We start from the raw sequence: 55,487 nt of genomic DNA on the forward strand, positions 1-55,487 counted from the left end.
CGGCAATGGAAACGTCCGCGAACCCGGTGTCGTAAGCTCCTGGCGCTGGGCCTAGATCCACAGCGCGCCTGGAAATCATCGGTAAACGGGCGAGGCCCTTGGTGGAATGCGGGTGCGCTGCACCTGCGCCACGCCTTGCCCAACCGCTGGTTCGCTCAGCGTGGGTTAATCTCGGTGCTGGATACGGTAAGAGGGCTTAGCCGTTCTTCGTGAACCGCCGTGGTACGGAACCGTATGCCCGGTGGTGTGGGAGGGCTCCGGGGGTGACCCCGGACCCTACCCGATCTTCTTGGTCTCCGGCCGTGCTGTGTCAACACGGTGCGCTGCACCAGGGCCAGGGACGATCCTGGGGCAGCCTGGTGTTCCCTTGCACCAGGATATCGCCTGTCGATGCCCGCCTGCTTCCGGGGGCAAGGTACAAATGACTGAATTGTAAAAGGAAAATCACCCTCGTGCCGGTGTGGCACATTCCTTGCGATAACAGCGCGAGACATCCTGCGATGGCCTCTCGCTGGAACCAATCGACAACAACATCGATCGCAAGGAGATCCCATGATCCCGTCATCCGTGACCCGCACCTCCCGCTGGCTGGCCGTACCGCTGCTCGGCGCCACCGTGGCATCCTCCGCCCTGGCCCAGGAAGACCCCATCAGGGTCGGCATCCTGCACTCCCTCTCCGGCACCATGGCGATCAGCGAGACGGTGCTCAAGGACACCGTGGAGATGCTGGTCGAACAGCAGAACGCCGAGGGCGGGCTGCTCGGCCGCGAGCTTGAAGCCGTGGTGGTGGACCCGGCCTCGGACTGGCCGCTGTTCGCCGAGAAGGCGCGCGAACTGCTGGCCCAGGAGGAGGTCGACGTCATCTTCGGCAACTGGACTTCGGTATCGCGCAAGTCGGTGCTGCCGGTGGTCGAGGAGCTCAACGGTCTGCTCTTCTATCCGGTGCAGTACGAGGGCGAGGAGTCCTCCGAGAACGTCTTCTATACCGGGGCGGCCCCCAACCAGCAGGCGATCCCCGCGGTCGACTACCTGATGAACAACGTCGGCGTGGAGCGCTGGGTGCTGGCCGGGACCGATTACGTCTACCCGCGTACCACCAACAAGATCCTCGAGGCCTACCTCAAGTCCTTCGGCGTCGCCGCCGACGACATCTTGGTCAACTACACCCCCTTCGGTCACTCCGATTGGCAGAACATCGTCTCCGAGATCAAGGCCTTCGGCAGCGAGGGCAAGAAGACCGCGGTGGTCTCGACGATCAACGGCGACGCCAACGTGCCTTTCTACCGCGAGCTCGGCAACCAGGGCATCGATGCCGCCGATATCCCGGTGGTGGCCTTCTCGGTGGGCGAGCAGGAGCTGACCGGCATCGACACCGCGCCCCTGGTCGGGCACCTGGCGGCCTGGAACTACTTCATGAGCGTCGACACCGACGCCAACTACGACTTCATCGACGCCTGGATCGACTATACCGGCGACGAGATGGCGGTGACCAACGACCCCATGGAGGCCCACTACATCGGCTTCAACATGTGGACCGAGGCCGTGCGCAAGGCCGGCACCACCGAGGTCGACGCGGTCAAGGAGGCCATCATCGGGGTCAGCGTCCCCAACCTCTCCGGTGGCTATGCGGCGATGATGCCCAACCACCACATCACCAAGCCGGTGCTGATCGGCGAGATCCAGGACAACGGGCAGTTCTCCATCGTCTGGGAGACCCCCTCCACGGTGGCCGGCGACGCTTGGTCGGACTACCTGGAGGGCTCCCGCGACCTGATCAGTGACTGGCGCAAGCCCATGGAATGCGGCAACTACAACGTCGTCAAGGGGAGCTGCGGGGGCAGCGAGGCCCAGGAAGAGGTCGCCTCCGCCGAATAGGAGGCGATTGCCACCGGGTCGTCCCCCGGCCCGGTGGCCGTGACACACCACTCGACGAACCTTCTCAGGACATGCCCATGACGATTCCCCCCTGCCTCGGTCGGCTGCTGGCCCTGTGCCTGCTGGTCTGGCTGCCGCTGTCGGCCAGCGCCCAGGATGACCCCGGCCAGGCCCTCCTCGAGCCCCTCGATGCCGCCTCCTATGCCCGGATGGGCGAGGCCATCGAGGCCATCATCGACAGCGGCGACGCGCGCAGCCGGGGCTGGCTGGAGGCGCTGCTGGGCGGCAAGCTGCATCGCCACAAGGACACGGGGCGCTTCGTGATGGTGCTCGAGAACCGCGGCCGCGACTGGCCGGTGGCCGATGCCCTGACCGGCGAGGCCCTCGGCGAGATGTCGCGGCGCGACCTCGACCGGCTCGGCATCAACAACGCCCTGCGCGGGCAGCTGCAGGGCGCGCTGGCGGTGCTCGACCTGCAGGCCGATGGGGTCAGCGAACGCCGTCAGGCGGCCCGCGAGCTCCTCGGCGACGTCGATGCCAGCCTCGCCGAGCCACTCGAGGCGGTCATCCGTGCCGAGCAAGATGCCGAGGTGCGCCGCCTGCTTCAGCAGGCACTGGCGATCCATCGCCTGGAAGTGGGGGATGTCGCCGCGGTGGCCGATCTGCAGGGCAGCCTCAACAGTCGGGTCAGGGCCGCCCTCAACTCCGCCGCGCGCAGCGGTGATCCGGCGCTGGCTGAGGCCGCCAGCATGGCCCTGGCCGATATCGAGCAGAAGATGAAACTCAACCGGGGGCTCGAGACCCTCTACTTCGGCCTGTCGCTGGGGTCGGTGCTGGTGCTGGCGGCCATCGGCCTGGCCATCACCTTCGGCGTCATGGGCGTGATCAACATGGCCCATGGCGAGCTGATCATGCTCGGGGCCTACACCACCTGGGCCATGCAGCAGCTGCTGCCCGGCCAGCCGGGGCTGGCGCTGGTGCTGTCGATCCCCGCGGGCTTCCTGGTGGCCGCGCTGGCCGGCATCGCCATCGAACGCGGCGTCATCCAGTTCCTCAAGGGACGTCCGCTGGAGACCCTGCTGGCGACCTTCGGTGTCAGCCTGATCCTCCAGCAGCTGGTGCGCACCCTGATCTCGCCGCTGAACCGTACCGTGGTCACTCCGGAGTGGATGAGCGGCTCCATCATGATCAACGAGGGGCTCTCGCTGACCCTCAATCGTCTTTACGTGCTGGGCTTCGCGCTGGTGGTGTTCGCCGGCCTGATGCTGGTGATGCGGCGAACCCGCCTGGGCCTCGAGGTGCGGGCGGTGACCCAGAACCGTGCCATGGCACGTTCCATGGGCATCCGGGCGACCCGCGTGGACATCATGACCTTCGCCCTGGGGTCGGGGGTGGCGGGGCTCGCCGGCGTGGCGCTCTCCCAGCTCACCAACGTGGGACCCAACCTCGGCCAGAACTACATCATCGACTCCTTCATGGTGGTGGTCTTCGGCGGCGTCGGGAACCTGTGGGGCACCCTGGTGGCCGGCCTGTCGCTGGGCGTGATCAACCAGGTCCTCGAGCCCTGGGCGGGCGCCGTGCTGGCCAAGATCCTGGTGCTCGTCTTCATCATCCTGTTCATCCAGAAGCGCCCCCGCGGACTCTTTCCGCAGAAGGGCCGGGCGGCGGAGGGCTGATCCATGCATTCGTCCACAGCGTGGCTGGCAAGACCCTTTCGTGAACGTGCCACACAGCTCTTCCTGGGCATCCTGCTGGCCGCCCTGGCGACGGTGACGCTGCTTAACCTGGCGCTGCCGGCAGGGCATCCGCTGCACATCTCGACCTACACCGTGACCCTGCTCGGCAAGTACCTGAGCTACGCCCTGCTGGCGGTGGCCGTCGACCTGGTGTGGGGCTACCTGGGCATCCTGAGCCTGGGGCACGGTGCCTTCTTCGCCCTGGGCGGCTATGCCATGGGGATGTACCTGATGCGCCAGATCGGCGACCGGGGCACTTACGGCGATCCCGTGCTGCCTGACTTCATGGTGTTCCTGGACTGGGACAGCCTGCCCTGGTACTGGCTGGGCTTCGACATGGCCTGGTTCGCCTTCGTGATGGTGCTGCTGGCGCCGGGCCTGCTGGCCCTGGTGTTCGGTTTCCTGGCGTTCCGTTCGCGGGTCACCGGGGTCTACCTGTCGATCATCACCCAGGCGCTGACCTTTGCCCTGATGCTGGCCTTCTTCCGCAACGAGATGGGCTTCGGGGGCAACAACGGCCTGACGGACTTCAAGGAGCTGCTGGGCTTCGACCTGAGAAGCGATGCCACCCGTCTCGGGCTCTTCCTGGCCACCGGCATCGCCCTGGCGCTGGGGTATGTGCTGTGCCGGGCCATCGTCGCCAGCAAGCTCGGCCGGGTCTGCGTGGCCACCCGCGACGCCGAGGCCCGCACCCGCTTCCTCGGCTACCGCGTCGAGCGCTTCCAGCTGTTCGTCTTCGTGGTTTCGGCGATGCTCGCCGGCGTCGCCGGGGCGCTCTACGTGCCCCAGGTGGGCATCATCAACCCCGGCGAGTTCTCGCCGATCTTCTCCATCGAGATCGTGCTCTGGGTCGCTCTGGGCGGGCGCGCCACCCTCTACGGGGCGGTCATCGGGGCGATACTGGTCAACTATGCCAAGACGGTCTTCACCGGCGTGATGCCCGATGCCTGGCTGTTCGCCCTGGGTGGCCTCTTCGTGCTGGTCACGGTGCTGCTGCCCAAGGGCATCTCCGGCCTGCTCGCCTACCGCCTGACACCACGGCGCCTCCAGCGCGAGCCCGCCGACCCGTCATCACCTCACCGGGAGGCCTCCACATGAACTTGCTGCATTCCCTGGCCGATCGTGATCGCGTCTTCGACTTCCTGGTCCCCGCCACCTCGCCGGTGGATGTTCGTCACGGCCCGATCCTCTATCTGGAAGATGTCACCGTCAGCTTCGACGGTTTCAAGGCCATCGATGAGCTGAACCTGACCATCGACGACGGTGAGCTGCGCTGCATCATCGGCCCCAACGGCGCGGGCAAGACCACCATGATGGACATCATTACCGGCAAGACGCGTCCCGACCGTGGCTCGGTGTGGTTTGGCAGCCGGCACGACCTGCTGGCCATGAACGAGCCCCAGATCGCCAGCCTCGGCATCGGCCGCAAGTTCCAGAAGCCCACCGTCTTCGAGGCGCTGACGGTGTTCGAGAACCTTGAGCTGGCCATGGCGGCCGACAAGCGCATCCTGCCCACGCTCACCGCGCGACTGACCGGGGAGTTCCGCGATCGCATCGATGAGGTGCTCGCCACTATCGGCCTCTCCGAGCTGCGCCAGCGTCCGGCGGGCATCCTCTCCCACGGCCAGAAGCAGTGGCTGGAGATCGGCATGCTGCTGATGCAACGGCCGCGGCTGCTGCTGGTGGACGAGCCGGTGGCGGGCATGACCGAGCAGGAGATGGAGCGCACCGCCGAGCTGCTCACCGGCCTCGCCGGCAAGGGCAAGCAGTCGGTGGTGGTGGTGGAGCACGACATGGGCTTCGTGCGCTCCATCGCCCGCACGGTGACGGTGCTGCACCAGGGCAGCGTGCTTGCCGAGGGCAGCATGGACCAGGTCTCCGGTGATCCGCGGGTGGTCGAGGTCTATCTGGGCGTCGACCCAGACGAGGAGGCCGCCTGATGCTGACCATCGACTCGCTCAACCAGTTCTACGGCGAGAGCCATACCCTCTGGGACCTGAACCTCGAGGTGCCGGCGGGGCAGTGCACCTGCGTGATGGGCCGCAACGGGGTGGGCAAGACTACCTTGATGAAGGCGATCATGGGGGAGGTCGCCGTGGCCTCGGGCAGCATCCGCTATGCCGGCGAGGTGGAGTTGACCCGCCGCCGGGTGGAGGATCGTTCGCGGCTGGGTATCGGCTACGTGCCCCAGGGACGGCAGATCTTCCCGCTGCTCAGCGTGGAGGAGAACCTGCGCACGGGGCTCGCCGCCCGAGGCGATGGCCTGAAGCGCATCCCCGAGCGCATCTATGAGCTATTCCCGGTGCTCGAGGAGATGAAGCAGCGTCGTGGCGGTGACCTCTCCGGCGGGCAGCAGCAGCAGCTGGCCATCGGCCGCGCCCTGGTGCTGGAACCGCGCCTGCTGATACTCGATGAGCCGGGGGAGGGGATCCAGCCCAACATCGTGGCCCAGATCGGCGAGGTGATCCGTCGGCTGATCGCCGAGGATGGCCTCAGCGTGCTGCTGGTGGAGCAGAAGCTGCCCTTCGCCCGCCGCTATGCCGACCGCTTCGCGATCCTGGACCGCGGTCGACCGGTCGCCGGCGGGGCGATCGGTGAGCTCTCCGATGCCCTTATCCGTGAACACCTGACGGTATAGGCGCCCTTCTTGCGAGGAGCAAGGAGCAAGGGTATCTGCGCCTTTTTGGGCCGTTGGCCCGAGCGGCTGCACCCGAAGGGGGCGTCGAGGTATGGCGGCTGCACCTCAAGAGGACGGGGAGGGGCGTTTACGGTGGCCGGTGAGTTTCTTCAAGTGGATGAATTTCAATAACTAATTCTCTCATTCCCCTTTCTGGTACATCCCTTGCTGTATTGCTGGGCAGAGATGCCCGGCCGAGAGCTGCCCATGACCGCCTTCGCGACCTCCTTGACTACCATGCCGCCGGCCGACTCCGGCCATCGCTTCGATGCGGATCGCCACTGGGCGGCCTCTCTCGAGCTCGGCTTCGAGCCCCGTGACGGGGTCACCCGCCTGACCCCCTGCCGTCACCGTGGCCCGTTGCGCGTCCAGCGCCCCTTTCACCCTGAAGGCCGCGACGGCGTCTGCCATGTCTATCTGCTCCATCCGCCCGGCGGCCTGGTCAGCGGCGATGCCTTGAACATCGAGGTCGGCGTCCAGGGCGGGGCTCGTGCGCTGCTCACGACGCCCGCCGCCAACAAGCTCTACCGCGCCGATAGCCATGCGGTGGCCTGGCGGCAGCACACGCGACTGGTGGTCGCCGACGGCGGGGAGCTGGAGTGGCTGCCCCAGGAGACCCTCGCCTTCGATGGCTCACGTGGCGCGCAGTCCACCGAGATAGCCCTCGACGGCGATGCCCGCTGCCTGGGGTGGGAGGTGATGGCCCTGGGCCGGCCCGCGAGCTCGCTGCCCTTCTCCACGGGGTGCATCGAGCAGCGTTTCCGCCTGACCCGGTACGGCAGGCCGCTGTGGCTCGAGCGCCAGCCGCTGGACCCGGCTCACCCGCGCTTCCGGGGGCGCTGGGGGCAGGGCGGTGCCAGCGTGCAGGCCACCCTGTGGGCGGTGGGCCTGAATGATGAGGCCGGGGCCGTCGAGGCCCTGCGCGAGGGGCTCGGCGCCTCGCCCCGCTGGGCGGTCACCGTGCGCCATGGCGTGCTGCTGCTGCGCTATCTGGGCCAGGAGTGTTGCGAGGCCTGGGCGCTCTGTGAGGCCGCCTGGCGGGTGCTGCGCCCCCGCCTGCTGGGCCGCGAGGCGCATCCGCCGCGCATCTGGCGCACCTGATCCCCCACTTCCCGCGGAGGCCCGACATGGAACTGACCCCCAGAGACAAGGACAAGCTGCTGCTCTTCGCGGCGGCCCAGCTGGCCGAGCGACGCCGTGCGCGCGGCCTGAAGCTCAACTACCCGGAGGCGGTCGCCCTGATCAGCTTCGAGATCCTCGAAGGCGCCCGGGACGGTCGCAGCGTCGCCGACCTGATGAGCTTCGGCCGCGAGATCCTGTCCCGAGATGATGTCATGGAGGGGGTGGCCGAGATGGTCGAGGAGGTGCAGGTGGAGGCCACCTTTCCCGATGGCACCAAGCTGGTCACCGTTCACACCCCCATCGTCTAGGAGAGCCCCATGATTCCCGGTGAGTATCAGTTGCAGGAGGGCGAGATTTCGCTCTGCGAGGGACGTCAACGGATCACGCTCGAGGTCGCCAATACCGGCGACCGCCCCATCCAGGTCGGCTCCCACTACCACTTCGCCGAGGCCAACCCGGCGCTCACCTTCGACCGCGCCAAGGCGCTTGGCCATCGCCTCGACGTGGCCGCCGGCACGGCGATCCGCTTCGAGCCGGGCCAGACCCGCGAGGTGACGCTGATCCCCTATGTCGGACGGCGGCACATCTATGGCTTTCGCGGCGCCGTCATGGGCGCGCTGGATGACCAGGGAGACGCGTCATGAAGATCAGCCGCCAGGCCTATGCCGACATGTACGGCCCCACGACGGGCGACCGGGTGCGCCTCGGCGACACCGCGTTGTGGATCGAGGTGGAGCGCGACGCCACCCGCTACGGCGAGGAGGTGAAGTTCGGCGGCGGCAAGGTGATCCGCGACGGCATGGGGCAGAGCCAGCGCCACGACGACGGTGTGATGGACACTGTGATCACCAACGCCCTGATCCTCGACTGGTGGGGCATCGTTAAGGCGGATGTGGGCATCCAGGCCGGGCGGATCGCCGCCATCGGCAAGGCGGGTAACCCCGACACCCAGCCGGGGGTGGAGATCGTCATCGGCCCGGGCACCGAGGTGATCGCCGGCGAGGGCAAGATCTTGACCGCCGGCGGCATCGATGCCCATATCCACTTCATCTGCCCCCAGCAGGTGGAGGAGGCGCTGATGAGCGGCATCACCACCATGCTGGGCGGCGGCACCGGGCCGGCCACCGGCTCCAACGCCACTACCTGCACCCCGGGGGCCTGGCACCTGGGCAGGATGCTGCAGGCGGTGGATGACCTACCGATGAACATCGGTTTCCTCGGCAAGGGCAACGCCAGCCTGCCCGAGGCGCTCGAGGCGCAGCTCGAGGCCGGCGCCATGGGCCTCAAGCTCCACGAGGACTGGGGCACCACCCCGGCCTCCATCGACAACTGCCTTGCCGTGGCCGAGCGCTACGACGTGCAGATCGCCATCCACACCGACACCCTGAACGAGTCGGGCTTCGTGGAGGACACCCTGGCGGCCTTCAAGGAGCGCTGCATCCACACCTACCACACCGAGGGCGCCGGGGGCGGCCACGCACCGGATATCCTCACCGCCTGCTCGAAGCCCTATGTGCTGCCGTCCTCCACCAACCCGACGCGCCCCTACACCGTCAACACCATCGACGAGCACCTGGACATGCTGATGGTGTGCCACCACCTGGATCCCAACATCCCCGAGGACGTGGCCTTCGCCGACTCGCGCATCCGCCGCGAGACCATCGCCGCCGAGGACATCCTCCAGGACCTCGGCGTGATCTCGATGATCGCCTCGGACTCCCAGGCCATGGGCCGCGTCGGCGAGGTGATCTGCCGCACCTGGCAGACCGCCCACAAGATGAAGGTGCAGCGGGGCCTGCTGCCCGAGGACGAGGCGCTCGGCGCCGACAACCACCGGGCCCGGCGCTACATCGCCAAGGTCACCATCAACCCCGCCATCACCCACGGCATCGGCCACGAGGTGGGCTCCATCGAGGTCGGCAAGCTCGCCGACCTGGTGCTCTGGAAGCCGGCCTTCTTCGGCACCAAGCCGGCGCTGATCCTCAAGGGCGGGATGATCGCCGCGGCGCCCATGGGCGACCCCAACGCCTCGATTCCCACGCCGCAGCCGGTGCACTACCGGCCGATGTTCGGCGCCTTCGGGCGCGCCGTAAGCCAGACCCGCCTGACCTTCGTCAGCCAGGCGGCGCTGGCGGCGGGCATCGGGGAGCGGCTGGCGTTGCGCAGCCCGCTCAGCGCCTGCCGCGATGTCAGGCAGGTCAGGAAGCGCGATATGAAGCTCAACGACGCCTGCCCCGAACTCTCGGTGGACCCCCAGACCTACGAGGTGCGCTGCGACGGGGAGCTTCTGACCTGCGAGCCCGCCACCGAGTTGCCCCTGGCCCAGCGCTACCACCTGTTCTGAGTCGTGGGCGACAACCTCCTGGAGACGCTGCCAATGCTGAAACTGACCGAACGCCTGGGCCCCATCGCGGCCGAACGGGCCATCGACACCCTGACGCTGCCCTTCGAGCGGCGCGTGCTGGGCCGCATGAAGGCGGAAAGCGACGCCGGCCGCGACCTCGGCCTCTTCCTCGACCGCGGCCCGGTGCTGCGCGACGGCGAGGGGCTGCGCGCCCCGAGCGGCGAGGTGGTGCGCATCCGCGCCGCCGCGGAGCCGGTGGTCACCGCCCGCATCACGGCCGGGCTGCCCCTGGCGCGCCTCGCCTACCACCTGGGCAACCGCCACGTGCAGCTGGCACTGGGCGAGGACGAGCAGGGCGGGTTCGTGCGCTTCCCGCCGGACCATGTGCTGGAGGCGCTGGCCGAACGGCTCGGCGCACGGCTGGAGCGCCACCAGGCCCCCTTCGATCCGGAGCCCGGCGCCTACCAGCAGCTCGGTGGGCACGCTCATGGCCACGACGCTCATTACCACGATCACGACCATGGCCATTCCCATGCCCACTGAGGCGGCCATGACGCCGACGGGTCAGGGCGACGATCTGGCCCTGCTGGGGTTGCTGCAGCTGGTCAGCCCGGCGCTGCCCATCGGTGCCTTCGCCTTCTCCCAGGGGCTGGAGAGCGCCTTCGAACTGGGCTGGGTGAACGACGAGGCGAGCCTGGGCGACTGGCTGGAAGGCGTGCTCGAGGATGGCCTGACCCGCTGCGAGCTGCCGGCGCTGGCCCGCCTGCATGCCGCCTGGTCGGAGGGCGATGGCGCGGCGATCGCCGCCTGGGACGCCTGGCTCGCCGCCAACCGCGAGACCGCGGAGCTCGCCGCCGAGGATGCGCGCCTGGGCGCCGCGCTTGCCCGCCTGCTGGGCAGCCTTGCGCTGCTGCCGGCCGACCTTCCCGAGGGCGAGCCGGCGCTGCCGGCGCTGCCGGCGGGGGCCGGCTACGTCACGCTGTTCGCCTGGGCGGCCCGGGTGCGCGGCGTGCCGCTGCGCCCGGCGCTGCTCGGCTTCGCCTGGGCCTGGCTGGAGAACCAGCTGGCCGTGGCCTGCAAGGCGCTGCCGCTGGGGCATACCGCCGCCCAGCGCCTGGTCGAGCGGCTGCGTCCGGCACTGGTGGCCGCGGTGGACGAGGCCCTGGCCCTGCCCGATGACGCGCTCGGCCCGGCGCTGCCCGGCCTGGCGCTGGCCAGCGCCCTGCACGAGACCCAGTATTCGCGACTGTTCAGAAGCTAGTGCCGTCAGGATAACGACGACAGAGTGCAAAAGGAGAAACGACATGACCCATTGCCTGCGTGTTGGCGTCGGCGGCCCGGTGGGCTCCGGCAAGACGGCGCTGCTCAAGCAGCTCTGCCGGGCCCTGCGCGACCACTACGATATCGCCGTGGTGACCAACGATATCTACACCCGCGAGGACGCCGACTTCCTGCTGCGCCATGAGGCGCTCGCCGCCGATCGCATCCTCGGCGTGGAGACTGGCGGCTGCCCGCACACGGCGATCCGCGAGGACGCCTCCATGAACCTCGCCGCCATCGACGAACTCCAGGCGCGTCACCCTGGCCTGGAGCTGGTGCTGGTGGAGTCCGGCGGCGACAACCTCTCGGCCACCTTCAGTCCCGAGCTCTCCGACCTCACCCTCTACGTGATCGATGTCTCCGCCGGCGACAAGATCCCCCGCAAGGGTGGGCCGGGGATCACCAAGTCGGATCTGCTGATCATCAACAAGATCGATATCGCCGAGCAGGTCCACGCCTCGCTGGAGGTGATGGAGCGTGATTCCCGCAAGATGCGCGGCGAGCGGCCCTTCGTCTTTACCAACCTTTACGACGGCGTGGGCCTGGAGACGATCATCGCGTTCATCCTCGACCGCGGCATGCTGCCGGAGCGGCGGCCACAGGCGACCGCTGTCTCGGCCTGAGGCAGCGCTCGCCACCCTCCCACGACCATCAGGAGCCTCACCATGTCCCTTCGTCTCATCCGTTCGCTGCGCCTTCTCGTCCTCGGGGCGCTCGCCGTGGGCGCCACCGCACCGGCGCTGGCCCACTCCGGCCACGATGCCCCCGCGGTGCATGCCCATACCGGCAGCCCGGCGCTGCTGGCGTTCATCGCCATCCTTCTGGTGGGAACGGCGGGGGCTGCCGTCGCGGTGCGCCTGCTCCTGCGCCGCCGACGTCTGGCGCGATCGCGCGGCTAGCGTCCTGGCAGGCCCCCTCGCGCCCGGCCTCGGCCGGGCGCGCTGCTTCTCGCCTCGCCAGGCGCTATGCTGGCCCTTCATCGCCACGCATCACGGCGACCGTTCACGGCAGGGAGTGGAGCCGCATGGGACGAAGCGGGCAGGGGAGACGACGGATGTGGTCATGGATCGTGACGCTGCTGCTGGCCTGGGTCGCCATGGGGGCCTGGCAGCGCCTCAAGCCGCTGCCCGAGGGCATCGGGGTGGCCTTCCCCGAGCGTCCCGCGGTGGAGGCGCGTTTCCTGGCCGACCAGACCTGGTACGACGCCGAGGGGAAGCGCCACCAGCAGCAGGCGATCTTCGACGAGATGCTCGCCATGATCGCCCAGGCGCGGCGCCTGGTGGTGGCGGACATGTTTCTCTACAACGACTTCGCCGGCAGCGCCGAGGGCGACGGCTTCCGCCCGCTCTCCGAGGAGCTGACCGCTGCCCTGGTCGAGCAGAAGCGTCGCCACCCCGGGCTCGCGGCGGTGGTGATCAGCGACCCCCTCAATACCCTCTATGGGGGCCTTGCGCTCGACCACTTCGCCCGCCTGCGCGAGGCAGGGATCACGGTGGTGGAGACCGACCTGACCCGCCTGCGCGCCTCGAACCCGCTCTGGTCCGGGCTCTGGCACCTGGGGCCGCGCTGGCTCGGCAACGACCCCGACGGCGGCTGGCTGCCCAACGCCCTGGGACCGGGGCGGGTCCCGCTGCGCAGCTACCTGGCACTGCTCAACTTCAACGCCAACCATCGCAAGACCCTGGTGGTGGACCAGGGCGATGGCTGGGCGGGCCTCGTCACCTCGGCCAACCCCCATGACGCCAGCAGCCGCCACGGCAATGTGGCGCTGCGCTTCGGGGGCGCGGCGGCGCTGGACCTGCTGGCCAGCGAGCGGCCGGTGGCGGCCTGGTCCGGTGTGGCGCTGCCCGGCCCCGAGGCGCCCGCCTCCGCGGCGGCCCCCGATGACGGCCGCCTGCAGCTGCTCACCGAGGGGGCGATCCGCGACGCCCTGATCCGTGCCATCGAGGCCGCCACGGCGGGGGAGCGCCTGGACCTGGCGGTCTTCTACCTCGCCCACCGCGGGGTGGTTACGGCGCTCAAGCGGGCCGCCGCGCGCGGGGTGCGGGTAAGGGTGCTGCTCGACCCCAACCGCGACGCCTTCGGCATCGAGAAGGGCGGCATCCCCAATCGCCCGGTGGCACGGGAGCTGGTCGAGGCCGGCCTCGAGGTGCGCTGGTGCGTGACGAAGGGCGAGCAGTGCCACAGCAAGCTGCTGCTGCGCCGCCCGGCCGACGGCGGCGACGCGGAGCTGATCCTCGGCTCGGCCAACTTCACCCGGCGCAACCTCGATGACCTCAACCTGGAGACCAGCGTGCGCCTGGCGGGGCCGGCAACCCTGCCGGCGCTGCGCGAGGCCGCGCGCTTCTTCGAGTCGCGCTGGACGAGCACGCCCGAGCGCACCACCAGCGAGCCCTTCGCGGCCTTCGACGATACCTCGCTGTGGCAGCGCTGGCGCTACCGGCTGATGGAGACGACGGGGCTGTCGACGTTCTGACCGCGGAAGGCGCTCGACCTTACGAGGGAGTCAATCGACGTGGGTCACGGCCTGGCGCCGGGGGTCGAGGTGCCAGGGCAGGCCGAGGCGGGCGTTGCGCTCCAGCTCGGCGATCACCTGGGCGCCCAGCAGCAGGATGATGGCCCCCACCTCCAGGCTCAGCAGCACCACGATCAGGGTCGCCAGGGAGCCGTAGACGGCGTTGACGAAGGAGAGGTTGGCGAAGTAGTAGACCAGCAGCAGGCGTACCCCCTCCCACAACAGCGCCGCCACCAGGCCGCCGACGATGGCCCGGCGCAGCGCGACCCGCACCACCGGCAGCACCTTGTAGATGGCGCTGAAGAGCAGGAAGACACCGGCGAAGCTGGTGAGGTTGAGCAGCGGCTCGGAGAGCCCCGCCAGGGGCAGGTCGCGTCCGGTGAGGGCCAGCGTCAGGGCATTGAGCCCGCTGACCAGGCTGACCAGCAGGGTCAGTGCCAGCAGGCCCGCGCCCAGCACTAGCATGAAGGCGTAGGGCAGCAGCACCGAGACCCACAGGCTGCGCCCCTGGTGGGGGGCATCCGGGGCGTGGAAGATGATCGCCAGGGCGTCCTCAAGCATGCGAAACGCGAAGGAGCTGAACAGCAGCAGCACCGGGAAGCCGAGAAGCCCGATCACCTCCCGGGAGTCGAGCAGGGTGCGCACCGCCTCCAGCAGCACCTCGGCGTGGGCCGGCGCCAGGTGGCGGGCCTGGACCGAGAGCACCTCCAGCAGGTGGGCCTCGTCGACCACCCCGGCCAGCAGCACCACCAGCAGGGCGAACAGCGGTACGATGGAGAGCAGGATGTTGTAGCCCACGCCGCCGGCCAGCAGGATGCCGCGGTTTCGCAGGAAGGCGACGAGCACCCGCCACAGGAAGCGGCCGATGCGCGGCAGCAGGGTCACGGCGAGGAGCAGCGAGCGGCGCTGTGGGCTGGGAGAGGTCATCGGCCTGGCCTTCCATGGGCGTTGGGGCATCATACGCCGGTGGCCGCGACTCGCGTCAACGCAGTGGACGTTTAGCCTCAGGGCTCGTGACCCCGGCGAGGGTGCATTATGCTGTCCGTCGACCTCATCCGATTCGCGAGCACACCTTGGCACGACCCTCCGCGCTGACCCTGCACTCCCTGGCCACCTTCCTGGCTTGCCTGCTGCTGCTGGGCATGGGCTGGCAGGCCGCCCGGGTGCAGCAGTCGCTGCTGGATGCCAATGCCTCCGTCCAGACCGGCCTCGAGCTGGTGACCTCGCTCCAGGAGATGCAGACCACCCTGCTCGACGTGGAGACGGGCGAGCGGGGCTTCGTCATCACCGGTCGGCCCAACTACTTGCTGCCCTATCGTGAGGCGCGAGCGCGCCTTGCCGCCGAACGTGAGAGGTTGGGTCACCTGCTGGCCGAGCGCCGCAGTGATGATATCGAGTCGACCCTGGCGCGGCTCGATGCGCTGATCGAGCAGCGCCTGTCCATCGCCGAGACCAACATCGCGGTGCGCGAGAGCGACGGGCTCGAGGCCGCGGCGCTGAGGCTCCTGGCGGCTGGGGGGCGACAGACCATGGACGCCATCCGCGAGCTGCTCCAGGCGCAGGAGGCGCAGGAGCGCCGGGGTCTCGCCCGCGACACGGGGGAGGCAGCCGCCCAGGCCGAGCGTGCCAGGCATCAGGGCCTGCTGGGAGCCCTGATGGTGGCCCTGCTGGCGTTGGCTGCCTACTCGACGATCCGCCATGCGTTGACGCTGCGCCGGCGGCTGCTCGAGGAAGCGGAGCACCGCGAGGCGCGCCTCGAGGCGATCCTCGAGGCGGTCCCCGATGACCTCTACCGGATCACTGCCGACCGGCAGGTGACGCGCCTGGGCGACGACGGCGAGGTATCCCCGTCCCTTCGCGAAACGCTGCTCGAGCATCTCGGCACTCCCCAGGGAGTGGTGGGGCGTCACGACTTCCTCTGGCACCAGGCGGATCCACCCGCGGCCTTAGAGGTGCGCCTGTTGCCCACCCGCGATGGCGAACACCTGGCCATCGCCCGTGATGTGACCGAGCGGCGTCAGATCGAGCGAATCAAGGCCGAGTTCGTCGCCACGGTCAGCCACGAGCTGCGCACCCCCCTGACGGCGATTCGCGGTGCCCTGGGCATGCTGGCCCAGGGCATGGCTGGCACGCTGGCCGACGACGCCCGCTCGCTGGTGACCGTGGCAGAACGCAACGGCGAGCGACTGTCGCGGCTGATCGATGACATCCTCGACATGGAGAAGCTCGAGGCCGGACAGCTGGTCATGCAGCCCCGGCGGGTCTCGCTGGTCGACCTTGTTCAGCGCGCGATCACCGACAACGCTCCCTTCGCCGAGAGTTTCTCGGTCGGACTGGTGCTGGCGCCGCCGCTGCCTGCGGAGGATCGCGTCAGCGTCGATCCCGAGCGCTTCGCCCAGGTGATGGCCAACCTGCTCTCCAACGCCATCAAGCACTCGCCGGCTGGCGAGGAGGTCACGTTGGCGGTGACCCCCGCCGTCCGGGGTGGGGGTGATGGGCTCGAGGTATCGGTGATCGATCATGGGCAGGGGATCCCCCTGGCGTTCCAGTCCCGTGTCTTCGAGCGTTTCGCCCAGGCCGATGGCTCAGACCGTCGCCGCACCGGCGGCACCGGGCTTGGCCTAGCCATCACTCGGCGCCTGGTCGAGCTGATGGAGGGCGAGATTGGTTTCGTCTCCGTGCCGGGGGAGGGAACCCGGTTTCATGTATGGTTGCCCCGTTGCCAACCGCCATTCGCGTCGATCAAGGAGGAGAGACCATGAACGATCACGCCCCCCGGCAGAAGATCCTGATGGTGGAGGATGAGGAGGATATCGCCTTCCTGCTCCGCTTCCTGCTCGAGCGCCACGGCTTCTCGGTCCGGCATGCGGCGGATGGTCGCCAGGCACTGGCGGCGCTGGAAGAGGAGAGCGTGCCCGACCTGGTACTTCTGGATGTGATGTTGCCCTACCATGACGGCCTGGAAGTGATCGAGCAGCTGCGCCGGCGGCCCGCCTGGCAGGCGGTGCCGGTGGTGATGCTCACCGCCAAGGCCCGCGAGGTGGATGTGGTGCGGGCCCTGGAGCTGGGCGCCGACGACTATGTGACCAAGCCCTTTCAACCGGATGAACTGCTGGCGCGCCTGCGCCGCTTGATGAGGAGGCGTTGATGCAAGGAGGTGTGATGAGGCGTCGTCTCCGGCGGCGGTTTGGCCTGGGCTGTCTGCTGGTGGGCATCGCTCTAGTCGTGGCCCAGTCTGCGGCTGCCGAGCCGCGGCGGCTCGAGGTGGAGCTGTCCCAGCTTTTCGACCGGCTGGACAGCGGCTTCTCTAATTGGCAGGGGCAGCGTCTCGAGTTCCAGTCCGCGCGTCCGGGTGACCCCACCTGGTATGGTGCTGCGACCCATGATCGTCGCTATGGAGTGGAGGATGAAGGGGTATCCCTGGGCGCCGCGGTCCCGCTCGGTGCCGACTGGGTGCTCCAGCCCGAGGCCGGCCACACCTTCGATGCGGACTTCCTGCCGCGCTGGTACGCCGACCTGCGGCTGCAGCGGCGCTTGTCCCATGGTCTGGTGGGGGCGCTGAGCCTGCGCCGCACCGAGTACCAGGCCTCGCGGGTCGACCGTCTGGCCTTGGGCATGGAGCGTTACTGGGGGCCCTGGCGCGCCGGCTATACCCTCAACGTCAGCGATGTCTCCACCGCGGGCACCCCGGTGGGGCATGCCCTGGCCCTGGACCACTACTACGGCGAGCGCAGCGTCATCGGCCTGCGTGCCAGCCTGGGCCGCGAGGAGGAGGGCCTGCCGGGGGGCGAGGCGATCACCTCCGAGGTGACCGCCGTCGCCCTGCGTGGCCGCCACTGGTGGCATCCGGAATGGGCGCTGAGCTGGGAGCTCGGCACCCTGAGTCAGGGGGATCTCTACGACCGCCACGGGGTCCAGCTGGGTATCCGGCATGCCTTCTGATGCGCGGCTCTTGTGGGACGCGTGGCAGGGATGGCTGGCAGGGATGGTCAGCCTGCCAGACGACCCGGTGCTGCGCCTGGCGGTCTATGCCGCCATGGCGCTGGGCGGATTGACCCTGGTGGTCATGCTCCAGGTGCTGGTGCTCTCGGAGCTGGCCGCTCGCCGCGAGCGGCACCGGGAGGCCTTCGTGGCCCGGTGGCGACCACGGCTGGTGGGCTGGACCCTGGCCGAGGAGGCGCCGCTGGGGGAGCCGCCGCGTCGTGGTCGCGATGTCCTCTGGTTCCTGCTGCTCTGGGCGCGCCTCCATCGCCAGCTGCGTGGCGTGGCCCGGGAGCGCCTGAACACCCTATTCTTTAGCCTGGACATGACCGGCGCGGTGCTTGCCATGCTCGACTCGCGCCGGGTGCATCGACGGCTGGTGGCACTGGCCTGCCTGGGCCACCTGGCCAGCGATCGTTTCTGGTCGGACGTCGCGCCGCTGCTGGAGGCTCGCAACCCCCTGGTGGCCCTGGCGGCCGCCCAGGCGCTGGTGGCCATGGATGCCCGTCGTGCCATGGCCAGGCTGGTGCCTCTGGTGGCCCGGCGGCGCGACCTGGCCATGCCGCGCCTGCAGGCGTTATGCCGCCAGGCGGGGCCCGATGCGGTGACGCCGCCGCTTCTCGAGGGGCTCGCCGCCCCTGACCCGGCGCACCGGGAGCGCCTGGCTGCCCTTCTTGGCAGTGCCGACCCGGCCCGGATGGCGGCCTGGGCGCGACGCTGCCTGGACGAGCATCATGAGGGTGAGTCGCTCCTCTGCGCGGCGCTCGCCTGTCTGGGGACGCTTGGGGACCCCCGGGACCACGCCCGTCTGAGCAAGGCTCTCCACGGCGATTCACCGCGGATTCGTTTCGCCGCCCTCAAGGCGCTGCGTCGCCAGGCGCGGCCCGCTGACGAGGCGTTGCTGATCCCCCACCTCGAGGATCGCGACTGGTGGGTTCGCCAGGCCGCGGCCGACTCCCTGGTCGGGTTGCCCGGCATCACCCGCGAGCGACTCGGCACCCTGCTGGAGGCGTGCGACGACCGCTACGGACGTGATGCCCTGCGGCGTGCCATGGCCGAAGGAGAGTTCCCATGAGCCCTGTCGAGGCGGTGCTGGCCGTCGACTGGGCCTGGTGGGCCCAGGTGGGCTTCATCGGTTACTTCCTGCTGCTCAATGGCGGCTACCTGCTCCTCAACCTGTTCTCCATGGTCAGCCTGCGCCGCTACATGAAGCTGCGCGCCGAGCTGGGGGCCGAGGCCCCCTACCTGGGCATCGAGCCCTCGGTATCGCTGCTGGTGCCCGCCTACAACGAGGCGGCAACGATCCGTACCTCGGTGCTCTCGCTGCTGCAGCTGCAGTACCCGGACTACGAGGTGGTGGTGATCAATGACGGCTCGAAGGACGAGACCCTCGAGGTGCTGCGCGAGGCCTTCGCGCTGGAGGCGCATCCGGAGCCGTTGCGTCTCGGCGTACCCCACCAGGAGATCCTCGGTATCTATCGCTCGCGGCGCCATGCCAACCTGCGGGTGATCGACAAGCGCAACGGCGGCAAGGCCGATGCCCTCAATGCCGGCATCAATGCCGCCCGCCACGGGCTCTTCTGCGCCGTGGATGCCGACTCCATCCTGCAGCGCGATAGCCTGCTGCGGGTGGTGCAGCCCTTCCTCGAGGATGAGCGAACCGTGGCGGCCGGCGGCACCGTGCGGATCGCCAATGGCTCACGGGTGCAGGGCGGTTTCCTGCTGGAAGCCGGGATTCCCCGCAATCTGCTGGCGCGCTTCCAGATTGTCGAGTACCTGCGCGCCTTCCTGTTCGGCCGGCTGGGCTGGTCGCCGATGAACGCCGTGTTGATCATCTCCGGGGCCTTCGGTCTCTTCGACCGCGATCGGGTGATCGCGGTGGGCGGTTACAGCAGCGCCACCGTGGGTGAGGACATGGAGCTGGTGGTGAGGCTGCATCGATACCACCGCGAGAAGCGGCTGCCCTATCGCATCCGCTACCTGCCCGACCCGATCTGCTGGACCGAGGCGCCGGAGGACCTGGCCACCCTGGGCAAGCAGCGCAGCCGCTGGCAGCGCGGCCTGGCGGAAAGCCTCAGTCGTCATGCCCGCCTGGCGGCAAGCCCTCGGGGCGGGGCGGCAGGGCACCTGGCCTGGCCGTTCATGGCGCTCTTCGAGTGGCTCGGGCCCCTGGTGGAGCTGGCCGGCTACGGTTTCATGATCTGGGGATTCGCCTTCGGGGTGGTGTCGCCGGCGGCGCTGACCGCCTTCCTGCTGGTGGCCATCGGCATGGGCATCCTGCTGTCGGTCAACGGCCTGCTGCTGGAGACCCTGTCGTTCCGGGTCTATCGGCGCCGCCGTGACATGCTTCGCCTCTTCCTGGTGGCGATCCTCGAGAACTTTGGCTATCGCCAGCTCAACACCCTGTGGCGCTGCCGCGGCATGTGGCAGTGGCTCGCCCGGCGCAAGCACCAGTGGGGCGCCATGAGGCGCTCCGGCCAGTGGGGACAGTGAGGCAAGGAAAGCGCAGACGTTGACGGGTCGCTTTCCTGTCCACGGGCCGCTCTGTATGCTGAAACGCGTCCTGTCACGTCCGTCCGGCGTGGCAGCCCGCAGGCTCACAGAGGAGGCATCCCATGTCAGAGTCGTCGCAACCTTCCCCCTTCAAGGACAACCGCGTCCGCGGCCTGGCCGCCGTGGCGGCCGTGGGCGTGGTGTGGGCGATCATCGCCCAGTCCAGCGCCGGTAGCCACAAGGAGGCCCGTGAGGCACTGGAAGCCGAGATGGCCGTGCTGGAGTCGCGCAACCAGGACCTGGCCACCCAGCTCGAGGCCTTCGAGCAGGCCGGCGACGAGATCGCCGACCTCGAGGCGCGCATCGCCGAGCTGGAGCAGCGCCGCGATACCCTGCAGGCCGACCTGGAGGCGCGCGAGGCCGAGGCCGGCGGCCGCCTGGAGGCGATCGAGGCCGACATCGCCGCCGCCGAGGGTCGCCTGGAGGAGCTTACCGCCTCCCGTGAGGCCCTGGAGGCTGAGGTCGCCAGCCTCGAAGAGCAGAAGGCCGAGCTCGAGGCCAGCCTGACCGAGCTTCGCCAGGAGCGCGAGAGCGTCGAGCAGGCCCTCGCCGATGCCGAGTCCGCCCGCGAGTCGGCCGAGGCCGCCCGCCAGGATGCCGAGGCGCAGCGCCAGGAGGCGGAGCAGGCGCGTCAGGCCGCGGTGGAGGAGCGCCAGGCCGCCGAGGAGGCGCGTCAGCAGGCCGCGGCCGACCTCGAGGCCCTCCAGGCCGAGATCGACGAGGCCAGCCAGCGCCAGGCGAGCCTGCAGGAGGAGATCGAGGCCAGCCAGCAGGAGCAGCAGGCACTGCGTACGGAGCTCGACTCGCTGACCGAGGAGCGCGACGCGCTCGGCCAGCAGCTCGAGTCGCTGCGCGGCGAGCGCGATGAGGCCCAGCAGGCGGTGGACGAGGCTCGCTCTGAGCTCGAGGACGTCAAGCTGGCGATCAGCATCGGGCGCGAGGAGCTCGGCAGCGTGGAGAGCGAGGTCGAGCGGCGTGAGTCCCAGCTGCAGCGCCTGGAGGCCCAGCTGGCCACCTGGCGCAGCGAGCTCGAGTCGCTGGAGGTGGGCGGTGAGGCCGACGACGCGGCGGCGTCCGGTGCCGCGGATGGCGAGGCCGACGGCGGTGACGCCTCCCAGGAGGGCGACGACGCCTCGTCCCAGGACGCCGAGGACGAGTCCGCCGCCGAGACGGCGGACGAGCAGGCCTGAGGCGACCCCCACAAGCGCGGTAACACGGCGGCGGGCCCTCGGGCCCGCCGTCTTGCGTGGGGTGGTTCGGTCGGCGTCGGGGAAGGCGTATACTGGCCCCACGCATCCATCAGCGAAGGAGCAGGACGTGATCGAAGGGGTCAAGCATATCGTCGCCGTGGCATCCGGCAAGGGCGGGGTCGGCAAGTCCACCGTCACCGTCAACCTGGCCCTGGCCATGGCCGCCGAGGGTTACCGGGTCGGCGTGCTGGATGCCGATATCCATGGGCCCAGCCAGGCGCAGATGCTCGGCGTGGGCGAGGGCGTGCGCCCCGAGGCGGCGGGCGAGAACCGCATGCGCCCGCTCGAGGCCCATGGCATCCAGGCCATGTCCATGGCCTTCATGGTCGATATCCGCGAGCCCATGGTGTGGCGCGGGCCCATGGTAGCCGGCGCCTTCCAGCAGCTGCTGACTCAGACCGTCTGGGATGACCTGGACTTCCTGTTCATCGACATGCCGCCGGGCACCGGCGACATCCAGCTCACCCTGGCCCAGAAGGTCCCGGTGGATGGCGCGGTGATCGTCACCACGCCCCAGGACATCGCCCTGCTGGACGCCCGCAAGGGCATCGAGATGTTCCGCAAGGTGAACGTGCCGGTGCTGGGGGTGGTGGAGAACATGTCGCTGCATGTCTGCTCGGCCTGCGGCCACGCCGAGCCGATCTTCGGCGAGGGCGGCGGCGAGCGCATCGCCGCCGAGTACGAGACCCGGGTGCTGGGCCGCCTGCCGCTGGCGCTCGCCATCCGCGAGCAGGTCGATGGCGGTCGCCCGACGGTGGTGGCCGAGCCGGCAGGGGAGGTGACCGCCACCTTCCGCGCCATGGCCCGCCAGGTGGCCGAGCAGGTGCAGCAGCAGGAGCACGATGGGCCGAGCATCTCCTTCAGCAAGGAGTGAGCGCCAGGATGACGCCCAGGGTCGGGGCCGCTATCATGGCGGCCCCGACCTCTTTCCCCTTGACCCCAACCCCCAGGAAGTTCCGATGAGCATCAAGTCCGACCGCTGGATCCGCCGCATGGCCGAGAACGAAGGCATGATCGAGCCCTTCGAGGCCGGCCAGGTGCGCTACGTGAACGAGCGGCGGGTGATCTCCTACGGGACCTCCAGCTACGGCTACGACGTGCGCTGCGCCGACGAGTTCAAGGTGTTCACCAACATCCACTCGGCGGTGGTGGACCCCAAGGCCTTCGACGAGAAGAGCTTCGTCGACGTCAAGGGCGATGTCTGCGTGATCCCCCCCAACTCCTTCGCCCTGGCGCGCACCGTGGAGTACTTCCGCATCCCGCGCAGCGTGCTCACCATCTGCCTGGGCAAGTCCACCTACGCGCGCTGCGGCATCATCGTCAACGTGACGCCGCTGGAGCCGGAGTGGGAGGGGCATGTGACCCTGGAGTTCTCCAACACCACCAACCTGCCGGCCAAGATCTACGCCAACGAGGGCGTGGCCCAGATGCTGTTCCTGGAGTCCGACGAGGTGTGCGCGACCTCCTACAAGGACCGCGGCGGCAAGTACATGGGACAGCGCGGCGTAACCCTGCCGCGCACCTGAGGGCCTTCGGCCAGGTTCCAGTGACAAGATGCAAGTGACAGCAAAGCCCCGCGGTGCAGAACCCGCGGGGCTTTTCTGTGGCACTGAACGCCTTTCTACTTTCTACTTGGCCGCCTATCCCTCGAGATCCTCGTCGAGCTCCTCGGCGGCGTCGGCATGGGACATGCGCAGCCCCTGGGGCGGCAGCGGGGTGCCGTCGAAGGTGGCACCCTCGCCGGAGAAGCGCAGGCGGCCTTCCAGGCACCACTTCACCGCGATGGGATAGATCAGGTGCTCGCGGGCGTGGACCTTCTGCTTGAGGCTCTCCTCGGTCTCGCCCTCGGCCACCTCGACCACGGCCTGCAGGAGCACCGGGCCGCCGTCGAGCTCCTCGGTGACGAAGTGCACGCTGCAGCCGTGCTCGGCGACCCCGTCGGCCAGCGCCCGGGCATGGGTGTCGAGCCCCTGGTAGGCGGGCAGCAGCGAGGGGTGGATGTTGATCAGCCGGCCCAGGAAGCGCTGCACGAAGCGCGGGGTGAGGATGCGCATGAAGCCGGCCAGCACCACCAGGTCCGGCTCATGGCGTTCGATCACCTTGATCAGGGCACCATCATAGGCGTCGCGGTTCTCGTACTCGCGGTGCGGCAGTACCACGGCGTCGATGCCCGCCTCCCGGGCACGGGTCAGCCCGTAGGCCTCCGGTTCGTTGGAGACCACCGCCACGATCTCGCCGCCCAGCTCGTCGTGGCCCTGGGCGTCGATCAGCGCCTGCAGGTTGCTGCCGTTGCCGGAGATCAGGACCACCACCCGGCGGGCCTCGGCCGCCTCCGGGGTGAAGTCGTTGAGGGTGTCGTCGTTGGCGTAGTCGCTCATGACGGCAGGTTCTCCAGGATCACCCGCTCCTGCGTCTCGCTGCGCACGATCTCGCCGATCCGGTATACCGCCTCGCCCTGGGCCTGGAGGTGCGCCCGGGCCTGGTCGGCCTTCTCCGCCGGCACCACCACCACCATGCCGATGCCGCAGTTGAGCACCCGGTACATCTCCTCCTCGGCGACGTTGCCCTGCTCGCGCAGCCACTCGAAGACCGCGGGGCGCTGCCAGGCGGTGACGTCGACCCGGGCCGCCAGCCCCTCGGGCAGCACCCGCGGCAGGTTCTCGGTGAGGCCGCCGCCGGTGATATGGGAAAGGGCGTGCACCGGCACCTCGCTCTCGCGGAGCAGCGACAGCAGCGGCTTGACGTAGATGCGCGTCGGCGCCATCAGGGCGTCGGCCAGCGGCGTGCCGTCGAGATCGGTGTGCAGGTCGGCCCCGGAGACCTCGAGGATCTTGCGGATCAGCGAGTAGCCGTTGGAGTGCGGCCCGGTGGATGCCATGCCCAGCAGAACGTCACCCTCGGCGACGCGGCTGCCGTCAAGGATCTCGGACTTCTCCACCACGCCGACGCAGAAGCCGGCCAGGTCGTAGTCGCTGCCCTCGTACATGCCCGGCATCTCAGCGGTCTCGCCGCCCACCAGGGCGCAGCCGGCGCGCTCGCAGCCGGTGCCGATGCCGGCCACCACATCGGCGGCGATGTCCACGTCGAGCTTGCCCGTGGCATAGTAGTCGAGGAACAGCAGCGGCTCGGCGCCGGCCACCACCAGGTCGTTGACGCACATCGCCACCAGGTCGATGCCGATGGTGTCGTGGCGCCCCAGGTCCATGGCCAGGCGCAGCTTCGTGCCCACGCCGTCGGTGCCGGAGACCAGCACCGGCTCGCGGTAACCCGCGGGCAGTTCACACAGGGCGCCGAAGCCGCCCAGGCCGCCCATCACCTCGGGGCGGGCGGTGCGCCTGGCGACGCCCTTGATGCGGTCGACCAGGGCATTGCCGGCATCGATATCGACGCCGGCGTCCTTGTAGCTGAGCGAGGGGCGAGAGGAGGAGTCGGTCATCGGAAGTCCTGTCGGGTGGTCGGCGCAGCAGCGAGGCGCCGCGCGGTAGGCAAGTCGGGGCCGGAATTGTAGCATCACGGCGAACGCCTGGCAGCCCGTAGGCGGCCGTGACACAAGGGAGTGGATATGCGCAGACAGTGGTGGGTGGCGGCCGGCGTGACGGCGCTGGCGCTGTGGTTCCTGGTCAGCATCGAGCCGGTGCTGATGCCGTTCTTCGTCAGTGCGGTGCTGGCCTACCTCGGCGACCCCCTGGCCGACCGACTGGAGGCCCTGGGCCTCTCCCGGCGCCTCTCGGTGGCGCTGGTGTTCCTGCTGCTGACCCTGGTCATCGTGGTCGCGCTGCTGCTGGTGGTGCCGGTGCTGGGCCGCCAGCTGGGTCAGCTGGTGGAGTCGCTGCCGGCGGTGCTCAACTGGCTCCAGCAGACGGTGGTACCACGGGTGCAGTCGCTGACCGGCATGGACCTCTCCACCGATATCGACGCCCTGCGCCAGGCGGTGGTGGACAACTGGAAGGAGACCGGGACCTTCGCCGCCACCCTGCTCTCCCAGGTGTCGCGCTCCGGCCTGGCGCTGGTGGGCTGGATCGGCAACCTGGCGCTGATCCCGGTGGTGACCTTCTACCTGCTGCTCGACTGGGACATCATCGTCGCCAAGGTGCGTGACTGGCTGCCGCGGCGCCTCGAGGGTACCGCCATCCGCCTGGCCGGGGAGTGCGACGAGGTGCTCTCCGCCTTCCTGCGCGGCCAGCTGATCGTGATGCTCTGCCTGGGCATCATCTACGCCATCGGGCTGACCCTGCTCGGCGTGCGCTTCGGGCTGCTGATCGGCCTACTCTCGGGCCTGGCCAGCATCGTCCCCTACCTGGGCGTGATCGTCGGCATCAGCGTGGCCGGGGTGGTGGCCTTCTTCCAGAGCGGGGAGTGGTGGATGCTGCTGGGCGTGGCCGCGGTGTTCGGCTTCGGCCAGATGGTGGAGAGCGTGGTGCTGCAGCCCAAGCTGCTCGGCGACAAGATCGGCCTGCACCCGGTGGCGGTGATCTTCGCGGTGCTCGCCGGCGGCAACCTGTTCGGCTTCACCGGCGTGCTGCTGGCGCTGCCGGCGGCCGCGGTGATCATGGTACTCTTGCGCGAACTCAACGATCGCTACAAGAGCAGTGCCCTGTACGACGAACGCCTGGGCCCTGACCGACCCCGCCCCATCCGTGACGAGGAGTCCCCATGAGCCGCGCCCCCGCGCAGCTGCCGTTGGGCGTCGGCCTGCGTGACGACGCCACCTTCGTCAACTTCTATCCCGGCCCCAACGCCAGCCTGGTGGGCCGCCTGGCCGAGCAGCTCGAGCCCCAGGGCGAACCCTTCCTCTACCTCTGGGGGGCGCCCGGGGTGGGGCGCAGCCACCTGCTGCAGGCGGCCTGCCACGCAGCCTCGGATCGCGACATGCGCGCCCTCTACCTGCCGCTGGAGGAGCTCGGCCATTTTCCGCCGCTGATGCTCGAGGAGATCGAGCGCCTGGACCTGGTCGCTATCGATGACCTGGAACGGGTGGTGGGGCGGCCGCGCTGGGAGGAGGCGCTGTTCCATGCCTTCAATCGCCTGCGCGACGCCGGCAAGCGGCTGGTGGTGGCCGCCGAGGCGCCGCCGCGCCAGCTGCCGGTGAGGCTGCCCGACCTTGCCTCGCGGCTCACCTGGGGGGTGACCTTCCATGTCCAGGGGCTGGACGACGCCGGCCGCCTGGCGGCACTGCAACTGCGCGCCCGGGAGCGCGGCATGCTGCTCGGCGACGAGGTGGCGCGCTACATCCTGCACCGCGGACCACGACGGCTCGACGCGCTCTTCGACCTGCTGGCGCGCCTGGATCGTGCTTCGCTCTCTGCCCAGCGCAAGCTGACCATTCCCTTCGTCAAGCAGGCGCTGGGCTGGTAGCCAGACTGCTTCAGCGAGAGAGTGTGACCTCCCTGTGCTGCCCGTTGCCCAGCGAGATCTGGCGGATCACCACCCTGGGTTCGCCGGTGACCGGGTCGGGGCCGGCGCCGGAGACATAGAACTCCCCGGCAGGGATGCCGGTGACGCGGAAGTGACCGCCGCCATCGGTGCGTGCGGTGTGGGTGTAGGCCCGCGCCCGCGGGTCGGCGGGCGCCACGGCGATGCCGGCCAGGGCCTTCTCGGCGGCCTCCGCGGAGTAGCGGGTCACCGGCGCCACCGCGATCCCGGCGTTGGCCACGGGGCGGCCGCTCAGGGTCAGGCGCCCGCTGACCACCGCGGTGCCCTGCTTCTCGAGCCTGGCGTATTCGGCCTCGGGGAAGGCGACCTCCCGGGCGGTCTCGGGCGCCGCATCACGGGACTCCGGCGTGGCGGCAGGCCCTGTCTCGCCGCGCTCGATGACCTCGATGCGCTCGGTAGGGGCGGGGGGAACGACCTGGCAGCCGGCCAGGACCAGCGCGGCCAGTGCGAGGGGAAGATGGCGTCTCATGGGTGACCTCCCTATCCGGTGTCGATCTGCAGGCGCCCTGTGCCTCGCCAAGGGTAGCGCAGCCCTGATGGAAAGGCATGCCCGTCACCCGAAACGTGAGCCACAACAAAACCGCCGCCCCCTGGGGGCGGCGGTTCGGGCTCTCGAGGGAGAGCAGGGCGCCGGAGCGCCCTGGGGTCAAGCTTACTGGGCGGCCTTGGTGGCGGTCGCCTGGGCCTGCTTGACGTTGTCCTCGGTGAGCTTCTGGCTCTGCTGGACGAAGTCCTGCTGCAGGGAGACGACCTTCTCGGCGTCGCCCTTCAGGCGCTCGGCCAGGTCCTTGGCGACCTTCTGCTGGCCTTCCATGTAGGCGCGCAGGCCTTCGGCATCCTTGACGTTCATCAGGGTGCGCAGCTGGGCCAGGCCGGTGTCGGTGTAGGCCTTGGTGGCGTCCAGCTGGGCGTTGGCCAGCTTCTCGGTGTAGTCCACGGCCAGGTTGGCATAGGCGCGGGCCGGGGCGAAGAAGATGGACTCGAACTGCTTGGTGTCGAAGGCCTTGGTGTCGAAGTTGAAGGCGTTCATCATGGGGAAACCTCCGGGTTTCACTGAGTGTCTGGGAGGGCGTCTGCCGCCCTGCTGCATTGCACAATAGCAGAGCGTCTTGTGCAGTGCAACATCCGTCCTCGCCGGATGCCATCGGGCCGACCGCGGGCTTGTCGGATGGTGACGTCGACGCCATGGTGAAGGGGTACGTCACCACTATTAGGAGGAGCCGGACATGAGCGACCATCGTATCGAGCGCGACAGCATGGGTGAGCTGGAGGTGCCGAGAGAGGCCCTCTACGGCGCCCAGACCCAGCGCGCCGTGGACAACTTCCCGGTATCCGGCCAGCCGATGCCCACGGCCTTCATTCACGCCATCGCCCGCATCAAGCTGGCCGCGGCGCGGGTCAATGCCGCGCTCGGCCTGCTCGATGACGAGCGTGCCGACGCCATCGTCGCCGCCGCCGAGGCGGTGGTCCGTGGCGAGCATGATGACCAGTTCCCGGTGGACGTCTTCCAGACTGGCTCCGGCACCTCCAGCAACATGAACGTCAACGAGGTGCTGTCCCACCTCGCCAGCCGCGATGGCCTGACGGTGGGGCCCAACGACCATGTCAACATGGGGCAGTCGAGCAACGACGTGATTCCCACCGCCATTCACGTCGCCGCGGCGCTGGAGGTGACCGGGCGGCTGCGTCCGGCGCTCGAGTACCTTCGCCAGACCATCGATCGCCGTGCCGTCGAGCTCGACGGGGTAGTGAAGACCGGGCGTACCCATCTGATGGATGCAATGCCGCTGCGCATGAGCCAGGAGCTCGGGGGCTGGTCGAGCCAGGTGGGGCAGGCCATCGAGCGCCTGGACAGCGCCCTGGTGCGGCTGTTTCGCCTCGCCCAGGGCGGCACGGCGGTGGGCACCGGCATCAATGCCCATCCCGAGTTCGCCGAGCGCATGGCACGTGATCTGAGCGAGCAGACGGGGGTGTCGTTCTCGCCCAACGACAGCTTCTTCGCGAGCCTCGCCTCCCAGGATGCGGCGGTGGAGCTCTCCGGTCAGCTCAGGGGCCTGGCCTGCGTGGTGATGAAGATCGCCAACGACCTGCGCTGGATGAACTCCGGGCCCCTGGCGGGGCTGGGCGAGATCGAGCTCGAGGCCCTGCAGCCCGGCAGCTCGATCATGCCCGGCAAGGTCAATCCGGTGATCCCCGAGTCGGCGGCCCAGGCCGCCGCCCAGGTGATCGGGCTCGATACGGCGGTGACGGTGGCCGGGCAGAGCGGCAACTTCCAGCTCAACGTCATGCTGCCGCTGGTGGCCAACAACCTGCTGACCTCGATCACCCTGATGACCAACACCAGCCGCCTGCTGGCTGATCGTGCCATCGCCACCTTCAAGGTGCGCCATGACAACCTCGAGGGGCCGCTGGCGCGCAACCCCATACTGGTCACGGCGCTGAACGCGGTGATCGGCTATGACGCCGCGGCGGCCATCGCCAAGCACGCCTACCAGGCGGGGCGGCCGATCATCGAGGTGGCCGAGGAGCAGACCGAGCTGTCCCGCGCGGAGCTCGAGCGGCTCCTCGATCCCGCCTCCCTGACGCGAGGCGGCGTGCCCGAGTAGCGCCGACGCAGGTGTCTACTCGGTCTGGTCGCGCTGCTTGCCCTCGGCGATGGTCTCCCGGGCGTCACGATGCTCCTCGGCGTCGGCCTCGGGCGTCTCGTGCTCGTCGGCGCGGGCGGGGCGGTAGCAGAGCGTGACCAGCATCGGGAAGTGGTCCGAGCCGATGTGCGGCAGGCGGCGCATGGCCTTGAGGGTGAAGTGCTCGCTGGTGAAGACATGGTCCAGCGGCCAGCGCAGCAGCGGGATGTCGGCGTGGAAGGTGCTGACCATGCCGCGCCCGCGTCGCGGGTCGAGCATGCCGCTGACCCGGCAGAAGAGTCGGGTGGTGCGCGACCAGGCGACGTCGTTGAGGTCCCCGGCCACCAGGGTGGGCACCGGGTCGTCGTGGATCGCCTTGCCCACCAGCAGCAGCTCGGCATCCCGCCACAGCGACTCCTCGCTCTCGTTGGGGGCCGGCGGACGAGGGTGCAGGGCATGCAGGCGCACGACCTCGCCGCTTGGCAGGGTGACGCCGGCATGGATCGAGGGGATGTCGTCCTGGATCAGCCACCGGACCTCGGGGTCGACCAGCGGCCGCCGGGCATGGAGGTGCATGCCGTAGAGGTTGTCCAGCGGCACCCGCACCGCATGGGGCCACTCCTCATCAAGCGCCGCGTCGAGCTGCGCCTGCCACCAGGCGTCGGACTCCAGGGTCAGCACCAGGTCGGGCCGGTGCGCGTGGATCAGCCGGGTCAGCGCCTCGGCGTTGCGGTTGGGGGTAAGCACGTTGGCGACCAGCAGCGTCAGGCAGCGGGCCTCCTGCCCCGGCTCGGCACGCCGGACCTGCACCGGCCAGAACGGCGTCCAGGGCAGGATGCGGGCCACCTGCAGGACCAGGGTGACAAGGCTCGCCCCCAGGGCCACCCAGGACCAGGGCGGGCTGGCCAGCAAGGCAAGCAGGGCGGTCAGCGCCGCCAGGGTGGCGAGCTGCAGGCGCGGAAACTCGCAGGCACGGATCCACCACCAGGTCAGCGGCGAGCGGGCCAGCAGCGTGGCCGCCAACAGCACGCCGGCTACCACCGCCAGCAGGATGGAAAACACGACATGACCTCCCTGTGGTCTCGGTGACGTCCTGCTCTCAGCCTACGCCGGACGTCACCGGTCGTGAATGCCTGTCTTGACTGTCCGGTCGTGAATCTCTAGAGCGCCCGGCGGCGCAGCAGGCCGGTGATCGCCTCGCCGATCAGCACCAGCACGATGATGGCGATCAGGATGGTGGCCACCGTCTGCCAGGCGAAGGTGTCGATGGACCCCTGCAGGATCACGCCGATACCGCCGGCCCCGACCAGCCCCAGCACCGTGGACTCGCGGATGTTGATGTCCCAGCGCAGGATGACGATGGCGAAGAAGGCCGGCATCACCTGGGGCACCACGGCATAGGCGATCACCTTCGCCTTGGAGGCGCCGGTCGCCTCCATGGCCTCCACCGGGCGACGGTCGATCTCCTCGATGGCCTCGCCCATCAGCTTGCCGATGAAGCCCACCGAACGGAACATGATGGCCAGTATCCCGGCCAGCACGCCTGGCCCGAAGATCGCCACGAACAGCAGCGCCCAGATGATGGTGTTCACCGAGCGGCTGGAGACCAGGATCAGGCGTCCCAGCCACAGGCAGGCGCGGTTGGGCGTGGTGTTCTGGGCGGCGATGTAGGAGACCGGCAGGGCGATGAGGATGGTCAGCAGGGTGGCCAGCGTGGCGATATGCACGGTCTCGATCATGGCACTGACGATCTCGCCCAGCCGGCTCGGGTCCGGCGGCCACATGCGTGACCCCAGGCTCGAGATCTGGTTGGGGGCATCCCAGACCCAGGGCCAGAAGATGTCGATGTCGCGCACCGCCCAGACGACCAGCGTCAGCGTCACCAGCATCACGCCGTAACGGATGAGCTGCTCCCTGGGGTTGTGGCGTCGCCAGATGCGATCGGCCAGCAGGTCGGTGTCCTCTACCATATCTTCTTCCTCACCCAGCCGCTCACGCCCTCGCTGACCAGGATCACCGCGATGATCACCAGCAGGATGGCGAAGGCGAAGTCGTAGTCGTAGCGCCCGAAGGCGTTCATCAGGGTGCTGCCGATGCCCCCCGCGCCGACGATCCCCACCACCGCGGAGGCGCGCAGGTTGCTGTCGAGCTGGTACATGGAGAGCCCCACCTGGCGCGGCAGGATCTGGGGAAAGACCGCGTAGTAGAGCGTGGCCAGGTAGCCGGCACCGGTGGCACGCATGGCCTCGACCTGGCCCCAGTCGATCTCCTCGATCTCCTCGGCGAGCAGCTTGCCGACGAAGCCGATGGAGTAGAGCGTCAGGGTCAGGATGCCGGCCAGGGGCCCGAAGCCGACGGCGGCGACGAACAGGATGGCGACGATCACCGGGTGGAAGCTGCGCGAGACGATGATCACCGCGCGCCCCAGCAGGTAGACGGGCAGCGGGGCGACGTTGCGCGCCGCCATCACCGCGAAGGGGATCGACAGCAGGACCCCGAGCAGGGTGGCGAGGATGGCGATCTGCAGGCTCTCCGTGAAGCCGGTGAGCAGCAGGTCGAAGCGCGAGAAGCTCGGCGGGAAGCCGCCGCCGAAGATCCGCGCGGCGCGTGGCAGCCCTTCGCCGATGCGCTCCCAGTTGAAGGGCAGGGTGCCGAGGGCCCAGACCAGATAAACGGCCACCACCGCCAGCAGGCCGTAGCGCAGCAGCGGGTTGGCGATGAAGGGGGGCTTGCGCCAGGTTCGGGGTGTCGTCCCCTCGCCGGTGTCAGGTCGAGTCATGGCGAACCTCACTTTCCCGCTTCCCGGGGCCGGCCTGAGGGGGGATTGCCTCGTCCTCCGGGGACTCGATGCCGCCGTAGATGGCGTCCAGGGCCTCCTTGTCGAAGTCGGCGGGGGCGCCGTCGAAGATCATGGTGCCGTGGCGCAGCCCGACGATGCGGTCGGTGTAGCTCCTGGCCTGGGCCACGTTGTGGATGTTGATCAGCACCGGCAGGGAGAGCTCGCTGGCCAGGCTCTGCAGCAGCACCATGATCTGCTCGGAGGTGCGCGGGTCCAGCGACGCCGTGGGCTCGTCGGCCAGCAGCACCTCGGGTTCCTGCATCAGCGCGCGCACCACGCCGACCCGCTGGCGTTCGCCGCCGGAGAGCTCGTCGGCGCGCTTGTTGGCGTAGTGGGCGATGCCCACCCGCTCCATCAGCACGAAGGCGCGCTCGATGTCCTCCTGGGGATAGCGGCGACTCACCGCCTGGAACAGGCTGACATAGCCGAGTCGCCCGGCCAGCACGTTCTCCATCACGGTGAGGCGATCGATGAGGTTGAAGCCCTGGAACACCATGCCGATCTTGCGCCGCGCGCGGCGCAGATCTCGGTGGCGCAGGTTGACCAGCTCGGTACCGTTGAGCCGGATCGAGCCCGAGGTGGGTTCCACCAGGCGGTTGATACAGCGCAGCATGGTGCTCTTGCCGGCGCCCGAGGCACCGACGATGGCCACCACGCTGTTGCCGTCGACGGCCAGGTCGAGCCCCTTGAGCACGGGCTCGTCCTGACCGTAGCGCTTGACCAGGTTGGAGATCTCTAGCATCGCGGCTTCTCGTTGGACGCGGCGTCGCGACGCCCATGCCGGCCACGAGGGCGGCATGGGCGGTCGAGCGGGCATGGTTACTGGAGGTTGTCGGGGGTGTACTCGACGCCGTTGGCGTTCTGGATGGTGCGGATGACCTTCCAGTGCTCCGCGTAGTTGATGGGGATGAACTTCTCGACGCCCTCGAACTCCTCGCCCAGCTCGGTGCCTTCGAACTCGAAGCTGAAGAAGGCCTCCTCGATCTTCTCGACCAGCTCCGGGTGGAGGTTGTGGGCATAGTTGTAGGAGGTGGTCGGGAAGCTGTCGGACTCGTAGAGGAGTCGGACGTCGTCGGGGTCGTAGAGGCCGCGTGCCGCCATGCGCTCTACCACTTCGGAGGCGACCGGGGCGGCGTCGTAGTCACGGGCCACCACGCCGAGCATGGACTGGTCATGGCTGCCGGAGTAGACCACCTCGTAATCCTCGTCCGGCACGATGCCGAGCTCGGGGAATAGGGCGCGCGGGGCCTGGTTGCCGGAGTTGGAGGTGGGTGAGGTGTGGGCGACCCGCTTGCCCTTGAGGTCCGTCACCTCGTCGATGCCGGAGTCGACGTGGGTATAGAGCTGCAGGGTGTAGCCGAAGCGGCCGTCATCCGATCCCATCAGGGCGAAGGGCACGGCCCCTGCCAGGTTGACGGCGAAGGGCGTCGGGCCGGTGGAGAAGCCGGCGATATGCAGGCGGCCGCTGCGCATCGCCTCGACCTGGGCCGAGTTGGACTGCACGGCGAAGAAGCGCACGTCGCGGCCGGTGACCTTCTCCAGGTGGTCGATGAATGGCTGCCAGATATCGGAGTAGATGGCGGGGTCTTCCACCGGGGTATAGGCGAAGATCAGGGTGTCGGGGTCGGCCCACTGGGCTTCATCCGCCGGGCGGTCGGCTACCATGTCGCCGTTCTCGTCGCAGTAGATGGCGTCCAGGGCGCCGCGTTCACACTCCTGGGCCTGTGCCGTTCCGGCCGTCAGCAGGGCCAGGGGCAGCAGGGCGAAGAGGGCGCGGGAGGCGAGAGGGTGGGCGTGGCGCTTGGTGTGAGGACTGGGCATGGCGTACCTCGCGTTTGTTGTTGTCCTTGGGTATGTTCGGTTATCGACACACAGGGTGCATCGATGATTATTTCCGAATCGCCTCATCAATTTAGGGTTGGTGACAATATCATGTCAAACGGCTTCTCCCTCGCCTCCGGGTCCCTCAACAACCACTACCTGCTGATGCGCCACGGGCACAGCGAGGCCAACCTGGCGGGCAGGATCGTCAGCACGCCGGCGCGCGGCGTAGGAGGCTGCGGGCTCTCGGCGCGGGGGCGCGACCAGCTGGCCGAGGTGCTGGCAGGGTGGTGCTGGGCGAGGCCGCAGCGCGTGGTGCACTCGGACTTCCTGCGCACCACGGAGACCGCCGAGCGTATCGCTCGCCACTTCGGCCTGGGGCTCGAGGCCGACACGCGCCTGCGGGAACGCCACTTCGGCGACCTGGAGGGGGAGGGGGATGCGCGCTATGCAGAGGTCTGGGCGCGGGATGCCCGCGACCCCGCCCACCGCTACGCCGGCGTCGAGCCGGTGGTCGAGGTGGCCGCGCGGATGATGGCGGTGATCGAGGAATTGGAGCGGGCCCATGCCGGCGAGACCCTTCTGTTGGTCAGCCACGGCGACCCGCTGCAGATCCTGCTCACCGCCCTGGAGGGCCGCGACCTGGCCCGGCACCGTGAGCGGGAGCCCCTGGCGCCGGCGAGCATCACGCCACTGAGGAGGCCCTGAGGTCGATCCGTTCGGCGAGGTAGTCGGCCAGGCGCCGCCGCTCGGCGGCGGTGACGCGCACGTCGAGCTTGGTGCGCCGCCACAGGATGTCCTCGGGGGTGCGCGCCCACTCCCGTGCCACCAGGTAGTCGACCTCGGCGGCGGTGAGGCCGGCGCCCAGGGCCTCGCCCAGGTCGTCCTCCCGGCAGGCGCCTTCCAGGAACTCGCGGCACAGGCTGCCGTAGGTGCGCGCGAAGCGGGCCGCCCGTGCCTCGCCCAGCCAGGGGTAGGCGTCGAGCAGCTCGGCGCGCAGGGCGGCCTGGCTCTCGATGTCGCCGCCCGGCAACGGGGCGTGTTCGGTCCAGGCCTGGCCCATGGCGGGGAGGTGCGGGGCGAGACGTGTCAGCGCCGCCTCGGCGAGCTTGCGGTAGGTGGTGATCTTGCCGCCGTAGACCGAGAGCAGCGGCGCCCCCGAGGTGTCGAGGTCGAGGGTGTAGTCGCGGGTCATGGCCGCGGGATCGGCGGACTCGTCGTCACACAGCGGCCGCACGCCCGAGAAGGTGCGCAGCACGTCGCCGCGTTCGAGCCGGCGACGGAAGTGGGCATTGACCACCTCGAGCAGGTAGTCGATCTCCTCGTCCCCGGCCGCGACCCGCGATGGGTCGCCTGAGAAGCGTCGGTCGGTGGTGCCGATCAGGCTGAACTCCTGCTCCCAGGGCAGCACGAAGACGATGCGCCCGTCGTGATGCTGGAGGATATAGGCGCGTGGATCCTCGTGGAGGCGCGGCACGATCAGGTGGCTGCCCTGGATCATGCGCACGGCGTAGCGCGCGGGTCGCCGTGCCTGCTCACGCACCACGCCCTCGACCCAGGGGCCGGCGGCGTTGACCAGGGTGCGCGCCCGGCGGGTGAAGCGCTCGCCGTCACTCTGGCGCTCCAGGGTGAGCTCCCACAGGCCCGCCACCTCCCGGGCGGCCACGCAGCGGGTGCCGACCAGGATCTCGGCGCCGGCGTCGTGGGCCTGGCGCGCGTTGAGTACCACCAGGCGGGCGTCGTCGACCCAGCAGTCCGAGTATTCGAAGCCTCGGCGGATGTCGTCCCGCAACGGGGAGTCGGCAGCGAAGCGCAGGCTCCGGGATGCCGGGAGGGCGCGCCGGCCGCCCAGATGGTCGTAGAGGAAGAGCCCGCTGCGCAGCATCCAGGCCGGGCGCAGGTGAGGGCGGTGGGGCAGGATGAAGCGCAGCGGCCAGATGATGTGGGGTGCCTTGGCGAGCAGCACCTCGCGCTCCCGCAGCGCCTCGCGCACCAGCCGGAACTCGCGGTGCTCGAGATAGCGCAGGCCGCCATGGATCAGCTTGCTGCTGGCCGAGGAGGTGGCGCCGGCGAGGTCGCCCTGCTCGCAGAGCGCCACGGCCAGGCCGCGGCCGGCGGCATCGTTGGCGATGCCGGTGCCGTTGATGCCGCCGCCGATCACGAACAGGTCGAGGGGGGTGTGCCCGTCTTGCTGTGCCATCCTTACCTCCGCCGCCTGGCGATTGAAAGCGTGTCAGTTCGTTTGTGAACTTATAGGATTCACATTAGAACATCAAGCGGCGATTCGTGTTGTCGGCGCGCTCGACGTCGCACCCGGGGTGTCCGCAAGCGGTGGGGAGGACGGGTCAGTCGGCGATATGCAACGCCACGTCGTGGCTCTGCATCAGCTGGCAGATGGCCTGCGGGGGGCGGCGGTCAGTGAACAGGGCGTCGATCTGGGTCACGTTGCCCTGGCGCACCGAGGGGTTGCGATGGAACTTGGAGTGGTCGGCGACCAGGAAGACGTGGCGGGAGTTGTGGATGATGGCCTGGGCGACCCGTACCTCCTGGTAGTCGAACTCGAGCAGCGAGCCATCCTCGTCGATGCCGCTGATACCGATGATGCCGTAGTCGACCTTGAACTGGTTGATGAAGTCGATGGTGGCCTCGCCGATGATGCCGCCGTCTCGGGAGCGGACCTGGCCACCGGCGATGATCACGTTGAAGTCCTCCTGGTGCTGGAGGATGGCGGCCACGTTGAGGTTGTTGGTGATCACCTCCAGCTCGCGATGGTGCTCCAGCAGGGCCTCGGCGACCACCTCGTTGCTGGTGCCGATGTTGATGAACAGCGACGAGCCGTCGGGCACCTTGGCGGCGAGCAGGCGGGCGATGCGCCGCTTCGCCTCCAGGTTGAGGGTCTTGCGGGTGGCGTAGGCGGTGTTGACCGTGCTCGACTCCAGGCCGGCGCCGCCATGCACGCGGCGAATTAGCCCCTCCTCGGCGAGGGCGTTGAGGTCGCGGCGGATGGTCTGCGGGGTGACCGCGAAATGCGCGGTGAGCTGCTCGATGCTGGCGTAGCCTTCGCGGCGTACCAGGTCGACGATGGCGTCCTGTCGCTGTTGCTGGTTCATGGTGGCTCCCTGTGACTGGCGCCAGTGTAGAGGATGGGTAGGCTATCGGCAGCTCCGGGCGATGCCTTGCGACCATGGTCGAAGAGATTTCCGAACATGATGCCGTACCCTGACTCATTATAATCGAACATTAACGCAGGAGCTCCCATGGGCGACTATCTGCTTGCCATCGACCAGGGCACGACCAGTTCCCGAACCATCCTCTTCGATCGCGCCGGGCGTCGGGTGGCCACCGCCCAGCGCGAGTTCGCCCAGCACTTTCCCCATGACGGCTGGGTCGAGCACGATCCCGAGGCGATCTGGGAGAGCGTGATCGAGACCTGCCGTGAGGTGATCCAGCGCGCCGGAACCGACGTCGCCCGCATCGCCGGCATCGGCATCACCAACCAGCGCGAGACCACCCTGCTGTGGGATCGCGCCACCGGCAAGCCACTCTACAATGCCATCGTCTGGCAGGACCGGCGCACCGCCGACACCTGTCGGGGGCTGCGCGATGCCGGCCACCTCGACCTGGTGCAGTCGCGCACCGGGCTGCTTATCGATCCCTACTTCTCGGCCACCAAGCTGGCCTGGCTGCTCGACAACGTGGAGGGGGCGCGGGAGCGCGCCGAGCGTGGCGAACTGGCCTTCGGCACCGTCGACAGCTTCCTGATCTGGCGGCTGACCGGGGGGAGGGTGCACGCCACCGATGCCACCAACGCCTCGCGCACGGCGCTGTTCAATATCCATGAGCAGCGCTGGGACCCGGAGCTGCTCGCCCTGTTCGACATTCCCCGGTCCCTGCTGCCGGAGGTGAAGGATTCCAGCGACGACTTCGGCACCCTGGTGCCGGAATGGCTGGGCGGCGCGCTGCCCATCGCCGGCGTGGCCGGCGACCAGCAGGCTGCGCTGGTCGGCCAGGCCTGCTTCGCGCCGGGCATGGGCAAGAGCACCTACGGCACCGGCTGCTTCATGATCGTCAACACCGGCGATCGCGCGGAGCGGTCGCGCAACCGGCTGCTGACCACCGTGGCCTATCGGCTCGACGGCCGTCCCACCTATGCCATGGAAGGCAGCATCTTCGTCGCCGGGGCCACGGTGCAGTGGCTGCGCGACGGCCTGAAGCTGTTCGCCGATGCCGCCGAGACCGAGTCGCTGGCGTGCCAGACCCGTGCCGGCCACAGCGTCTACCTGGTGCCGGCCTTCACCGGCCTGGGCGCCCCCCACTGGGATCCCAAGGCGCGCGGCGCCATCTTCGGCCTGACCCGCGACACCGGCATCGCCGAGATCGTCGCCGCGGGGCTGCAGGCGGTGTGCTACCAGACCCGGGATCTGCAGGCCTGTATGAGCGACGACATGGATGCCGCCCCGGACACCCTGCGCGTGGATGGCGGCATGGTGGCCAACAACTGGGTGATGCAGTTCCTCGCTGACATGCTCGGCCAGCGGGTCGACCGGCCCACGGTGCTCGAGACCACCGCGCTCGGGGCCGCCTACCTGGCCGGGCTGCGCCTGGGCTGGTACCGCGACCTCGACGAGATCGCCGCGCTGTGGCAGTGCGAGCAGCGCTTCGCGCCGCGCATGCCGGAGGCCGAGCGGGAGCGTCTCTATCGTGGCTGGCTGGAGGCGGTGGAGCGGGTCAAGAGCGGCGCCTGAGGGCTTGCAAAACGCCGAGGATTCGGTAATATACGCATCCGTTGCCGGCGCTGAGTCGTCGGTGGCCGCGTCGAGATGGTGTGCACCACAGGACCATAGCTCAGTTGGTTAGAGCGCCACGTTGACATCGTGGAGGTCGGCGGTTCAAATCCGCCTGGTCCTACCAGCCTCTCGCCGCCACAGTTCCAGGACCATAGCTCAGTTGGTTAGAGCGCCACGTTGACATCGTGGAGGTCGGCGGTTCAAATCCGCCTGGTCCTACCAGACACGGAAACGCCCCCGCAGCCCTGCTGCGGGGGCGTTTCGCGTTGGGCCCCTTCCTGGCGGTGTGGAGGGTCAGGCCAGGTCGGTGTGCGCCATGAAGGTGGCCACCAGCGCCTCGATGCCGGCCTGGTCCTCGGGGCCGAAGCGCCCCCTGAGCGGGCTGTCCAGGTCCAGCACGCCCCACAGTCGTCCCTCGACCACCACTGGCACCACCAGCTCTGCATTGGAGGCGGCGTCGCAGGCGATATGGTCGGCCACGGCGTGGACGTCGTCGACGCGCTGGGTCCGGTGGGTGCGCGCCGCCGCGCCGCAGACCCCCTTCGAGAAGGGGATGGGGTGGCAGGCGGGCTTGCCCTGGAAGGGGCCCAGGCCGAGCATCTCGGGCGCGCGCTGCAGGTAGAAGCCGACCCAGTTCAGGTCGGGGACCTCCTGCATGATGAAGGCGCAGGTCTGGGAGCTGTTGGTCAGCCAGTCGCGGGTGTCGAGCAGGGCGGCCAGCTGGCGGTTCAGCAGCGAATAGTCGGGCGTCATCTCGGCTCCTTGAAACACGAGGGCCGGCCTTGCGGCCGGCCCTGTCACTCTTCTGGGTACAGGCGAGGCTTATTTCCAGCCGGGTACCGCCTGGGCACCGAACAGCTCCTCGGCCTTGGCCTCGACCGCGTCGGTCTGGTAGGCCTTGACCAGCTGCTGGATCGCTTCGCGCTCCTCGTCGCCGGCGCGCACCGCGATCAGGTTGACGTAGGGCGACTCGGGGCCCTCCTTGATCAGGGCGTCGTCCAGGGTCAGGCCGGCGGGCTGGGCGAAGGTGTTGTTGATGAAGGCCAGGTCGACGTCTGGCAGCACGCGGGGCAGCTGGGCGGCCTCGATCTCGCGGAACTCGAAGTCGTGCGGGTTCTCGACGATATCCAGCGGGGTGGCCTCGAGGTTCTCCGGGTCGGCCAGCTCGATCAGCCCCAGGTTGTGCATCAGGATCAGGGCGCGGCCCTCGTTGGAGGGGTCGTTGGGCAGGGCGATGGTGGCCCCGTCCGGCAGCGCCTCGATGCTGTCGTACTTCTCGGAGTAGGCGCCGATCGGGTAGACGAAGGTGTAGCCGGCGACGGCGAAGTCGTAGCCGCGGTCCTCGACCATGGAGCGCATGTAGGGCTCGTGCTGGTAGGCGTTGGCGTCCAGGCTGCCGTCGGCCAGGGCGGCGTTGGGGGTGACGTAGTCGGTGAACTCGATGATCTCCACCTCGAGGCCGTACTCGCGCTCGGCGATCTCGGCGGCGACCTCCATCACCTGGGTCTCGGGGCCGGCGACGGTGCCGACCTTGATGGCATGATCGTCGGCCAGGGCGCTGCCCAGGGGCAGGGTGGAGGCCAGCAGGGTGGCGAGCAGTGTCTTGCGCATGGAATCGCTCCTTGTGTGGTATCGACTCGATAGTAAAAGAATAAGCCGCATGCTTTTAATAGATTTTTGGTATCAGCTGTGTCAAGGCGGCTACTTGTGGTCGCTCTTGCGCACCAGATAATCCCCCAGACTCTGGAAGCCCTGCACCATGACCACCAGGATCGCCACGGTGATCAGCATGATGGTGGGGTTGAAGCGATTGTAGCCGTAGCGGATGCCCAGGTCGCCCAGGCCGCCGCCGCCCACGGCGCCGGCCATGGCCGAGTAGCTCACCAGGGTCACGATGGTTACGGTGAGGGCGGTGAAGATGCCCCCGCGCGCCTCGGGCAGCAGCACCTTGTGGATGATCTGCCAGGGGGTGGCGCCCATGGACTGGGCGGCCTCCACCAGGCCCGGGTTGATCTCGTTGAGCGCGCCCTCCACCAGCCGGGCGATGAAGGGGATGGCGGCGATGGTCAGCGGTACGGCGGCGGCGTTGGTGCCGATGGAGGTGCCCACCAGGAGCCTGGTGAAGGGGATGATCGCGACCATCAGGATGATGAAGGGGATCGAGCGGCCGATGTTGGTGACCACCCCCAGCACGCCGTTGAGCACCGGCTGGGCCAGCACCTGCCCCGGGCGGGTGACGTAGAGCAGCACCCCCAGGGGGATGCCCACCAGGGCCGAGATCACCCCGGAGATGGCCACCATGTAGAGGGTGTCGAGGGTCGCCTCGAGGATCAGGTCAAGCATCGCGCTGGACATGGCCGAGCACCTCCACGTGCAGGTCATGGGATTCGAGGTAGGCGAGGGCCTCGCGGGTCTTCTCGGCGGGCCCCATCAGTTCGGCGATCATCAGCCCCAGGGTGCGCTCCTGGATCGACTCCACCTTGGCCTGCAGGATGCTGACGTCCACGCCGCACTCCCGGGCCAGGCGGGAGACCAGTGGGGTGGAGACGGCGTCGCCGGAGAAGGCCAGGCGCACCACCGGGTGGCTGTGTGTGCCGGGGGTCTCCTCGAGTCGCTCGATCAGCGCCCGGGGCGGCTCGAGCTTGAGGAAGTCGTTGAGGAACTCGCGCCCCAGCTGGGTCCGGGGGGCGGTGAAGAAGTCGCCCACCTCCGCCTCCTCGACGAGCTCGCCGTCCGAGATCAGGCTGACCCGGTGGCAGATCGACTTGACCACCTCCATCTCGTGGGTGATCAGCAGGATGGTCAGGCCGAGCTTGCGGTTGATGTCGCGCAGCAACGCCAGGATGGAGGCGGTGGTCTGGGGGTCCAGCGCCGAGGTGGCCTCGTCGCAGAGCAGCACCTTGGGGCGGCTGGCCAGCGCCCGGGCGATCGCCACTCGCTGCTTCTGTCCGCCGGAGAGCTGGGCCGGGTACTGGCTCGCCTTGTCGGCGAGGCCCACCAGTTCCAGCAGCGGGGTGACCCGCTCCTGGATCTCGGCGCGCTTCACGCCCATCAGCTCCAGCGGCAGGGCCACGTTGGCGAACACCGTGCGGTTGGTGAGCAGGTTGAAGTGCTGGAAGATCATGCCGATGCGATGACGCGCCTGGTTCAGCGCCGCGCGCGACAGGCCGGTGAGTTCCTGGCCGTCCACGGTGACGGTGCCGGTGGTGGGGCGCTCGAGCAGGTTGACGCAGCGGATCAGGGTCGACTTGCCGGCGCCGGAGAGGCCGATCACGCCATGGATGCGGCCGGCGGGCACATGGAAGTCGATCTTCTTCAGGGCCGGGACGGTTCGGGCGATGCCGCCGCCGCGCCCCTTGAGGACATAGGTCTTGGATACGTCGTGGAGTTCGATCATGGGGACCACCGCAGTGGGCGCCGAGGCGGGCGGTGCAGGACCGGGGGCAAAAAAAAGGCCACCCTTGCGGGTGGCCATCAACGCTGGACACACCCTTTTAGCTGCACTTCACGCCATGCACAGGGCATGACGCGGGCGCCCGCAAGCCGGGTTCAAATCGGCGCCGTTCAATGTAGCCGGCAAGGATAGGGCCAGCCCGTTACCCTGTCAATCGCGGCGACGAGTGGTCTGGTCCATGACCACCGATGCCAAAATATCCTTTGCAAAACGTGGCAATGGTGGTGGATGTTGCGGCCCGGGCCGGCGATGGACGCGAGCATGACGAATTGCCTACACTCGTGCTCCTTTCCTTGCCCCGCCGTGGGCGCCAGCTGCCAGGAGCCGCCATGTTCACCGGTATCATCCAGGGCACCGCCGAGGTGGTGGCCATCCAGGAGGCCGAGGCCTTCCGTACCCATGTCGTCGCCCTGCCGCCGGCGCTTCGCCAGGGGCTCGAGATCGGTGCCTCGGTGGCGCACAACGGGGTCTGCCTGACGGTGACCGCCATCGAGGGCGAGCGGGTCAGCTTCGACCTGATGCGCGAGACCCTGCGGGTGACCAACCTGGGTGACCTGGCGGTGGGCGATCGCGTCAACATCGAGCGTGCCGCTCGCTTCGGCGACGAGATCGGCGGGCATGCCATGTCCGGTCACGTCATGGCCGTCGCCGAGCTGGTGGAGCTCGACGAGGCCCCCCACAACCGTCGCCTGTGGTTCGAGCTGCCCCATGCCCTGGGACGCTTTCTGTTCGACAAGGGCTACATCGGCGTCGACGGCGCGAGCCTGACCATCGGCGAGGTGCACCCCGCCACGGCCGGCCACGGCCCGCGCTTCTGCGTCAACCTGATCCCCGAGACCCTGCATCGCACCACCCTCGGCGAGCGTCTTCCCGGCGACCGGGTGAACATCGAGATCGACCCCCAGACCCAGGCCATCGTCGAGACGGTGGAGCGGTTGCTGGAGGCGCGCGGCCTCTGAAGCGTCGGGATGGCGTTGGTGCCGCCGCTGGCGCACGGCGTGGCAAGCTCCTACCGTTGCTGACGTCATCGCCTCGCATCGCCGCGAGGCTTTGGTTACCATGTGCGGCTTTTCTTGCCGCCGGAACGTCCCGTCAACGCGCCCAGGAACCCGCCCCATGAAGAGCCTGATCGACAAGCAGTTCAAGCTGTCCGAGCACGACACCAGCATCAAGACCGAGGTCATCGCCGGGATCACCACCTTCCTGACCATGGCCTACATCATCTTCGTCAACCCCAGCATCCTCTCCGAGGCGGGCATGGACTACGGCGCGGTGTTCGTCGCCACCTGCCTGGCCGCGGCGCTGGGCTGCCTGGTGATGGGGCTGTGGGCCAACTATCCCATCGCCCAGGCGCCGGGCATGGGGCTCAACGCCTTCTTCACCTACGGCGTGGTGCTGGGCATGGGCTACACCTGGGAGGCGGCGCTGGGTGCGGTCTTCTTCTCGGGCCTGACCTTCTTCCTGCTCAGCATCTTCCGGGTGCGCGAGTGGATCATCAACTCGATCCCGCTCTCCCTTCGCTTAGGGATAGCCGCCGGCATCGGGCTCTTCCTGGCGATGATCGCCATGAAGAATGCCGGCATCGTGGTGGCCAACCCCGCCACCTTCGTCTCGGTGGGGGACCTCTCGGAGCCCTCGGCGCTCTATGCCCTGCTGGGCTTCTTCGTGATCACCGCGCTCTCCTACATGCGGGTGACCGGCGCGGTGATGATCGGCATCCTGGGCATCACCGTGCTGGCCATGGTGCTGGGCCATAACGAGTATGGCGGCCTGATGGCCATGCCGCCCTCCATCGCGCCGACGCTGATGGCCCTGGACCTGGCCGGGGCGCTGGACGTCGCCATGCTCAGCGTGATCTTCGCCTTCCTGTTCGTCGACCTCTTCGACACCTCCGGCACCCTGATCGGCGTCGCCCACAAGGGCGGGCTGCTCGATAAGGACGGCAAGCTGCCGCGTATCGGGCGCGCGATGATGGCCGACAGCACCGCCTCCATGGCCGGTGCGGTGCTGGGGACCTCCACCACCACCAGCTACGTGGAGTCCACCGCGGGCATCGCCTCGGGCGGGCGCACCGGTCTCACCGCCGTGGTGGTGGCGGTGCTGTTCCTGATCAGCCTGTTCTTCGCCCCGCTGGCGGGCTCCATCCCGGCCTACGCCACCGCCGGCGCGCTGCTCTACGTGGCGGTGCTGATGGCTGGTAGCCTGGCCCACGCCAACTGGGAGGATCCCACCGATGCCGCACCGGTGCTGATCGCCGCCCTGGCCATGCCGCTGACCTTCTCCATCGCCGAGGGGATCGCGCTGGGCTTCATCAGCTTCGTGGCCATCAAGGCACTCTCCGGGCGCTTCCGTGACCTCAACCCCGCGGTGATCGTGCTGGCCCTGCTGTTCGCCGCCAAGTTCCTGTTCCTCGACTGATCACTCACTACCGAGACCCGCCATGAGCATCTACGGCGACTACATCAAGTCCGTCATCCGCACCGTCCCCGACTGGCCGCAGCCGGGGGTCAACTTCCGCGACATCACCCCGCTGCTGCAGAACAGCGCGGCCTTCCGCAAGCTGGTGGACAGCTTCGTGCACCGTTACCAGGAGATGGACATCGACGCCGTGGCGGCCATCGATGCCCGCGGCTTCATCGTCGGCGCGCCCCTGGCCTACGAGCTGGGCTGCAGCTTCGTGCCGGTGCGCAAGAAGGGCAAGCTGCCGTTCCGTACCATCAGCGAGACCTACACCCTGGAGTACGGCGAGGCCGAGGTGGAGCTCCACTCCGACGCCTTCCAGGCGGGCGACCGTATCCTGATCGTCGATGACCTGATCGCCACCGGCGGCACCATGCTGGCCGCCGCCAAGCTGATCAGCCGCAGCGGTGGCCAGGTGGTGGAGACCGCCACCATCGTCGACCTGCCGGACCTCGGCGGCTCGGCGCGTATCCGCGAGGCCGGCTACGGCGTCTTCGCGGTCTGTTCCTTCACCGAGGACGAGTGAGCCATGAGCAGCAACCGCTACCACCAGCACTTCACCGTCTCCTGGGACCAGCTGCACCGCGACGTGCGCGAGCTCTGCCATCGCCTGGTGGAGCGTGACTTCAAGGGTATCGTGGCCATCACCCGCGGCGGCCTGATTCCCGCGGCCCTGATCGCCCGCGAGCTCAACGTGCGCCTGATCGACACCGTCTGCATCAAGAGCTACGACCACATGGAGCAGGGCGGGCTCGACGTCATGAAGGGCGTCGACCACGACGGCGAGGGCTGGCTGCTGGTCGATGACCTGGTGGATACCGGCAAGACCGCCCGCAAGGTGCGCGAGATGCTGCCCCGGGCGCACTTCGTCACCGTCTATGCCAAGCCCGAGGGCAAGCCGCTGGTGGACCAGTATCTCACCGAGGTTGCCCAGGACTGCTGGATCCAGTTCCCCTGGGACATGGGCGTGGCCTACGTCGAGCCACTGGCCGACCAGGTCCGGCGCTGAGGCGAGGAGGGCAGGCATGGCGGCACCGCTACCCGACAGCTGGCGGCAGTGGCTCGACGAGGAGTTCGAGGCCCCCTACATGCAGGCGCTGCGCGACTTCCTGGCCGCCGAGAAGGCGGCCAGGAAGGTGATCTACCCCCACTCCTCGGAGTGGTTTCGCGCCTTCGAGCTCACCCCCCTGGATAGCGTCAAGGTGGTGATCCTGGGCCAGGACCCCTACCACGGGCCGGGCCAGGCCCACGGGCTTTGCTTCTCGGTGAAGCCCGGGGTACGCATCCCGCCCTCGCTCGTCAACATCTACAAGGAGCTCGCCGACGACGTGGGCTTCCGCCCGGTGGCCCACGGCAACCTCGAGCACTGGGCGCGCCAGGGGGTGCTGCTGCTCAACGCCTCGCTGACCGTGGAGCAGGGCAATGCCGGCTCCCATCGCGGCCGTGGCTGGGAGACCTTCACCGACCGTGCCATCGAGGTGGTCAACGCCCACGCACCGCCTACGGTGTTCCTGCTGTGGGGCAGCCATGCGCGGAAGAAGAAGGCGCTGATCGATGCCTCGCGCCACCTGGTGCTGGAGTCGCCGCACCCCTCGCCGCTCTCCGCCCATCGCGGCTTCTTCGGCAACCACCATTTCTCCCGGGCCAACGCCTTCCTGGTCGAACACGGCCGTGCGCCCATCGACTGGCAGCTGCCCGAGCGACCGGACGCGGGTTCGCCTTAACCTCCACGCGGGATGCGGGTAGAATGGCGCGCAATTTGTCGCCGTGGTCCATCCGACCAAGGTCGATGCACCTTTCCGCCGCCAGCGACTGCCGTCGCACCAGTGAAAGAGGTCCTCCCATGAGCGTCCACGCCATCCAGCACCCCCTGGTCCAGCACAAGCTGGGCCTGATGCGCGAAGCCGGCATCAGCACCAAGAGTTTCCGCGAACTGGCCGGCGAGCTGGCCAAGCTGCTCACCTACGAGGCGACCCAGGACCTGGAGCTGGCGACCCAGGAGATCGATGGCTGGAGCGGCGAGAAGATCCCGGTGCAGCTGCTCAAGGGCAAGAAGGTCACCATCGTGCCCATCCTGCGCGCCGGGCTTGGCATGCTCGACGGCGTCACCGACCTGATCCCCAGCGCCCGCATCAGCGTGGTGGGCCTCTACCGCGACGAGGAGACCCTCGAGCCGGTGCCCTACTTCGCCAAGTTCGCGGGTGACCTCGACGAGCGCATGGCCATCGTGATCGATCCCATGCTGGCCACCGGCGGCACCATGGTGGCCACCCTGGACATGCTGCGCGAGCGTGGTTGCAAGCAGATGAAGGTGATCGTGCTGGTGGCTGCCCCCGAGGGGATCAAGCGCGTCCAGGAGGCCTATCCGGACATCGAGATCTACACCGCCTCGGTGGACGACCACCTCGACGAGAACGGCTATATCGTGCCCGGCCTCGGGGACGCCGGCGACAAGATCTTCGGTACCCGCTGACCTCTCACCCTGCCTGTGCGACGGGGCGTGTTCATCTGTGAACACGCCCCGTCGTCGTTCCTGACCCTGCTCGCGGGATCCCGCGGCGACCCTCTGCGCCAAAAGTTGTAGTCACTCTTTTTTCGCCAGTGTTTCAATTGCTTGCCTTGGAATGGTGGCTCCCCGGCGGCGAAAACCAAATTTTCGTTTATCAACATTCGTGTCAAGGAATCGCGCCTGTTCTATGCTGGCTGGACGTCGTTTTCGTCGCCATGCCACAACAACGAACAACCGAGACACGCCATGTCCCTGAGTCTTGAACATATCGATCTCAGCGTCGGAGGTGAGACGCATATCGCCGACGTCAGCCTGGAATTGGAGCCCGGCTCCTTCAATGTCCTGCTCGGCCGGACCCTGGCCGGTAAGACGACCCTGATGCGCCTCATGGCCGGCCTGGACACACCGACCCGTGGCCGCGTGAAGATGAACGGCGAGGACGTCACCGGGGTCTCGGTACGACGGCGCAACGTCTCCATGGTCTACCAGCAGTTCATCAACTATCCCTCTCTGAGCGTCTACGAGAATATCGCCTCGCCGCTGAGGCTGGCCCGGGTGGCGGCAGCCGAGATCGATCGGCGCGTGCGGCAGACCGCCGAGATGTTGCATATCGAACATCTGCTCGACCGCAAGCCCCTTGAGCTCTCCGGTGGCCAGCAGCAGCGCACCGCCATGGGCCGAGCGCTGGTCAAGGACGCCGACATCGTGCTGTTCGACGAGCCGCTGGTGAACCTCGACTACAAGCTGCGCGAAGGGCTGCGCGAGGAGTTGCGGGCCCTGTTCCGCGAGCGCAACTGCATTGCCGTCTATGCCACCACCGAGCCGGCCGAGGCGTTGGCGCTCGGTGGCCATACTGCCGTCCTCCACGAGGGGCGCCTGCTGCAATACGGCCGCAGCGAGGACGTCTACCATCGCCCGCTCACCCTGCAGACCGCGGAGCTCTTCTCGGAGCCGCCGATCAACGTGCTGCATGGCATCGTCTCCGGCAACGAGGTGACCTTCGATCGCGAGGTGCACTTCCCACTCAATGCCGACCTGAGCCGCCTGCTGCCCGGCGAGTACCGCTTCGGCGTGCGCCCGGCGCACGTCTCGCTCACGCGTCGCGCCGAGGACGATATCGAAATCGTGATGGGCGTCGACATGGCCGAGATCAGCGGCTCCGAGACCTTCCTGCACGTCGCCGACGAGCGCTTTCATCTCACCGTGCACCTGGAGGGGGTACACGAGTTCGAGGTCGGCCAGGCGGTCAGGCTCTTCATCCCCGCCCACAAGGTCTACGCCTTCGACCGCCAGGGCGGCGTGGTGCACATTCCCACCCACCATGCGGGGAGGGGCTGAGATGGCAGAGATCACCCTCAAGGGCCTGGCGCACTCCTACCTTCCGGATCCCAAGGGTCCCGAGGACTACGCCATCCGCGAGATGGACCATGTCTGGCACCAGGGGGGCGCCTATGCGCTGCTCGGTCCCTCGGGCTGCGGCAAGTCAACCCTGCTCAACATCATCTCGGGGCTGCTGGAGCCTTCGGGGGGGGAGGTGCTGTTCGATGGCGAGCGGGTCAACTCACTGCCGCCGGAGGCGCGCAACATCGCCCAGGTGTTCCAGTTCCCGGTGGTCTACGACACCATGACCGTCTTCGACAACCTCGCCTTCCCGCTGCGCAACATCGGCACGCCACCTGCCAGGATCAAGGAGCGGGTGCTCGAGGTGGCAGACGTCCTTGAACTGACCCCCCAGCTCAGGCGCAAGGCCAAGAACCTCACCGCCGACGAGAAGCAGAAGGTCTCCATGGGGCGCGGCCTGGTGCGCGATGATGTCTCGGCGATCCTCTTCGACGAGCCGCTGACCGTCATCGACCCCCAGCTGAAGTGGAAGCTGCGTCGCAAGCTCAAGGAGATCCATCGGCGCTTCAACATCACCATGGTCTATGTGACGCACGACCAGCTCGAGGCCTCCACCTTCGCCGACAGGATCGCGGTGATGTACGAAGGCCAGGTGGTGCAGTTCGGCACCCCCCGCGAGCTCTTCGAGGCTCCCAACCACACCTTCGTCGGCTACTTCATCGGCAGTCCCGGCATGAACTTCCTGCCTGTCGCCCTCGATGGCGACCGGGTGATGTGCGGCGAGACGCCGCTGGAAGTGGGCGAGGCGTTCGTGCGTTCACTCTCCGGGAGGCATTCGACCAACCTCAAGTTGGGGATCCGGCCGGAGTTCGTGGCGGTGCATGCCGAGGAGGTCCCCGATGCCATGCTGGCCGAGGTGCTCGACATCCAGGACCTGGGTACCTACGCCATCCTCTCCCTGCGCCTGGGTGAGCAGAGGCTCAAGGCCCGCGTGGAGGAGGACGAGCCACTCCCGCACAAGAAGGCCTGGCTGCGCTTCCCCTCCGACCGGCTGGGGCTCTATGTCGACGAATATCGGGTGGAGGTGTCTCCATGAACCACAAGGTCTACAACAACCGCGCCTGGTGGCTGATCCTGCCCATGCTGCTGCTGGTCGCCTTCTCGGCCATCATTCCGCTGATGACGGTCGTGAACTACTCCGTCCAGGATGTCTTCGACACCCACACCCGCTTCTTCACCGGGGTGGAATGGTTCGAGGCGACCCTCAACGACCCCGCCCTGCAGATGGCGCTGTTGCGGCAGTTCGCCTTCTCCTTCACGGTGCTGGCGATCGAGGTGCCGCTGGGCATCGGCATCGCACTGCTGATGCCCAAGCGGGGCTGGCAGGCCTCGGCGGTACTGATCCTCGTCACCATGCCACTGCTGATCCCGTGGAACGTGGTGGGCAGCATCTGGCAGATATTCACTCGTGGTGATATCGGCCTGATGGGCTGGGGGCTGCGCGAGCTGGGCTATGGCTACAACATCACTCGTAGCGCCACGGATGCCTGGGGCACCATCATCCTGATGGATGTCTGGCACTGGACGCCGCTCATCGCACTGCTCTGCTACAGCGGCCTGCGCTCCATCCCGGATGCCTACTATCAGGCGGCGCGCATCGATCGCGCCTCCCAATGGGCGGTCTTTCGCTATATCCAGTTGCCCAAGCTGACCAACGTGCTGGTCATCGGCGTGCTGCTGCGCTTCATGCATTCCTTCATGATCTACGCCGAACCCTTCGTGCTGACCGGCGGGGGGCCCGGCAGCTCCACCACCTTCCTCAGCCAGTCCCTCACCACCATGGCGATCGGCCAGCAGGATCTGGGACCCTCCGCGGCGTTCTCGATCATCTACTTCCTGATCATCCTGCTGGTCTGCTGGGTCTTCTACACCGCCATCATGAACCTGCAGAAAGATAAGCAGCAGAAGGGGACCTGACATGAACCGCAGCCTGCCGACCACCCCCGAGGCCGTGCGCGAGCGCGCCGCCCGGACCGACAATCTCCGCCGCCGTCAGGCCCGGTCCGCTTCACGCCAGTGGCGCCGCCGTGGCCTGATGACCGCCTACATCGTTTTCGTCCTGCTGCCGATCTACTGGCTGCTCAACATGTCGCTCCAGTCCAACAGCGAGATCCTCGGCGGCCTGACGCTATGGCCCCAGGACGTCACCCTGGAGCACTACGCCAAGATCGTCACCGAGTCGAGCTGGTACATGGGTTACGTGAACTCGATCGCCTACGTGGTGATGAACATGCTGATCAGCATCAGCGTGGCCCTGCCGGCGGCCTACGCCTTCAGCCGCTACCGCTTCATCGGTGACAAGCACCTTTTCTTCTGGCTGTTGACCAACCTGATGGCCCCGCCCGCGGTGTTCCTGCTGCCCTATTTCCAGCTCTACTACACCGTGGGGCTATTCGACACCCATGTCGCCGTGGCGCTGGCCCACTGCCTGTTCAACATCCCCCTGGCGGTGTGGATCCTCGAGGGCTTCATGAGCAGTGTGCCTAAGGAGATCGACGAGACCGCCTTCATCGACGGCTACAGCTTCCCGCGCTTCTTCGTGAAGATCTTCATCCCCATGATCAGCTCCGGCATCGGCGTGACACTGTTCTTCCTGTTCATGTTCTCCTGGGTGGAGCTGCTGCTGGCCAGTACCCTCACCGCCACCAATGCCCAGCCCATCGGCTCGGTGATGACCCAGACCAAGGGCGCCTCAGGCATCGACTGGGGCGCGCTCTCCGCGGCCGGAGTGCTGACCATCCTGCCCGGCATCGTCGTCGTCTACTTCGTGCGCAATCATATCGCCAAGGGCTTCGCCCTGGGCCGGACCTGAGAGGAGCGTGTCATGGAATGGATGGTATGGACCACGTCCACGGCGATCTTCTTCGCAACCATCGCCGCCCTCCTGCTTGGCATGACTGCCTGGGAGATTGCCTCTCCCACGGTGGAGCGCAAGGGCTTCCTGCCGATCGCCACCACCCGCGGTGACCGTCTGTTCATCGGGCTGGTCTGCGCGGCCTACATCCACCTGGTGGTGGTGGGCTTCACCCCGTTCAACCTCTGGCTGGCGCTGGCCGTCTCGATCCTGTGGCTGGTGATCCTGATGCGCTGGGGCTGACAGAAACGCACGGAGCCGAATGACACAAGGTTCATGGACGAACCCTCACAACCCAAGAGGTCAACATGAAAGCGACAACAATGCGACTCTCTCTGCTGGCGGCCGGCGTCACGCTGGCCAGTGGCGCCCTGCACGCCGACAACCATGATGCCCGTGCCATCGCCGAGCGGCTGGTGGACGAACACTTCCAGAACTCGACCCTTACCCGTGAGGAGCAGATCGAGGAGCTGCTGTGGTTCGCCGAGGCGGCCGAGCCGTTCCGCGACATGGAGATCAACACCGTCGCCGAGGGCCTGACCACCCACATCTACGAGCGCGATGTGCTGGCCGAGGCCTTCAGCGAACTGACCGGGATCGACATCACCCATAACATCATCGGCGAGGGGGATGTCGTCAACAACATGCAGACCCAGATGCAGTCGGGTCGTAACATCTACGACGGCTACGTCAACGATTCCGACGCCATCGGTACCCACATCCGCTACGGCACCACCATCAACCTCTCCGAGGCGATGGCGAACGAGTGGGCCGACTACACCCTGCCGACCCTGGACCTCGATGACTTCATCGGGCTGCAGTACGGCACGGGTCCCGATGGCAGCGTCTACCAGCTCCCCACCCAGCAGTTCGCCAACCTGTACTGGTTCCGCTATGACTGGTTCCAGCGCGAGGACTTCCAGCAGCAGTTCCGCGACATCTACGGCTACGATCTCGGGGTCCCCACCAACTGGACGGCCTACGAGGACATCGCCGAGTTCTTCTCAGAGCACGTCGGCGAGATCGACGGCGAGACGGTCTACGGGCACATGGACTATGGGCGTCGCGACCCCTCGCTGGGCTGGCGCTTCCACGACTCCTGGCTCTCCATGGCCGGCATGGGTAGCCCCGGCGTGCCCTTCGGCAACCCGGTGGACGACTGGGGGATCCGCGTCAACGAGGCAAGCGAGCCGGTGGGCGCCAGCGTCAGCCGCGGCGGCGCCACCAACGCCCCGGCCTCGGTGTTCGCCGTCACCAAGATGGTGGAGTGGCTGGACAAGTATGCACCCCCCGAGGCCCGGGGCATGACCTTCGGGGAGGCGGGACCGGTGCCTGCCCAGGGCAACGTCGCTCAGCAGATCTTCTGGTACACCGCCTTCACTGCCGACATGACCGACCCCTCCCTGCCGGTCACCGATGACGAGGGCAATCCCAAGTGGCGCATGGCGCCGTCGCCCACCGGGCCCTACTGGGAGGAGGGCATGAAGGTCGGCTACCAGGACGTGGGGGCCTGGACCTTCTTCGACTCCACGCCCGAGGATCGTCGCACCGCCGCCTGGCTGTTCGCCCAGTTCACCGTATCCAAGACGGTGTCGCTGGAGAAGCTGATGGCGGGCCTGACGCCGATCCGCGAGTCCGATGTCTTCTCCGAGCAGATGACCGAGATGGCCCCCAAGCTCGGTGGACTGGTGGAGTTCTACCGCAGCCCCAACGAATCCAACTGGACGCCTTCCTCCACCAACGTTCCGGACTATCCACGGATGGCCCCGCTGTGGTGGCAGAACCTGGCGCCGGCGGTCAGCGGCGATATCTCACCGCAGGAAGCGCTGGATAACCTTGCCGGGGATCTCGACAGCATCATGGCACGCCTGGCCCGTGCCGGGGTCTTCGCGGTCTATGCCCCCAACCTCAACGAGGAGCGGGATCCCCAGGAGTGGCTCGACGAGCCGGGCGCGCCCAAGGCCAAGCTCGCCGACGAGCGCCCCCAGGGCGAGACCGTGCCCTATGACGAGATGATGGAGGCGTGGATGGCCGCCGGCACCCGCTGAGTCGCCGGGTGGGCGGTCCGCCGCCCACCCCTCGCGACCCTCACAGGCACTCTTCGCCGAGTCATTCTTCAGTGATGGACGGGCCCCGCACGGTAGGCGCCGTGCGGGGCCCTCTTGCTTCCAGGGGGCATACGATGCAACTCAGAGAGACCCAACTCAGCCGCCTGCCGGCACGCTGCCACGACGTGCTGGTGGTGGGGGGCGGCATCAACGGGGCCGCGGCGGCCGCCGCCCTGAGCGGCCAGGGTGCCAGCGTCGCGCTGATCGACAAGGGCGACTTCGCCGGCAGCACCAGCATGCACTCCTCCAACCTGGTGTGGGGGGGCATCAAGTACATGGAGAGCGGCGACTTCGGCCTGGTGCGCAAGCTCTGTCGCAGTCGCAACCACCTGATCCAGAGCTATCCCTCATCGGTACAGGAGATCCGCTTCCTGACCACGATCCACCGGGGATTTCGCCACCACCCTCTGGTGCCTTGGGCCGGCAGCTGGCTCTACTGGCTGATGGGGAACGCCTTCACCCGGCGTCCGTACTACATGCGCCCGGCGACCCTGAAGGCCCGCGAGCCGATCATCGACACCTCAAGCGCCGTGGGCGGCTTCGAGTACTCCGATGCATACCTCCACGACAACGACGCGCGCTTCGTCTTCAACTTCGTGCGCGGCGCCCTGGACTTCGGCGCCGCGGCGGTCAATTACGTGGAGTATCTCTCCTCTCGTCGCGAGGCGGGCATCTGGGTGACCCGGGCCCGCGATATCGTGACCGACGAGACCTTCGAGATCCGCTCGCGGGTGCTGATCAACGCCGCCGGGCCCTGGGTCGATGACCTCAACCAACGGGCCGAGCAGCGTACCGAGCATCACCATGTCTTCTCCAAGGGGATCCACCTGATCGTGCCTCGGCTCACCGAGCAGCGGCGCGTGCTGGCCTTCTTTGCCGACGATGGCCGCCTGTTCTTCGTCATTCCCATGGGGCCGCGCACCTGCATCGGAACCACCGACACCCGGGTCGAGAGCCCCTCGGTGACGGTCACCGAGGAGGACGTGGCCTTCGTGCTGGACAACATCAACAAGCGCCTCGCCCTGCCGCGCCCCCTGGGTAAGCAGGACATCATCGCCACCCGCTGTGGGGTGCGGCCGCTGGCGATCAAGCCGGCCGGGGAGGGCGAGCGGGACTTCCTCAACCTGTCGCGCAAGCACGCCATCGACCTAGACCGTGAGCGGTCCCACCTCAGCATCTTCGGCGGCAAGCTGACCGACTGTCTCAACGTCGGCGAGGAGGTGGTGGAGGCGGTCAGGGGACTCGGCATCGAGTTGCCCGACGCGGGCCGCCGATGGTATGGCGAGCCCGACGCGACGGTGCGCGACGCCTTCCTGCGGGAGGCGGGCGAGATGGGCCTCGACGCCCGCACCGCGGCCCACGCCTCGGAGCCGATAAGTCACCGGCTGTGGCGGCGCTATGGTGATCAGGCCTTCGACCTGCTGGCGACGATCCGCCGAGACCCCCACCAGGCCGAGGTGCTCATCGAGGGCACCGAGTACCTGAGAGTGGAGCTTACCCAGGCCCGGGAGCGCGAGATGGTCACTCGCCTGGAGGACCTGCTGCGGCGGCGCTCCAAGATCTCGCTGGTGGTCTCCGAGGCCTCCATTGCCCGCTCCGCGGGACTGGCGGAGGCCTGCGAGGCGCTGTTCGGCGACGCCGCCCGCGAGCGCCTCGACGAGTACCTCGAGACGCTCGCGGCCGGCCCGGCATGAGACGAGGGTGGAAGGGGGAGCGCTGGACCTTCGTGTCGGCCGGTAGGGCTGCTAGAATGCCGCGCGATCGCCTTCCCCCAGCCTTTCGCTATTGGAGCCCGCCATGACCGATACCGCGGCCGCACGGCCC

General features: G+C 68.3%; 57 protein-coding genes and 2 tRNA genes (1 of these 59 running past the window's edge). 43 read left to right on the plus strand and 16 right to left on the minus strand.

The genetic code is table 11. From position 1 onward, the window contains the following. The first annotated feature begins 552 nt into the window (after positions 1–552). The 14 genes from urtA to BLP95_RS14045 all read left to right on the plus strand — a co-directional run bounded on the left by urtA (position 553) and on the right by BLP95_RS14045 (position 13,550). Complete coding sequence (gene urtA / locus BLP95_RS13980; RefSeq protein WP_089680421.1) at positions 553–1,875, plus strand: urea ABC transporter substrate-binding protein; 1,323 nt, start codon at positions 553–555, stop codon at positions 1,873–1,875. A gap of 77 nt (positions 1,876–1,952) precedes the next feature. Next, positions 1,953–3,551, plus strand: a complete 1,599-nt coding sequence (gene urtB, locus BLP95_RS13985; RefSeq protein ID WP_425402567.1) for an urea ABC transporter permease subunit UrtB — start codon at positions 1,953–1,955, stop codon at positions 3,549–3,551. 3 nt (positions 3,552–3,554) lie between these two features. Beyond that, on the plus strand, positions 3,555–4,709 hold the full coding sequence (gene urtC, locus BLP95_RS13990; RefSeq protein WP_089680425.1) for an urea ABC transporter permease subunit UrtC: 1,155 nt from the start codon (positions 3,555–3,557) through the stop codon (positions 4,707–4,709). Next, on the plus strand, positions 4,706–5,551 hold the full coding sequence (gene urtD / locus BLP95_RS13995; RefSeq protein ID WP_089680427.1) for an urea ABC transporter ATP-binding protein UrtD: 846 nt from the start codon (positions 4,706–4,708) through the stop codon (positions 5,549–5,551). Before urtC ends, urtD begins: the two co-directional genes overlap by 4 nt. Beyond that, complete coding sequence (gene urtE, locus BLP95_RS14000; RefSeq protein ID WP_089680429.1) at positions 5,551–6,249, plus strand: urea ABC transporter ATP-binding subunit UrtE; 699 nt, start codon at positions 5,551–5,553, stop codon at positions 6,247–6,249. The genes urtD and urtE overlap by 1 nt, the downstream gene beginning before the upstream one ends. 246 nt (positions 6,250–6,495) lie before the next feature. Then, positions 6,496–7,389 carry an urease accessory protein UreD gene (locus BLP95_RS14005; protein WP_089680431.1) on the plus strand — a complete coding sequence of 298 codons (894 nt, stop codon included), beginning with the start codon at positions 6,496–6,498 and terminating at the stop codon, positions 7,387–7,389. Positions 7,390–7,415: 26 nt separating this feature from the next. After that, positions 7,416–7,718 carry an urease subunit gamma gene (locus BLP95_RS14010; RefSeq protein ID WP_089680433.1) on the plus strand — a complete coding sequence of 101 codons (303 nt, stop codon included), beginning with the start codon at positions 7,416–7,418 and terminating at the stop codon, positions 7,716–7,718. Positions 7,719–7,727: 9 nt separating this feature from the next. Further along, positions 7,728–8,054, plus strand: coding sequence for an urease subunit beta (locus BLP95_RS14015; RefSeq protein ID WP_089680435.1), 327 nt, complete (start codon positions 7,728–7,730; stop codon positions 8,052–8,054). Continuing rightward, complete coding sequence (gene ureC / locus BLP95_RS14020) at positions 8,051–9,754, plus strand: urease subunit alpha (RefSeq protein WP_089680437.1); 1,704 nt, start codon at positions 8,051–8,053, stop codon at positions 9,752–9,754. Before BLP95_RS14015 ends, ureC begins: the two co-directional genes overlap by 4 nt. A gap of 33 nt (positions 9,755–9,787) precedes the next feature. Further along, positions 9,788–10,297, plus strand: a complete 510-nt coding sequence (ureE, locus tag BLP95_RS14025; RefSeq protein WP_089680439.1) for an urease accessory protein UreE — start codon at positions 9,788–9,790, stop codon at positions 10,295–10,297. Next, positions 10,287–11,015, plus strand: coding sequence for an urease accessory protein UreF (locus BLP95_RS14030; protein ID WP_089680589.1), 729 nt, complete (start codon positions 10,287–10,289; stop codon positions 11,013–11,015). Before ureE ends, BLP95_RS14030 begins: the two co-directional genes overlap by 11 nt. A 43-nt stretch (positions 11,016–11,058) precedes the next feature. After that, on the plus strand, positions 11,059–11,697 hold the full coding sequence (gene ureG / locus BLP95_RS14035; RefSeq protein WP_089680441.1) for an urease accessory protein UreG: 639 nt from the start codon (positions 11,059–11,061) through the stop codon (positions 11,695–11,697). Between the two features lie 42 nt (positions 11,698–11,739). Beyond that, entirely contained in the window at positions 11,740–11,973 is a 234-nt protein-coding gene (locus BLP95_RS14040; RefSeq protein ID WP_089680443.1) for a hypothetical protein, read from the plus strand. A 155-nt stretch (positions 11,974–12,128) separates the two neighbouring features. Further along, positions 12,129–13,550: a phospholipase D family protein gene (locus BLP95_RS14045; protein WP_089680445.1), complete on the plus strand. Its 1,422-nt coding sequence runs from the start codon at positions 12,129–12,131 to the stop codon at positions 13,548–13,550. Between the two features lie 30 nt (positions 13,551–13,580). Here the strand turns inward: BLP95_RS14045 and BLP95_RS14050 are convergent, their stop codons facing one another. Continuing rightward, on the minus strand, positions 13,581–14,516 hold the full coding sequence (locus tag BLP95_RS14050; RefSeq protein WP_089680447.1) for a YihY/virulence factor BrkB family protein: 936 nt from the start codon (positions 14,514–14,516) through the stop codon (positions 13,581–13,583). A 146-nt stretch (positions 14,517–14,662) separates the two neighbouring features. Here BLP95_RS14050 and BLP95_RS14055 point away from each other — a divergent pair, with 146 nt between their 5' ends. The 8 genes from BLP95_RS14055 (at position 14,663) to dcd (ending at position 22,899) form a co-directional block, all read left to right on the plus strand. After that, on the plus strand, positions 14,663–16,351 hold the full coding sequence (locus tag BLP95_RS14055; protein ID WP_176760300.1) for a sensor histidine kinase: 1,689 nt from the start codon (positions 14,663–14,665) through the stop codon (positions 16,349–16,351). Beyond that, positions 16,348–16,737 (plus strand): response regulator, encoded by a 390-nt coding sequence (locus tag BLP95_RS14060; protein WP_089680451.1) that lies wholly within the window; start codon positions 16,348–16,350, stop codon positions 16,735–16,737. Before BLP95_RS14055 ends, BLP95_RS14060 begins: the two co-directional genes overlap by 4 nt. A gap of 14 nt (positions 16,738–16,751) precedes the next feature. Beyond that, positions 16,752–17,531, plus strand: coding sequence for a YaiO family outer membrane beta-barrel protein (locus BLP95_RS14065; RefSeq protein ID WP_245678764.1), 780 nt, complete (start codon positions 16,752–16,754; stop codon positions 17,529–17,531). A 43-nt stretch (positions 17,532–17,574) separates the two neighbouring features. After that, positions 17,575–18,645, plus strand: coding sequence for a HEAT repeat domain-containing protein (locus BLP95_RS14070; protein WP_218118549.1), 1,071 nt, complete (start codon positions 17,575–17,577; stop codon positions 18,643–18,645). Beyond that, complete coding sequence (locus BLP95_RS14075) at positions 18,642–20,063, plus strand: glycosyltransferase family 2 protein (protein ID WP_218118550.1); 1,422 nt, start codon at positions 18,642–18,644, stop codon at positions 20,061–20,063. The genes BLP95_RS14070 and BLP95_RS14075 overlap by 4 nt, the downstream gene beginning before the upstream one ends. A 122-nt stretch (positions 20,064–20,185) precedes the next feature. Continuing rightward, positions 20,186–21,313, plus strand: coding sequence for a coiled-coil domain-containing protein (locus BLP95_RS14080; RefSeq protein WP_089680455.1), 1,128 nt, complete (start codon positions 20,186–20,188; stop codon positions 21,311–21,313). 130 nt (positions 21,314–21,443) lie between these two features. Next, positions 21,444–22,247 carry an iron-sulfur cluster carrier protein ApbC gene (apbC, locus tag BLP95_RS14085; RefSeq protein WP_245678767.1) on the plus strand — a complete coding sequence of 268 codons (804 nt, stop codon included), beginning with the start codon at positions 21,444–21,446 and terminating at the stop codon, positions 22,245–22,247. Between the two features lie 85 nt (positions 22,248–22,332). Next, positions 22,333–22,899: a dCTP deaminase gene (gene dcd / locus BLP95_RS14090; RefSeq protein ID WP_089680459.1), complete on the plus strand. Its 567-nt coding sequence runs from the start codon at positions 22,333–22,335 to the stop codon at positions 22,897–22,899. Between the two features lie 114 nt (positions 22,900–23,013). On the opposite strand, the gene purN is transcribed toward dcd, so the two are convergent. Together purN and purM are read right to left on the minus strand one after the other, a co-directional pair. Next, complete coding sequence (gene purN / locus BLP95_RS14095; RefSeq protein ID WP_089680461.1) at positions 23,014–23,751, minus strand: phosphoribosylglycinamide formyltransferase; 738 nt, start codon at positions 23,749–23,751, stop codon at positions 23,014–23,016. Further along, positions 23,748–24,809 carry a phosphoribosylformylglycinamidine cyclo-ligase gene (purM, locus tag BLP95_RS14100; protein WP_089680463.1) on the minus strand — a complete coding sequence of 354 codons (1,062 nt, stop codon included), beginning with the start codon at positions 24,807–24,809 and terminating at the stop codon, positions 23,748–23,750. The genes purN and purM overlap by 4 nt, the downstream gene beginning before the upstream one ends. 126 nt (positions 24,810–24,935) lie before the next feature. On the opposite strand from purM, the gene BLP95_RS14105 reads away from it, so the two are divergent. Then, complete coding sequence (locus BLP95_RS14105) at positions 24,936–26,030, plus strand: AI-2E family transporter (protein ID WP_089680465.1); 1,095 nt, start codon at positions 24,936–24,938, stop codon at positions 26,028–26,030. Then, a complete protein-coding gene (hda, locus tag BLP95_RS14110) occupies positions 26,027–26,728 on the plus strand; it encodes a DnaA regulatory inactivator Hda (RefSeq protein WP_089680466.1) in 702 nt (233 codons plus the stop codon). The genes BLP95_RS14105 and hda overlap by 4 nt, the downstream gene beginning before the upstream one ends. A 10-nt stretch (positions 26,729–26,738) precedes the next feature. Here the strand turns inward: hda and BLP95_RS14115 are convergent, their stop codons facing one another. Next, on the minus strand, positions 26,739–27,275 hold the full coding sequence (locus BLP95_RS14115) for a hypothetical protein (protein ID WP_089680468.1): 537 nt from the start codon (positions 27,273–27,275) through the stop codon (positions 26,739–26,741). A 183-nt stretch (positions 27,276–27,458) separates the two neighbouring features. Continuing rightward, positions 27,459–27,836: a phasin family protein gene (locus BLP95_RS14120; RefSeq protein WP_031217882.1), complete on the minus strand. Its 378-nt coding sequence runs from the start codon at positions 27,834–27,836 to the stop codon at positions 27,459–27,461. 196 nt (positions 27,837–28,032) lie between these two features. Here BLP95_RS14120 and BLP95_RS14125 point away from each other — a divergent pair, with 196 nt between their 5' ends. Beyond that, positions 28,033–29,412: a class II fumarate hydratase gene (locus tag BLP95_RS14125; protein ID WP_089680470.1), complete on the plus strand. Its 1,380-nt coding sequence runs from the start codon at positions 28,033–28,035 to the stop codon at positions 29,410–29,412. Between the two features lie 15 nt (positions 29,413–29,427). Here the strand turns inward: BLP95_RS14125 and BLP95_RS14130 are convergent, their stop codons facing one another. From BLP95_RS14130 to phnD, 5 genes are all read right to left on the minus strand, one after another. Continuing rightward, positions 29,428–30,492 carry an endonuclease/exonuclease/phosphatase family protein gene (locus BLP95_RS14130; protein WP_089680473.1) on the minus strand — a complete coding sequence of 355 codons (1,065 nt, stop codon included), beginning with the start codon at positions 30,490–30,492 and terminating at the stop codon, positions 29,428–29,430. A 98-nt stretch (positions 30,493–30,590) separates the two neighbouring features. Then, on the minus strand, positions 30,591–31,400 hold the full coding sequence (gene phnE / locus BLP95_RS14135; RefSeq protein WP_089680475.1) for a phosphonate ABC transporter, permease protein PhnE: 810 nt from the start codon (positions 31,398–31,400) through the stop codon (positions 30,591–30,593). Further along, positions 31,394–32,209: a phosphonate ABC transporter, permease protein PhnE gene (gene phnE, locus BLP95_RS14140; protein WP_089680477.1), complete on the minus strand. Its 816-nt coding sequence runs from the start codon at positions 32,207–32,209 to the stop codon at positions 31,394–31,396. The genes phnE (BLP95_RS14135) and phnE (BLP95_RS14140) overlap by 7 nt, the downstream gene beginning before the upstream one ends. Further along, entirely contained in the window at positions 32,196–33,011 is an 816-nt protein-coding gene (gene phnC, locus BLP95_RS14145; protein WP_089680479.1) for a phosphonate ABC transporter ATP-binding protein, read from the minus strand. Before phnC ends, phnE (BLP95_RS14140) begins: the two co-directional genes overlap by 14 nt. A 77-nt stretch (positions 33,012–33,088) precedes the next feature. After that, positions 33,089–34,090, minus strand: coding sequence for a phosphate/phosphite/phosphonate ABC transporter substrate-binding protein (phnD, locus tag BLP95_RS14150; RefSeq protein ID WP_089680481.1), 1,002 nt, complete (start codon positions 34,088–34,090; stop codon positions 33,089–33,091). Positions 34,091–34,201: 111 nt separating this feature from the next. Here phnD and BLP95_RS14155 point away from each other — a divergent pair, with 111 nt between their 5' ends. Further along, entirely contained in the window at positions 34,202–34,798 is a 597-nt protein-coding gene (locus BLP95_RS14155) for a histidine phosphatase family protein (protein ID WP_089680483.1), read from the plus strand. Here BLP95_RS14155 and glpD read toward each other — a convergent pair. Both glpD and BLP95_RS14165 read right to left on the minus strand, forming a co-directional pair. Further along, complete coding sequence (gene glpD / locus BLP95_RS14160) at positions 34,776–36,290, minus strand: glycerol-3-phosphate dehydrogenase (protein WP_089680485.1); 1,515 nt, start codon at positions 36,288–36,290, stop codon at positions 34,776–34,778. The two genes, BLP95_RS14155 and glpD, sit on opposite strands and share 23 nt — an antisense overlap. 145 nt (positions 36,291–36,435) lie before the next feature. After that, entirely contained in the window at positions 36,436–37,200 is a 765-nt protein-coding gene (locus BLP95_RS14165) for a DeoR/GlpR family transcriptional regulator (RefSeq protein ID WP_089680487.1), read from the minus strand. A gap of 147 nt (positions 37,201–37,347) precedes the next feature. Between BLP95_RS14165 and glpK the strand changes: the two genes are divergently transcribed. The 3 genes from glpK (at position 37,348) to BLP95_RS14180 (ending at position 39,099) form a co-directional block, all read left to right on the plus strand. After that, on the plus strand, positions 37,348–38,835 hold the full coding sequence (gene glpK / locus BLP95_RS14170) for a glycerol kinase GlpK (protein ID WP_089680489.1): 1,488 nt from the start codon (positions 37,348–37,350) through the stop codon (positions 38,833–38,835). A gap of 89 nt (positions 38,836–38,924) precedes the next feature. Beyond that, positions 38,925–39,001, plus strand: a tRNA-Val gene (locus BLP95_RS14175). 21 nt (positions 39,002–39,022) lie between these two features. After that, a tRNA-Val gene (locus tag BLP95_RS14180) sits at positions 39,023–39,099 on the plus strand. A gap of 72 nt (positions 39,100–39,171) precedes the next feature. On the opposite strand, the gene BLP95_RS14185 is transcribed toward BLP95_RS14180, so the two are convergent. From BLP95_RS14185 to BLP95_RS14200, 4 genes are all read right to left on the minus strand, one after another. Then, a complete protein-coding gene (locus tag BLP95_RS14185; RefSeq protein ID WP_089680491.1) occupies positions 39,172–39,630 on the minus strand; it encodes a GAF domain-containing protein in 459 nt (152 codons plus the stop codon). Positions 39,631–39,699: 69 nt separating this feature from the next. Next, positions 39,700–40,488: a MetQ/NlpA family ABC transporter substrate-binding protein gene (locus BLP95_RS14190; protein ID WP_089680493.1), complete on the minus strand. Its 789-nt coding sequence runs from the start codon at positions 40,486–40,488 to the stop codon at positions 39,700–39,702. A 90-nt stretch (positions 40,489–40,578) separates the two neighbouring features. Beyond that, positions 40,579–41,232 carry a methionine ABC transporter permease gene (locus BLP95_RS14195; protein WP_089680495.1) on the minus strand — a complete coding sequence of 218 codons (654 nt, stop codon included), beginning with the start codon at positions 41,230–41,232 and terminating at the stop codon, positions 40,579–40,581. Next, positions 41,213–42,274 (minus strand): methionine ABC transporter ATP-binding protein, encoded by a 1,062-nt coding sequence (locus BLP95_RS14200; RefSeq protein ID WP_089680496.1) that lies wholly within the window; start codon positions 42,272–42,274, stop codon positions 41,213–41,215. The genes BLP95_RS14195 and BLP95_RS14200 overlap by 20 nt, the downstream gene beginning before the upstream one ends. A gap of 386 nt (positions 42,275–42,660) precedes the next feature. On the opposite strand from BLP95_RS14200, the gene BLP95_RS14205 reads away from it, so the two are divergent. From BLP95_RS14205 to BLP95_RS14270, 14 genes are all read left to right on the plus strand, one after another. Further along, positions 42,661–43,290: a riboflavin synthase subunit alpha gene (locus BLP95_RS14205; RefSeq protein ID WP_089680498.1), complete on the plus strand. Its 630-nt coding sequence runs from the start codon at positions 42,661–42,663 to the stop codon at positions 43,288–43,290. 157 nt (positions 43,291–43,447) lie between these two features. Then, a complete protein-coding gene (locus BLP95_RS14210) occupies positions 43,448–44,749 on the plus strand; it encodes an NCS2 family permease (RefSeq protein ID WP_089680500.1) in 1,302 nt (433 codons plus the stop codon). Between the two features lie 22 nt (positions 44,750–44,771). Then, positions 44,772–45,317 carry an adenine phosphoribosyltransferase gene (locus BLP95_RS14215; RefSeq protein ID WP_023005384.1) on the plus strand — a complete coding sequence of 182 codons (546 nt, stop codon included), beginning with the start codon at positions 44,772–44,774 and terminating at the stop codon, positions 45,315–45,317. A 3-nt stretch (positions 45,318–45,320) separates the two neighbouring features. Next, positions 45,321–45,800, plus strand: coding sequence for a xanthine phosphoribosyltransferase (gene gpt / locus BLP95_RS14220; RefSeq protein WP_089680502.1), 480 nt, complete (start codon positions 45,321–45,323; stop codon positions 45,798–45,800). Between the two features lie 16 nt (positions 45,801–45,816). Further along, on the plus strand, positions 45,817–46,515 hold the full coding sequence (gene ung, locus BLP95_RS14225; RefSeq protein ID WP_089680503.1) for a uracil-DNA glycosylase: 699 nt from the start codon (positions 45,817–45,819) through the stop codon (positions 46,513–46,515). 119 nt (positions 46,516–46,634) lie between these two features. Beyond that, complete coding sequence (gene upp / locus BLP95_RS14230) at positions 46,635–47,264, plus strand: uracil phosphoribosyltransferase (RefSeq protein WP_023005387.1); 630 nt, start codon at positions 46,635–46,637, stop codon at positions 47,262–47,264. A 282-nt stretch (positions 47,265–47,546) separates the two neighbouring features. Beyond that, positions 47,547–48,638, plus strand: coding sequence for an ABC transporter ATP-binding protein (locus BLP95_RS14235; protein ID WP_089680505.1), 1,092 nt, complete (start codon positions 47,547–47,549; stop codon positions 48,636–48,638). Position 48,639: 1 nt separating this feature from the next. Next, positions 48,640–49,737 (plus strand): ABC transporter ATP-binding protein, encoded by a 1,098-nt coding sequence (locus BLP95_RS14240; RefSeq protein ID WP_089680507.1) that lies wholly within the window; start codon positions 48,640–48,642, stop codon positions 49,735–49,737. Continuing rightward, positions 49,734–50,618 carry a carbohydrate ABC transporter permease gene (locus BLP95_RS14245; protein WP_023005390.1) on the plus strand — a complete coding sequence of 295 codons (885 nt, stop codon included), beginning with the start codon at positions 49,734–49,736 and terminating at the stop codon, positions 50,616–50,618. The genes BLP95_RS14240 and BLP95_RS14245 overlap by 4 nt, the downstream gene beginning before the upstream one ends. A gap of 118 nt (positions 50,619–50,736) precedes the next feature. Then, the gene (locus BLP95_RS14250; RefSeq protein ID WP_031217885.1) at positions 50,737–51,513 is read left to right on the plus strand and encodes a carbohydrate ABC transporter permease; all 777 of its coding nucleotides are present in this window, start codon (positions 50,737–50,739) and stop codon (positions 51,511–51,513) included. 12 nt (positions 51,514–51,525) lie between these two features. Beyond that, positions 51,526–51,798, plus strand: coding sequence for a DUF2160 domain-containing protein (locus BLP95_RS14255; RefSeq protein WP_089680509.1), 273 nt, complete (start codon positions 51,526–51,528; stop codon positions 51,796–51,798). 65 nt (positions 51,799–51,863) lie between these two features. After that, positions 51,864–53,603 (plus strand): ABC transporter substrate-binding protein, encoded by a 1,740-nt coding sequence (locus BLP95_RS14260; RefSeq protein ID WP_089680511.1) that lies wholly within the window; start codon positions 51,864–51,866, stop codon positions 53,601–53,603. Positions 53,604–53,737: 134 nt separating this feature from the next. Further along, positions 53,738–55,357 (plus strand): glycerol-3-phosphate dehydrogenase/oxidase, encoded by a 1,620-nt coding sequence (locus BLP95_RS14265; protein WP_089680513.1) that lies wholly within the window; start codon positions 53,738–53,740, stop codon positions 55,355–55,357. Between the two features lie 103 nt (positions 55,358–55,460). Next, positions 55,461–55,487: the beginning of a uracil-xanthine permease family protein gene (locus tag BLP95_RS14270; protein WP_089680515.1), read on the plus strand. The gene runs 1,212 nt beyond the window's last position; the window shows 27 of its 1,239 coding nt (coding positions 1–27); it begins with the start codon at positions 55,461–55,463; its stop codon lies beyond the right edge, outside the window.

The sequence above is a fragment of the Halomonas shengliensis genome (assembly GCF_900104135.1).
In the GTDB taxonomy this organism is placed as follows: Bacteria; Pseudomonadota; Gammaproteobacteria; order Pseudomonadales; family Halomonadaceae; genus Halomonas; species Halomonas shengliensis.

Coding starts and splice junctions, on each gene's coding strand:
- BLP95_RS14185 (WP_089680491.1), bottom strand. CDS start 39,630: ATGACGCCCGACTATTCGCTGCTGAACCGCCAGCTGGCCGCCCTGCTC.
- urtC (WP_089680425.1), top strand. CDS start 3,555: ATGCATTCGTCCACAGCGTGGCTGGCAAGACCCTTTCGTGAACGTGCC.
- phnE (WP_089680477.1), bottom strand. CDS start 32,209: ATGACTCGACCTGACACCGGCGAGGGGACGACACCCCGAACCTGGCGC.
- dcd (WP_089680459.1), top strand. CDS start 22,333: ATGAGCATCAAGTCCGACCGCTGGATCCGCCGCATGGCCGAGAACGAA.
- BLP95_RS14250 (WP_031217885.1), top strand. CDS start 50,737: ATGACCGCCTACATCGTTTTCGTCCTGCTGCCGATCTACTGGCTGCTC.
- BLP95_RS14235 (WP_089680505.1), top strand. CDS start 47,547: ATGTCCCTGAGTCTTGAACATATCGATCTCAGCGTCGGAGGTGAGACG.
- BLP95_RS14115 (WP_089680468.1), bottom strand. CDS start 27,275: ATGAGACGCCATCTTCCCCTCGCACTGGCCGCGCTGGTCCTGGCCGGC.
- BLP95_RS14210 (WP_089680500.1), top strand. CDS start 43,448: ATGAAGAGCCTGATCGACAAGCAGTTCAAGCTGTCCGAGCACGACACC.
- urtA (WP_089680421.1), top strand. CDS start 553: ATGATCCCGTCATCCGTGACCCGCACCTCCCGCTGGCTGGCCGTACCG.
- BLP95_RS14030 (WP_089680589.1), top strand. CDS start 10,287: ATGCCCACTGAGGCGGCCATGACGCCGACGGGTCAGGGCGACGATCTG.
- BLP95_RS14010 (WP_089680433.1), top strand. CDS start 7,416: ATGGAACTGACCCCCAGAGACAAGGACAAGCTGCTGCTCTTCGCGGCG.
- BLP95_RS14080 (WP_089680455.1), top strand. CDS start 20,186: ATGTCAGAGTCGTCGCAACCTTCCCCCTTCAAGGACAACCGCGTCCGC.
- purM (WP_089680463.1), bottom strand. CDS start 24,809: ATGACCGACTCCTCCTCTCGCCCCTCGCTCAGCTACAAGGACGCCGGC.
- ung (WP_089680503.1), top strand. CDS start 45,817: ATGGCGGCACCGCTACCCGACAGCTGGCGGCAGTGGCTCGACGAGGAG.
- phnC (WP_089680479.1), bottom strand. CDS start 33,011: ATGCTAGAGATCTCCAACCTGGTCAAGCGCTACGGTCAGGACGAGCCC.
- BLP95_RS14120 (WP_031217882.1), bottom strand. CDS start 27,836: ATGAACGCCTTCAACTTCGACACCAAGGCCTTCGACACCAAGCAGTTC.
- BLP95_RS14070 (WP_218118549.1), top strand. CDS start 17,575: ATGGTCAGCCTGCCAGACGACCCGGTGCTGCGCCTGGCGGTCTATGCC.
- BLP95_RS14190 (WP_089680493.1), bottom strand. CDS start 40,488: ATGCGCAAGACACTGCTCGCCACCCTGCTGGCCTCCACCCTGCCCCTG.
- ureC (WP_089680437.1), top strand. CDS start 8,051: ATGAAGATCAGCCGCCAGGCCTATGCCGACATGTACGGCCCCACGACG.
- BLP95_RS14065 (WP_245678764.1), top strand. CDS start 16,752: ATGAGGCGTCGTCTCCGGCGGCGGTTTGGCCTGGGCTGTCTGCTGGTG.
- BLP95_RS14255 (WP_089680509.1), top strand. CDS start 51,526: ATGGAATGGATGGTATGGACCACGTCCACGGCGATCTTCTTCGCAACC.
- BLP95_RS14215 (WP_023005384.1), top strand. CDS start 44,772: ATGAGCATCTACGGCGACTACATCAAGTCCGTCATCCGCACCGTCCCC.
- BLP95_RS14205 (WP_089680498.1), top strand. CDS start 42,661: ATGTTCACCGGTATCATCCAGGGCACCGCCGAGGTGGTGGCCATCCAG.
- BLP95_RS14195 (WP_089680495.1), bottom strand. CDS start 41,232: ATGTCCAGCGCGATGCTTGACCTGATCCTCGAGGCGACCCTCGACACC.
- BLP95_RS14060 (WP_089680451.1), top strand. CDS start 16,348: ATGAACGATCACGCCCCCCGGCAGAAGATCCTGATGGTGGAGGATGAG.
- BLP95_RS14155 (WP_089680483.1), top strand. CDS start 34,202: ATGTCAAACGGCTTCTCCCTCGCCTCCGGGTCCCTCAACAACCACTAC.
- BLP95_RS14240 (WP_089680507.1), top strand. CDS start 48,640: ATGGCAGAGATCACCCTCAAGGGCCTGGCGCACTCCTACCTTCCGGAT.
- urtE (WP_089680429.1), top strand. CDS start 5,551: ATGCTGACCATCGACTCGCTCAACCAGTTCTACGGCGAGAGCCATACC.
- glpK (WP_089680489.1), top strand. CDS start 37,348: ATGGGCGACTATCTGCTTGCCATCGACCAGGGCACGACCAGTTCCCGA.
- upp (WP_023005387.1), top strand. CDS start 46,635: ATGAGCGTCCACGCCATCCAGCACCCCCTGGTCCAGCACAAGCTGGGC.
- BLP95_RS14165 (WP_089680487.1), bottom strand. CDS start 37,200: ATGAACCAGCAACAGCGACAGGACGCCATCGTCGACCTGGTACGCCGC.
- glpD (WP_089680485.1), bottom strand. CDS start 36,290: ATGGCACAGCAAGACGGGCACACCCCCCTCGACCTGTTCGTGATCGGC.
- BLP95_RS14045 (WP_089680445.1), top strand. CDS start 12,129: ATGTGGTCATGGATCGTGACGCTGCTGCTGGCCTGGGTCGCCATGGGG.
- BLP95_RS14125 (WP_089680470.1), top strand. CDS start 28,033: ATGAGCGACCATCGTATCGAGCGCGACAGCATGGGTGAGCTGGAGGTG.
- BLP95_RS14260 (WP_089680511.1), top strand. CDS start 51,864: ATGAAAGCGACAACAATGCGACTCTCTCTGCTGGCGGCCGGCGTCACG.
- urtD (WP_089680427.1), top strand. CDS start 4,706: ATGAACTTGCTGCATTCCCTGGCCGATCGTGATCGCGTCTTCGACTTC.
- BLP95_RS14105 (WP_089680465.1), top strand. CDS start 24,936: ATGCGCAGACAGTGGTGGGTGGCGGCCGGCGTGACGGCGCTGGCGCTG.
- BLP95_RS14245 (WP_023005390.1), top strand. CDS start 49,734: ATGAACCACAAGGTCTACAACAACCGCGCCTGGTGGCTGATCCTGCCC.
- BLP95_RS14265 (WP_089680513.1), top strand. CDS start 53,738: ATGCAACTCAGAGAGACCCAACTCAGCCGCCTGCCGGCACGCTGCCAC.
- BLP95_RS14050 (WP_089680447.1), bottom strand. CDS start 14,516: ATGACCTCTCCCAGCCCACAGCGCCGCTCGCTGCTCCTCGCCGTGACC.
- urtB (WP_425402567.1), top strand. CDS start 1,953: ATGACGATTCCCCCCTGCCTCGGTCGGCTGCTGGCCCTGTGCCTGCTG.
- ureG (WP_089680441.1), top strand. CDS start 11,059: ATGACCCATTGCCTGCGTGTTGGCGTCGGCGGCCCGGTGGGCTCCGGC.
- phnD (WP_089680481.1), bottom strand. CDS start 34,090: ATGCCCAGTCCTCACACCAAGCGCCACGCCCACCCTCTCGCCTCCCGC.
- BLP95_RS14075 (WP_218118550.1), top strand. CDS start 18,642: ATGAGCCCTGTCGAGGCGGTGCTGGCCGTCGACTGGGCCTGGTGGGCC.
- purN (WP_089680461.1), bottom strand. CDS start 23,751: ATGAGCGACTACGCCAACGACGACACCCTCAACGACTTCACCCCGGAG.
- BLP95_RS14200 (WP_089680496.1), bottom strand. CDS start 42,274: ATGATCGAACTCCACGACGTATCCAAGACCTATGTCCTCAAGGGGCGC.
- BLP95_RS14040 (WP_089680443.1), top strand. CDS start 11,740: ATGTCCCTTCGTCTCATCCGTTCGCTGCGCCTTCTCGTCCTCGGGGCG.
- ureE (WP_089680439.1), top strand. CDS start 9,788: ATGCTGAAACTGACCGAACGCCTGGGCCCCATCGCGGCCGAACGGGCC.
- hda (WP_089680466.1), top strand. CDS start 26,027: ATGAGCCGCGCCCCCGCGCAGCTGCCGTTGGGCGTCGGCCTGCGTGAC.
- BLP95_RS14005 (WP_089680431.1), top strand. CDS start 6,496: ATGACCGCCTTCGCGACCTCCTTGACTACCATGCCGCCGGCCGACTCC.
- phnE (WP_089680475.1), bottom strand. CDS start 31,400: ATGGTAGAGGACACCGACCTGCTGGCCGATCGCATCTGGCGACGCCAC.
- gpt (WP_089680502.1), top strand. CDS start 45,321: ATGAGCAGCAACCGCTACCACCAGCACTTCACCGTCTCCTGGGACCAG.
- BLP95_RS14015 (WP_089680435.1), top strand. CDS start 7,728: ATGATTCCCGGTGAGTATCAGTTGCAGGAGGGCGAGATTTCGCTCTGC.